This window comes from uncultured Flavonifractor sp., assembly GCF_944383115.1.
Taxonomy (GTDB): Bacteria; Bacillota; Clostridia; order Oscillospirales; family Oscillospiraceae; genus Flavonifractor.
In genome coordinates, this window is the sequence record NZ_CALWOJ010000003.1 from 1 (window position 1) to 57,671 (window position 57,671).

52 protein-coding genes (1 of these 52 running past the window's edge) are annotated in these 57,671 nt (G+C 58.9%); 24 read left to right on the forward strand and 28 right to left on the reverse strand.

What is annotated here, in order from left to right:
- From Q0K43_RS00525 to Q0K43_RS00540, 4 genes are all read right to left on the reverse strand, one after another.
- Positions 1-521 (reverse strand): homocysteine S-methyltransferase family protein (locus tag Q0K43_RS00525; RefSeq protein ID WP_297288614.1); only part of this gene is annotated, 521 nt, incomplete at its 3' end.
- Positions 522-526: 5 nt separating this feature from the next.
- Complete coding sequence (locus tag Q0K43_RS00530) at positions 527-1,165, reverse strand: Vitamin B12 dependent methionine synthase activation subunit (protein WP_297288615.1); 639 nt, start codon at positions 1,163-1,165, stop codon at positions 527-529.
- Positions 1,162-2,022 carry a methylenetetrahydrofolate reductase [NAD(P)H] gene (gene metF / locus Q0K43_RS00535; RefSeq protein WP_297288616.1) on the reverse strand — a complete coding sequence of 287 codons (861 nt, stop codon included), beginning with the start codon at positions 2,020-2,022 and terminating at the stop codon, positions 1,162-1,164. Before metF ends, Q0K43_RS00530 begins: the two co-directional genes overlap by 4 nt.
- Positions 2,023-2,066: 44 nt before the next feature.
- Positions 2,067-2,372, reverse strand: a complete 306-nt coding sequence (locus tag Q0K43_RS00540; RefSeq protein ID WP_297288617.1) for a cysteine-rich small domain-containing protein — start codon at positions 2,370-2,372, stop codon at positions 2,067-2,069.
- A gap of 140 nt (positions 2,373-2,512) precedes the next feature.
- On the opposite strand from Q0K43_RS00540, the gene Q0K43_RS00545 reads away from it, so the two are divergent.
- Positions 2,513-3,088, forward strand: coding sequence for a polysaccharide deacetylase family protein (locus Q0K43_RS00545; RefSeq protein WP_297288618.1), 576 nt, complete (start codon positions 2,513-2,515; stop codon positions 3,086-3,088).
- A gap of 72 nt (positions 3,089-3,160) precedes the next feature.
- Here the strand turns inward: Q0K43_RS00545 and Q0K43_RS00550 are convergent, their stop codons facing one another.
- On the reverse strand, positions 3,161-3,883 hold the full coding sequence (locus Q0K43_RS00550) for a hypothetical protein (protein WP_297288619.1): 723 nt from the start codon (positions 3,881-3,883) through the stop codon (positions 3,161-3,163).
- A 409-nt stretch (positions 3,884-4,292) separates the two neighbouring features.
- Between Q0K43_RS00550 and Q0K43_RS00555 the strand changes: the two genes are divergently transcribed.
- Complete coding sequence (locus Q0K43_RS00555; protein ID WP_297288620.1) at positions 4,293-5,033, forward strand: GntR family transcriptional regulator; 741 nt, start codon at positions 4,293-4,295, stop codon at positions 5,031-5,033.
- Between the two features lie 107 nt (positions 5,034-5,140).
- Here Q0K43_RS00555 and Q0K43_RS00560 read toward each other — a convergent pair whose 3' ends face one another.
- From Q0K43_RS00560 to Q0K43_RS00585, 6 genes are all read right to left on the reverse strand, one after another.
- The gene (locus Q0K43_RS00560) at positions 5,141-6,211 is read right to left on the reverse strand and encodes a sugar kinase (protein ID WP_297288621.1); all 1,071 of its coding nucleotides are present in this window, start codon (positions 6,209-6,211) and stop codon (positions 5,141-5,143) included.
- Between the two features lie 55 nt (positions 6,212-6,266).
- Entirely contained in the window at positions 6,267-7,163 is an 897-nt protein-coding gene (locus Q0K43_RS00565) for a dihydrodipicolinate synthase family protein (RefSeq protein ID WP_297288622.1), read from the reverse strand.
- Between the two features lie 20 nt (positions 7,164-7,183).
- Positions 7,184-8,530: a transaldolase family protein gene (locus Q0K43_RS00570; protein ID WP_297288623.1), complete on the reverse strand. Its 1,347-nt coding sequence runs from the start codon at positions 8,528-8,530 to the stop codon at positions 7,184-7,186.
- Positions 8,531-8,592: 62 nt separating this feature from the next.
- Positions 8,593-9,540, reverse strand: coding sequence for a transketolase family protein (locus tag Q0K43_RS00575; RefSeq protein ID WP_297288624.1), 948 nt, complete (start codon positions 9,538-9,540; stop codon positions 8,593-8,595).
- Positions 9,537-10,379, reverse strand: a complete 843-nt coding sequence (locus tag Q0K43_RS00580; protein ID WP_297288625.1) for a transketolase — start codon at positions 10,377-10,379, stop codon at positions 9,537-9,539. Before Q0K43_RS00580 ends, Q0K43_RS00575 begins: the two co-directional genes overlap by 4 nt.
- 12 nt (positions 10,380-10,391) lie before the next feature.
- Positions 10,392-10,832: an RpiB/LacA/LacB family sugar-phosphate isomerase gene (locus Q0K43_RS00585; protein WP_297288626.1), complete on the reverse strand. Its 441-nt coding sequence runs from the start codon at positions 10,830-10,832 to the stop codon at positions 10,392-10,394.
- Between the two features lie 317 nt (positions 10,833-11,149).
- Between Q0K43_RS00585 and Q0K43_RS00590 the strand changes: the two genes are divergently transcribed.
- The 8 genes from Q0K43_RS00590 (at position 11,150) to Q0K43_RS00625 (ending at position 19,331) form a co-directional block, all read left to right on the forward strand.
- Positions 11,150-12,469 (forward strand): aconitase X, encoded by a 1,320-nt coding sequence (locus Q0K43_RS00590; protein ID WP_297288627.1) that lies wholly within the window; start codon positions 11,150-11,152, stop codon positions 12,467-12,469.
- Entirely contained in the window at positions 12,462-12,896 is a 435-nt protein-coding gene (locus tag Q0K43_RS00595; RefSeq protein ID WP_297288628.1) for an aconitase X swivel domain-containing protein, read from the forward strand. Before Q0K43_RS00590 ends, Q0K43_RS00595 begins: the two co-directional genes overlap by 8 nt.
- A 24-nt stretch (positions 12,897-12,920) precedes the next feature.
- Entirely contained in the window at positions 12,921-13,307 is a 387-nt protein-coding gene (locus Q0K43_RS00600) for a RidA family protein (protein WP_297288629.1), read from the forward strand.
- A 440-nt stretch (positions 13,308-13,747) separates the two neighbouring features.
- A complete protein-coding gene (locus tag Q0K43_RS00605) occupies positions 13,748-15,316 on the forward strand; it encodes an ABC transporter substrate-binding protein (protein ID WP_297288630.1) in 1,569 nt (522 codons plus the stop codon).
- A gap of 170 nt (positions 15,317-15,486) precedes the next feature.
- The gene (locus Q0K43_RS00610) at positions 15,487-16,425 is read left to right on the forward strand and encodes an ABC transporter permease (RefSeq protein ID WP_297288631.1); all 939 of its coding nucleotides are present in this window, start codon (positions 15,487-15,489) and stop codon (positions 16,423-16,425) included.
- A gap of 5 nt (positions 16,426-16,430) precedes the next feature.
- Positions 16,431-17,339 carry an ABC transporter permease gene (locus Q0K43_RS00615; protein WP_297288632.1) on the forward strand — a complete coding sequence of 303 codons (909 nt, stop codon included), beginning with the start codon at positions 16,431-16,433 and terminating at the stop codon, positions 17,337-17,339.
- A 24-nt stretch (positions 17,340-17,363) separates the two neighbouring features.
- Positions 17,364-18,353: an ABC transporter ATP-binding protein gene (locus tag Q0K43_RS00620; protein WP_297288633.1), complete on the forward strand. Its 990-nt coding sequence runs from the start codon at positions 17,364-17,366 to the stop codon at positions 18,351-18,353.
- A 3-nt stretch (positions 18,354-18,356) separates the two neighbouring features.
- Complete coding sequence (locus Q0K43_RS00625; RefSeq protein ID WP_297288634.1) at positions 18,357-19,331, forward strand: ABC transporter ATP-binding protein; 975 nt, start codon at positions 18,357-18,359, stop codon at positions 19,329-19,331.
- A 143-nt stretch (positions 19,332-19,474) separates the two neighbouring features.
- Here the strand turns inward: Q0K43_RS00625 and Q0K43_RS00630 are convergent, their stop codons facing one another.
- The 6 genes from Q0K43_RS00630 to Q0K43_RS00655 form a co-directional block, all read right to left on the reverse strand.
- On the reverse strand, positions 19,475-20,653 hold the full coding sequence (locus Q0K43_RS00630; RefSeq protein ID WP_297288635.1) for an N-acetylglucosamine-6-phosphate deacetylase: 1,179 nt from the start codon (positions 20,651-20,653) through the stop codon (positions 19,475-19,477).
- Complete coding sequence (locus Q0K43_RS00635) at positions 20,647-21,711, reverse strand: NAD(P)-dependent oxidoreductase (protein WP_297288636.1); 1,065 nt, start codon at positions 21,709-21,711, stop codon at positions 20,647-20,649. The genes Q0K43_RS00630 and Q0K43_RS00635 overlap by 7 nt, the downstream gene beginning before the upstream one ends.
- Positions 21,712-21,726: 15 nt before the next feature.
- On the reverse strand, positions 21,727-22,581 hold the full coding sequence (locus Q0K43_RS00640) for a class II fructose-bisphosphate aldolase (RefSeq protein ID WP_297288637.1): 855 nt from the start codon (positions 22,579-22,581) through the stop codon (positions 21,727-21,729).
- 29 nt (positions 22,582-22,610) lie between these two features.
- Positions 22,611-22,907, reverse strand: coding sequence for a PTS sugar transporter subunit IIB (locus Q0K43_RS00645; protein ID WP_297288638.1), 297 nt, complete (start codon positions 22,905-22,907; stop codon positions 22,611-22,613).
- A gap of 20 nt (positions 22,908-22,927) precedes the next feature.
- Positions 22,928-24,253, reverse strand: a complete 1,326-nt coding sequence (locus Q0K43_RS00650) for a PTS transporter subunit IIC (RefSeq protein ID WP_297288639.1) — start codon at positions 24,251-24,253, stop codon at positions 22,928-22,930.
- Between the two features lie 76 nt (positions 24,254-24,329).
- Positions 24,330-24,794: a PTS sugar transporter subunit IIA gene (locus tag Q0K43_RS00655; RefSeq protein WP_297288640.1), complete on the reverse strand. Its 465-nt coding sequence runs from the start codon at positions 24,792-24,794 to the stop codon at positions 24,330-24,332.
- Between the two features lie 229 nt (positions 24,795-25,023).
- On the opposite strand from Q0K43_RS00655, the gene Q0K43_RS00660 reads away from it, so the two are divergent.
- The 4 genes from Q0K43_RS00660 (at position 25,024) to Q0K43_RS00675 (ending at position 30,061) form a co-directional block, all read left to right on the forward strand.
- Complete coding sequence (locus tag Q0K43_RS00660; protein ID WP_297288641.1) at positions 25,024-27,051, forward strand: BglG family transcription antiterminator; 2,028 nt, start codon at positions 25,024-25,026, stop codon at positions 27,049-27,051.
- A complete protein-coding gene (gene ptsP, locus Q0K43_RS00665; protein ID WP_297288642.1) occupies positions 27,048-28,769 on the forward strand; it encodes a phosphoenolpyruvate--protein phosphotransferase in 1,722 nt (573 codons plus the stop codon). The genes Q0K43_RS00660 and ptsP overlap by 4 nt, the downstream gene beginning before the upstream one ends.
- A 13-nt stretch (positions 28,770-28,782) precedes the next feature.
- Positions 28,783-29,052 carry an HPr family phosphocarrier protein gene (locus Q0K43_RS00670; protein ID WP_297288643.1) on the forward strand — a complete coding sequence of 90 codons (270 nt, stop codon included), beginning with the start codon at positions 28,783-28,785 and terminating at the stop codon, positions 29,050-29,052.
- A 280-nt stretch (positions 29,053-29,332) separates the two neighbouring features.
- Positions 29,333-30,061, forward strand: a complete 729-nt coding sequence (locus tag Q0K43_RS00675; protein ID WP_297288644.1) for a CpsB/CapC family capsule biosynthesis tyrosine phosphatase — start codon at positions 29,333-29,335, stop codon at positions 30,059-30,061.
- 134 nt (positions 30,062-30,195) lie between these two features.
- On the opposite strand, the gene Q0K43_RS00680 is transcribed toward Q0K43_RS00675, so the two are convergent.
- A complete protein-coding gene (locus Q0K43_RS00680) occupies positions 30,196-31,653 on the reverse strand; it encodes a recombinase family protein (RefSeq protein ID WP_297288645.1) in 1,458 nt (485 codons plus the stop codon).
- 27 nt (positions 31,654-31,680) lie between these two features.
- Entirely contained in the window at positions 31,681-31,830 is a 150-nt protein-coding gene (locus tag Q0K43_RS00685; protein ID WP_297288646.1) for a hypothetical protein, read from the reverse strand.
- 195 nt (positions 31,831-32,025) lie between these two features.
- Between Q0K43_RS00685 and Q0K43_RS00690 the strand changes: the two genes are divergently transcribed.
- The 3 genes from Q0K43_RS00690 (at position 32,026) to Q0K43_RS00700 (ending at position 34,393) form a co-directional block, all read left to right on the forward strand.
- The gene (locus Q0K43_RS00690) at positions 32,026-32,688 is read left to right on the forward strand and encodes a UDP-N-acetylglucosamine pyrophosphorylase (protein ID WP_297288647.1); all 663 of its coding nucleotides are present in this window, start codon (positions 32,026-32,028) and stop codon (positions 32,686-32,688) included.
- Between the two features lie 34 nt (positions 32,689-32,722).
- On the forward strand, positions 32,723-34,087 hold the full coding sequence (gene glmM / locus Q0K43_RS00695; RefSeq protein ID WP_297288648.1) for a phosphoglucosamine mutase: 1,365 nt from the start codon (positions 32,723-32,725) through the stop codon (positions 34,085-34,087).
- Positions 34,088-34,204: 117 nt separating this feature from the next.
- Complete coding sequence (locus Q0K43_RS00700; protein WP_297288649.1) at positions 34,205-34,393, forward strand: hypothetical protein; 189 nt, start codon at positions 34,205-34,207, stop codon at positions 34,391-34,393.
- Between the two features lie 86 nt (positions 34,394-34,479).
- Here Q0K43_RS00700 and Q0K43_RS00705 read toward each other — a convergent pair whose 3' ends face one another.
- The 9 genes from Q0K43_RS00705 to Q0K43_RS00745 form a co-directional block, all read right to left on the reverse strand.
- Positions 34,480-34,779 carry an AtuA-related protein gene (locus tag Q0K43_RS00705; protein WP_297288650.1) on the reverse strand — a complete coding sequence of 100 codons (300 nt, stop codon included), beginning with the start codon at positions 34,777-34,779 and terminating at the stop codon, positions 34,480-34,482.
- A 26-nt stretch (positions 34,780-34,805) separates the two neighbouring features.
- Complete coding sequence (locus Q0K43_RS00710; RefSeq protein WP_297288651.1) at positions 34,806-36,152, reverse strand: acyclic terpene utilization AtuA family protein; 1,347 nt, start codon at positions 36,150-36,152, stop codon at positions 34,806-34,808.
- Positions 36,153-36,210: 58 nt separating this feature from the next.
- Positions 36,211-37,653 carry a M20/M25/M40 family metallo-hydrolase gene (locus Q0K43_RS00715; protein ID WP_297288652.1) on the reverse strand — a complete coding sequence of 481 codons (1,443 nt, stop codon included), beginning with the start codon at positions 37,651-37,653 and terminating at the stop codon, positions 36,211-36,213.
- Positions 37,654-37,705: 52 nt separating this feature from the next.
- Positions 37,706-39,091 (reverse strand): sodium:solute symporter family protein, encoded by a 1,386-nt coding sequence (locus Q0K43_RS00720; protein ID WP_297288653.1) that lies wholly within the window; start codon positions 39,089-39,091, stop codon positions 37,706-37,708.
- Positions 39,092-39,447: 356 nt separating this feature from the next.
- Positions 39,448-40,803, reverse strand: coding sequence for a sigma-54 interaction domain-containing protein (locus tag Q0K43_RS00725; protein WP_297288654.1), 1,356 nt, complete (start codon positions 40,801-40,803; stop codon positions 39,448-39,450).
- Between the two features lie 112 nt (positions 40,804-40,915).
- On the reverse strand, positions 40,916-44,773 hold the full coding sequence (locus tag Q0K43_RS00730) for an S-layer homology domain-containing protein (RefSeq protein WP_297288655.1): 3,858 nt from the start codon (positions 44,771-44,773) through the stop codon (positions 40,916-40,918).
- Between the two features lie 302 nt (positions 44,774-45,075).
- Positions 45,076-45,909 carry an S-layer homology domain-containing protein gene (locus Q0K43_RS00735; protein WP_297288656.1) on the reverse strand — a complete coding sequence of 278 codons (834 nt, stop codon included), beginning with the start codon at positions 45,907-45,909 and terminating at the stop codon, positions 45,076-45,078.
- Between the two features lie 5 nt (positions 45,910-45,914).
- Entirely contained in the window at positions 45,915-46,385 is a 471-nt protein-coding gene (locus tag Q0K43_RS00740) for a hypothetical protein (protein WP_297288657.1), read from the reverse strand.
- Between the two features lie 81 nt (positions 46,386-46,466).
- Positions 46,467-50,735: a M60 family metallopeptidase gene (locus Q0K43_RS00745; RefSeq protein WP_297288658.1), complete on the reverse strand. Its 4,269-nt coding sequence runs from the start codon at positions 50,733-50,735 to the stop codon at positions 46,467-46,469.
- A 382-nt stretch (positions 50,736-51,117) separates the two neighbouring features.
- On the opposite strand from Q0K43_RS00745, the gene Q0K43_RS00750 reads away from it, so the two are divergent.
- The 7 genes from Q0K43_RS00750 to nagA form a co-directional block, all read left to right on the forward strand.
- A complete protein-coding gene (locus Q0K43_RS00750) occupies positions 51,118-51,903 on the forward strand; it encodes an ABC transporter permease (protein WP_297288659.1) in 786 nt (261 codons plus the stop codon).
- Entirely contained in the window at positions 51,879-52,670 is a 792-nt protein-coding gene (locus tag Q0K43_RS00755) for an ABC transporter ATP-binding protein (protein ID WP_087189381.1), read from the forward strand. The genes Q0K43_RS00750 and Q0K43_RS00755 overlap by 25 nt, the downstream gene beginning before the upstream one ends.
- A gap of 72 nt (positions 52,671-52,742) precedes the next feature.
- Positions 52,743-53,792: an ABC transporter substrate-binding protein gene (locus tag Q0K43_RS00760; RefSeq protein ID WP_297288660.1), complete on the forward strand. Its 1,050-nt coding sequence runs from the start codon at positions 52,743-52,745 to the stop codon at positions 53,790-53,792.
- A gap of 126 nt (positions 53,793-53,918) precedes the next feature.
- Positions 53,919-55,466, forward strand: a complete 1,548-nt coding sequence (locus Q0K43_RS00765; RefSeq protein WP_297288661.1) for a sensor histidine kinase — start codon at positions 53,919-53,921, stop codon at positions 55,464-55,466.
- A complete protein-coding gene (locus Q0K43_RS00770) occupies positions 55,435-56,100 on the forward strand; it encodes a response regulator transcription factor (protein ID WP_297288662.1) in 666 nt (221 codons plus the stop codon). Before Q0K43_RS00765 ends, Q0K43_RS00770 begins: the two co-directional genes overlap by 32 nt.
- A gap of 34 nt (positions 56,101-56,134) precedes the next feature.
- Complete coding sequence (locus Q0K43_RS00775) at positions 56,135-56,950, forward strand: glucosamine-6-phosphate isomerase (RefSeq protein WP_297288663.1); 816 nt, start codon at positions 56,135-56,137, stop codon at positions 56,948-56,950.
- A gap of 8 nt (positions 56,951-56,958) precedes the next feature.
- A protein-coding gene (gene nagA / locus Q0K43_RS00780; protein WP_297288664.1) for an N-acetylglucosamine-6-phosphate deacetylase crosses the window boundary here: on the forward strand, positions 56,959-57,671 show its 5' portion. Its footprint extends 430 nt past the window's final position; the window shows 713 of its 1,143 coding nt (coding positions 1-713); the start codon lies at positions 56,959-56,961; the stop codon falls past the right edge of the window.

The following is a 57,671-nucleotide window of genomic DNA, read 5'->3' on the forward strand; positions in this document are numbered from 1 at the left end:
GTCACCACCACCGGCAGGTCGCAGTTCTCCTTGGCGGCCAGCACGGCGGCCTTGGCCTCGTAGGAGTCGCTCATGGTCTCGATGAGAACCAGGTTGGCCCCGGCGGCGGCACCCGCTTTCACCACCTGGGCGTACAGGGCCACCGCGTCCTCAAAGTCCAGGTCTCCCATCGGCTTTAACAGTTTGCCGGTGGGGCCCATATCCAAGGCCACAAACACGTCGGGCCGGGGGTCGGTGTCCCTGGCCTCACAGGCCAGACGCACCCCGGCGGTCACAATGGCCTCCAGATCAAAGTCCCCGCCGGCGGGGAACTTCAGACCGTTGGCGCCGAAGGTGTTGGTACACAGGATGTTGCTCCCCGCCGCCAGGTAGGCCCGGTGGAGGGCGGAAATCCGCTCCGGGTGGAGCAGGTTCCAGGTCTCGGGCAGCTCGCCGCCCCGCAGGCCCTGGGCCTGGAGCAGGGTGCCGGTGCCGCCGTCAAAAAACAGGCGCTGACTGTGCAGCGCGTCTAAAAAGGTCATGGTTTTCATCTCCTGAAGGCGCAGTCGGTCTTGGAGCAGATGGCGCAGCCCCCGGTGTGGCATTTGCCCGGGGTCCTGGCCAGGCCGATCACCGCCGTAACCGACTTGACGGGGGCCAGCAGGTGGGCGTCGGTGGCGGTGAGCCCGATCTTCCGGGGGGCGTCCAGCAGCCCCAGCAGCTGGGGCTGGGCGGACAGGGGAAAGTCCCCGTAGCCGGGGCTGAACCGGGGCCGCAGATACCAGCCGGGATGTTGGCCCGCCAGCTGGTGGCAGGCGTGGTCGCATACCGCCTCAATGAGGGCGGCGGCCGCCGCCTGATCCACGGCGGCCCGGGCCACCTGGCCCGCCGCCGAGCGGGCAATGAGCCGGTCCACCTCCACCCCCAAAGTGGCCCCGAAGAGGAGGGCGGCGGTGCAGCCCTCCAGGTGGGCCCGCAGCTTCTCGCTGTGGATGGCCCAGTCCCCCAGCTCCACCCCGCCGGGGCGGAGGGTGAGGGGTAGCTCCAGAGAAGTCCACCGTGGGTCGGCGGCCTCCTCCACCGCCCGGATGCGCGCTTCCAGCAGGGCGGCGGTGGCCTGGTCGGGCTGTGCGCCGCCCCGGTAGCCCAGATAGCGCAGGGCCTCTTCCCGGGGGACATGGATCATTTCAGTACCTCCGACAGGCTGGCCTGGATGGAGGCGGCGATCTCGGGCTTGTTCATGGAGTAGATGTGGATATGCTCCACCCCATTGGCGATGAGGTCGATGATCTGCTGGGCGGCGTAGGCCACACCGGCCTGGCGCATGGCGGCGGGGGTGTCCCCAAACTTGTCCACAATGGCCTTGAACCGCTCGGGCAGGTAGGTACCCGACAGCTTGCAGATGCGGGCGATCTGCTTGCCGTTGGTCACCGGCATGATGCCAGCCACCACCGGCACGGTGATCCCCTTCTCCCGGATGCGGTAGAGGAAGTTGTAGAGGATGTTGTTGTCAAAAAACATCTGGGTGGTGAGGAACTGGCAGCCCGCCTCCACCTTGGCCTTCAGATGGTCGATGTCGGCGTTCTTGGTGGGGGACTCGGGGTGTCCCTCCGGGTAGCAGGCCCCGCCTACGCAGAAGTCGCCGTGGGCCTTGATGTCGCGCACCAGCTGAGCGGCGTACTGGTAGTCGTGGGCGGGGGCGCCCCCCTCGGGGATGTCCCCCCGGAGGGCCAGCACGTTCTGGATGCCGTGGGCCTTCAGCTGCTCCAGTACACGGGCCACATGGTCCCGGGTGGAGGAGACGCAGGTCAGGTGGGCCAGCACGTCCACGCCGTACTGCTGCCGGATGCCGGCGGCAATGCCCACGGTGTAATCGCTGGTGCCGCCGCCGGCGCCGTAGGTGACGCTCATAAAGTCGGGCCGCAGGGCGGCGATCTCCTGGGTGGCCCTGGCCACCGACTGGTAGCTGTCGCGGGTCTTGGGGGGAAAGACCTCAAAGGACAGGGTGGGACGATCTTGTTGCAGCAGATCAATGATCTTCATAAAAGGGTCTCCTTCCCTTGGAGAGTAAGGGTGGGGCCGGGGCCTCAGTCCTGACCAGATTCCTGCTCCCGGCGGGCCATCGTCTGGGCGATCTCCTGGAATTTGCCGGCGATATAGCCGTAGCTCTCCCGCCGGTGAGGCAGGGTGCAGTCGCTGCAATCCTTAATCCCGTTTTCCAGATACTTAAAGTTTCCGCCGCATTCCCTGCCCAGCATATACAGCGGGCAGTAGCAGAACAGGCAGTTGAAGTCCTGTCCCTCGGGGACCTTGTGGCAGGGATAATACTCGCACTGATGGTTGGTGTAGAAGGAGAAGTGTTTGTCCTCCCAGTAAGGCTTGTTCTGTTCCATAATGGCGCCCCTTTCTGCTGATATCAATGGTCTATTTTTCATGATACACGGAATGGGGCGACACTGTCAAGGCCGGCCCCTTCTGAACGGCGGCTGCCCGTCATAGGCTGTACCAACCAAATGATAGGAGGTTGGGCGATATGAAGATCATTTTACTGCGGCGGAAGCTGCTGACGGTACTGGCCTGCATCCTGGCGGCGGCAGCCATGTTCTATGTGGTCAATTACCCGGCGGCGGTGAGCGCCGCCGCCGCCAAACGTCAGCTGCCCATCTACTGCGTCCAGCGGGATCAGAAAATGGTGTCCATCTCGTTTGACGCCGCCTGGGGCAATGAGGATACCCAGCAGCTCATCGACATTCTGGGCCAGTATCAGATCAAAGCCACCTTTTTTGTGGTGGGTGAGTGGGTGGACAAATATCCCGAGTCGGTGAAGGCCCTCCATGACGCGGGCCATGAGATCATGAACCACTCCAACACCCACGCCCACTACAACAGCCTGTCCACCGAGGAGATCATCGCCGACGTGCAGGCGTGCAACGACAAGATTGAAGCTATCACCGGCGTGCGGCCCACCCTGATCCGCTGTCCTTACGGGGAATATGACAACCATGTGATCGCCGCCATCCGCTCCATCGGTATGGAACCCATCCAGTGGGATGTGGATGGTTCCCATACAGCTTCAAGCGCCTGGGGGAGTAAAGCCGCATCTCCATAGCAAGGCCCCCTGATGCAGTCTGTTTTCCTGCATCAGGGGGCCTTTTGTCACCGTCTAACCGGGCCGGTTTATTCAGAACATCTTATATTCGTTTAAAGACAATGCGATATAACTGATGAACGTATTGATATCAAATACGGGAATGTCCAGCTCCTCGCGAATACGGGCGGAATAAGGCGGCAGGTCGGTGCATTCCAGTACCACGGCGCCAATGTCAGGATGTTCGCTCAGACCTTTGCGTACAACGCCGATCACCTCGTCAGTGACAGCGTCCAGGTCGAACTCCTCATTGGGGTGGGTATAGATCCTGCTCCACTCAGGCTGATCGTGCAGGCTGAGAATCACCAGATGCTCCCGGTCTACAATCTTGGCCCGCTGCAGATGTTCCTCCCGCAAATGGTGCTTGTTGGCAGTTAAAACCGCAACCTTACGGTTGGGGCCCACCATAGCCTGGACCAGGGGAACTTGCAGCAGGGAACTGGTAAACACCAGCTCAGGTACGGCGGCGGCCAGCCCCTCCTGGTAGTACGCAGTAAAGCCGCAGCTGGTGGTAATGGCTTTTACCCCCTGCGCCGCCAGGTCCTTGCATACTGCAATAAACTGATCAAGCATCTCCTGGCAAGGGTTTTCTTCGATGGTGTCCATATTGGCGCCCTTTACGCGCACCATCATGATCTCAAAGGGATAGGAAGCGGGATTGGTGCTGTTGCCGGGCAGGGACTCCAGCTGGAGTTGAGCGGGCAAAACCTGCCCTTCCTCCCAACGCAGGATGCAAATCTTTGGTTTCTTTTCCATAAAAGAACTCCTTTCTCTTTTTATTACGATTAAAGTTAACAGGTATATACAAGAGATTCTCGGGGCATTTTCTGTATAAATATTTGGTTGCAATTTGGAACATTGACCCCTATAAGACCTCAAAACATTTGGTATTCAGATGTTTGCTGGTTCTGCACAAAAAAGAAATGCATATGGCAAGAATGAATATATAACCATTATTTTTTGGTTTATGGAGGTGCTATAAAGAGATTTTCGATATGTGAGTTATTAATATACGACAAATTTCTTTCTAAAACACTTGAATCCGGTCGGAAAATCATGTAAAATTACTTCTATAACACCGAATACTACATATGATTTGCTGTTTATATTTTTACGGTATCGCGCAGGGTGAATACTAATTTTTTCCTTGGGAGGTCGTAAGATTATGGATTGTGGTACGCTGTCTGCACTTGATAAGACCAATGCCACGCCCCTGCATATCCAGATTGAGGAGTCAATCCTGCAAAAATTGGAATCTAAGGAATGGACACCCGGAAAATTGATCCCCTCGGAAAACGAACTAAGTCAGATTTACGGCGTGAGCCGCACCACGGTACGCAATGTGATTACCAAGTTGGTGCAGGAGGGGCTTCTGTTTCGGATTCCTGGCAAGGGGACCTACGTGGCTGAACCGAAAATTGTGGCCCATTCCTTGTCTTATGCCGGCATCCGGGAGCAGCTGGAGAAGCTGGGATATGAAGTAACGACGCAGCTGCTCTCACTGAATTTAGAAACTGCAAATCAGAAGATCCTTCAGTATTTCTATGGCCTGGATGATCCGCATTTTTATGTGGTTCGCCGCCTGCGGCTTCTAAAAGGGGAGCCTTTGAGCATCCATATTTCCTACTTACCTCAGGCTTATTGCCCCGGCATTGATCAGCATGATTTGAGCAGGGAACAATTATGTACGGTATTGAGCAGGGAATACGGTTTAAACCGCGCCAAGACAATCGAGACATTGGAATCTGTGGCAGCTAAGCCTGCGGAAGCGTCGCTTCTGCATATTTTCCCCAGCCAGCCCCTGTTGCTTTTGCAGGATCAGATCCTGGATGCCGATGGTCGTACCTTTGAATACAGCAAGGTGGTTTTCCGGGGCGAAAAGATTAAAATTACGATGGAGATCTGAGTGTTGCCGGGAGATTCACCCGGGATGATTCTACCTCAGCCGGAACAGCATATCGGAATCATGAAAGAGGGCACCTCATTGGGGTGCCCTCTTTCCTCTTTGTCGATTCAGCGTTTTACGCGAGCGGAACCGCCGTTCATCACGTCGTAAGCCTCTTCCGTGGTGACCAGGTTCCAGTCATTGCGGATGGTGTGGCACAGGGCCGAATAAGCGGCGGCAAAGTCGATGCATTCCTGCTCGGGCTTCCCCTCCAACAGGCACCAGATCAGACCGGAAGCGAAGGAATCGCCGCCGCCCACACGATCATAGATCTCAATATTCATATACTTGCGGGAGACATAGTAGCCGTTGCGGGTCATCATGACGCACTGCCAGTTGTTCAGGCAGGCAGAGGTGACCTCACGCAGAGAATTGCCCACCACTTGAACGTTGGGGTACTTTTCCATGACCTTCTCGGCAACCTTTTTATAGCACATGGGGTCGATCTTGGAATAATTCTCATCGGTGTTTTCGGCTTTGATGCCCAGCATGGTCTCAAAGTCCTCCTCGTTGCCGATGATAACGTCGATGTAGGGCATCAGTTCAACCATTGCGGCCTGGGCTGCTTCTTTGCTCCAAAGGGTATGGCGGTAATTGAGGTCAAAAGAAGTGGTGGCGCCGTTCTGCTTTGCAGCTTTCAGCGCGGCCAGAACCTCGGTAGCGGTGTGTTCACCCACGGCAGTTACAATACCGGTGGAGTGGAACCAACGGGTATCCAGCACCTTTGCCCAGTCGATGTCGCCGGGCTGGATGCGGGAGACGGCGGAGTGACCGCGGTCATAGGTCTGATAACTGGGGCGGGGGCCAATGCCAACTTCGATAAAGCATTTGCCGTTGCGGCCATTGCGGCCGATTTTGTCGTAGGGCTCCACCACCACGTTGGACATATCCACAGCATGCATCTGGGCGTGTTTGATAATGTAGTCGCCGTCCCAGGCATCCACAAGCTTGGTCACATAAGCGGTTTTCAGCGTGGGTTTCAGAAGTTTGCGGCTCAGATTGGAGATGTTGACGCAGCAGTTCAGCTCCGCGGCTGCAATGCCGAGCTGCAGCTCCTCAGCCTGACCCAGGCGGTCATGTCCGGGGGGTGTAAAACGTACCATTGCCTCGCCGAAGCTCATAAAATCATACTTGGCCATATTTCTCTCCTCCATTTAAAATAATGATTATAATAATTGGATAGGACCTCGCAACTTAGCTGAACAGGCCAAATCCTTTCAACTTGGCTTCCAGGGCTTCTTTCTCCTCTGCGGTCAGGGGCAGCAGAGGCAGTCTGGGGTCGCCGCCTACCAGGCCGTTCATATCCATAGCAGCCTTGACCGCCGCTACACCGCCGGCGCCGCCGATGGCGCGGTTTATCTCCAGCAGGCGGGTATTGAGGGCAATGGCCTCCGGATACTTTTTCTCCTCCAGAAGGTGGAACAGCTCCACGGTTATTTCAGGGAAGCTGTTGGCAAGGGACAGAACACCGCCGGAACCGCCCATCGTTATAGCGGCAAAGAAGTTATTGACAGAGCCTGCCACCACAGTGAAGCCGGGCTTGTCCTTTACGGCAAACAGAATATTTTCCATATTGCCGGTGGAGCTGTCCTTTACACCAACAATATTGGGGTGATCGGCGCAGCGACGGATCAGCTTCGGGCTCAGCCCTACGCCGCCGGCATACTGGGGCGCATTGTATACCAGGCAGGGAACAGAGACTGCGTCTGCTACGTCAGAGAAGTAGCGCAGGAGAACATCGTCTGTCATCTGCTTTTTAAAATAGCAGGGCGGCAGCAAAGTCAGGAAATCTGCGCCGCGCTTGCACATCTCCAGGCCCATCTCGATGCTCTCTGCGGTGGACTCAAAGATACAGCCCGACATGACGGTCTGATCTGCGCCCTTGTTCTGGATGATGGTTTCCAGCACAAGGAGCTTCTCCTTGTTGGACAGGCTCTTGTTTTCGCCGTTGGAGCCCAGGGCCAGATAGCCCTTCAGACCGGCGGCCGCATAGCGTTTTACATTTTTGGCCAGCCCCTCATAATCCACCTGGCCGTCATGGGTAAAAGGAGTGGAAATAGGAGCGAATACCCCCGTCAACTTTTTTTCCACAGTTCACATCTCCCGTCTTTTTATTTTTTACGATCGTTATTGACGGCATTCATAAAGCGTCTCTGATAGGACACCACCTGGTTGGTGCTTGTAAAGCGAGCCAGGTACTGGGGTTCAGCGGTGATGACAAGACGATCCACCATATCGGCGTATTCGGGATCAGCCATCAGATTATCAATATCGGGATAGTTGTAGTCGCCCTCCATAGAGCAAATGATCAGGCGGGTATCAGGCAGGTTATTCTGACGCAGCAGGCGCAGGTTGTGACGCACGCCGTCCAGACCATCGGAGCCTTCGGGATTATTGAAGTTGCGATAGGCAAGCGTGTCCTTGGCGATACGCAGGACCTCCAGCAGATCGCAGTCAGCTTCGTTTTTGGCCAGCATGTCGGCAGCCAGCATTTCCTTGCGCAGTTCCTCAAGATATTTGCGGTCGCCGGTCATCTCATAGAAGCCCAGCAGGCGCTGGAAAACGGCGGAGAGTTTGGCGCGGTGACGCACAAAGCTGTTGATAAAATAAGGCTTGGCCTGCAGAGCCAGCGCGGTCTGATAGGGTTCAAACATCAAAGTATAATTGATGCGGTAACCATGCTCCCGCAGCTTCAGAGCCAGATTGTGGCCGCGCAGAGCGTCCTCGGTGGAACACTGGTTGTAACGGGTGGAGAAGCGCTTGTCGCCCTCCAGCAGCTCGTGGACGTTATCGGCATTCACAGGACCGGTATGAGGTACCTTGACGACCAGACGATACTCGGAGAGCAGCTCTTTAAACGCCTCGCACTCCTCCAGGATCTTATTGAAATCTTTCTCAAAGGGGTTGTTCAGCTCAACGCTGATATCGCAGCCGGGACCAAGGATACGACCCAGCTCACCCATGACTTCTTCTCTGGTTTTAAACAGCCCGCCCACGTTGCATTCAGGATTGTTGATGAACAGGTCATATACGATGCCGGGGTTGCAGGTCAGGTTACCCAGCAAAGGAGCAATGGGCGCCACTTCGTAAGGATTGGCGGAGTCGGCGGAGAAAATCATCCTGGTGGGGCGCTTCATGCCGTTCTTATCGTAAGAGATATCCCGCACCAAGTCAATCTCCAACAGGCCGTCAGGCTGCAGAGTACTCTCAATGCGGAAGCCCGCGGGCGTTTCGCCGGCAGGCACATTGAACACCTTGATCACATCGCGGAAGCGAGGGGTCACACCGATATACTTGACGACGCCGTTGAGCAGCTCATACTGCTCGGCGGTCAGAGACAGGTCCTTTACGCGGGCGACGTAATCTTCATCATTGCGGGCGGCGGGCGCATTTAAGGTACACAGAGGGAAGTGTACATTCAGCGTTCCTTCACCCTTGGAGCGGTAGTTGACGGTCATAATATATTCTCCCTTCTTTCTGCGCGCTTCGGCGGCAGGATCGATCTTTTGCTAGTCCGGTTTTATTTTGTTTCTGATGCGGATGTATTCAGCGCCGCGGCGATGCGTTTGGCTGCTTCCTCCCCGGATAAGCCATAGAAAGCCAGAAGTTCATCATAGGGGCCGGTATTTTTGGCGCCTTCAGGTACTGCCAGCATATGAAGGGGCACGCCCGCACCCGCCTGAGCCAGCACCTCGGCCACTGCGGAACCCAGCCCGCCTGTGGGTATATGCTCTTCCAGCGTAAAGACTGCTCTTTTTCCCTTGGCGTGGGCCAGAACGGCTTCGGCATCCAGAGGCTTGATGGTGGTAAAATTCAAAACGGATAAAGAAGTCCCGGACTCGCTCAGGATCCGACAGGCTTTCATGGCCTCCTCGGCGCTGGGGCCATAGGTGTACAGGGCGCCGTCAGTGCCTTCGCTGAGAACTTCTGCTTTGCCCAGTTTCATAGAGCGCGGGCCGTCTACCGGGGCGCTGCGCGCCTGACGGGGCATCCGAATGTAGACGGGACCATCGGCTGCAATCGCCTGTTCCAGACAGAACTCCACTTCATCTGCGTCGCCAGGGGCCAGAACCGTCAGATGCGGAACAGAACGCATCAGCCCCACATCCTCAACCGCAATATGGGTGGAGCCCAGGGTGGAATAGGCCAGGCCGCCGCCGGAACCAACGATGATCACCTTGCTGTTCATATAGCCCAGATCATCACGCACCTGCTCATAAGCGCGCATGGTAAGGAACGGGTTGATGATGACCAGAACGGGCAGCAGGCCCTGGCGTGACAGGGCGGCACACAGGCTCACCGCGTTCTGCTCACTGATGCCCACCTCGATACTGCGCTCGGGGAATTCCTGAAAAAAGGCGCTCAGACCGCCGCCGGCACAGGAATCGCAGGACACTGCCACAATGCGCTTGTCCTCTCGCCCCAACTCCACCAACTTCATTTCAAATGCTTTTCTGGGATCGTTCATTCCAGCCAACCCCTTTCTGCCGCCACAGAATCCAACTCTGCCAGGGCCTGATCCGCACTCTCCCTGGAGGGATTCCAATGATGATACTTTGCCTGATCCTCCAGGAAGGAGATACCCTTGCTTTTGATGGTCTTTGCTACGATGATGGAAGGCTTACCCGCCTCAAATGGAGCTGCAGCCAGAGCATCGTACAGGGCGCCCACATCGTTGCCCGCCACAGAGCGAACGGACCAGCCAAAGGAGGTATAGCGACCTTCAAAGTCGGTAGGCTTGCAGACCTCGCTGGTGCGGCCGTTGATTTGCAGCGTGTTTTCATCCAGAATGGCCACCAGATTGTCCAGCTTTTTGTGTGCGGCAAATGCGGCGGCCTCCCACAGGCTGCCCTCGCCCTGCTCGCCGTCTCCCATCAGTACATAGGTGCGATAACTTTCGCCCTGGAGCTTGGCGGCCAGGGCGTAGCCGCAGCCCAGAGGCAGTCCGTGCCCCAGGCTTCCGGTAGAGAAATCCAGGCAGGGAAGCTTGGTGGCATCGGGATGACCAGGGAAGCGGGTGCCCAATTTGTTATACGTTTTCAGTTCTGCTTTATCTATGGCGCCTATTTCTGCCATGACACCGTACAACGCCAGGCATTTGTGTCCTGCACTGAGGATGAATTTGTCCCGGTGCTGGAGATCCTGGGGTGAGTAGTTCATGATCGCCCCATACAATACAGCAATGGCATCCGCAGCAGACAGGGCCCCGCCTACATGGCCTTCGCCATTGGTGGCAATGGTAGAGACCACATTGCGGCGAATATTGAAAGCCAAACGCTCCAACTCTTCACGATTAAATGGTTTCATAAGCGATCTCCTTTAGTTTTCAGCCTCAATCTGGCGGAGATGTGCTACCTTGGCGGCAGAGGCGCTGCTGGGGTCAAACTTTAGCGGCAACCATTGGCGCACAATCTCTTCGGCGGTTTTCATGCCGATTACAAGCGCACCCAGGCACAAAATGTTTCCGTCATTGGAGAGGATCATGCGCTGGGCGGAGTAGATATCGTGGCAGACAGCAGCATAAGCGCCTTTGACCTTGTTGGCGCTCATCGCCATGCCGATACCGGTGCCGCAGATTAAAATACCCCGCTCACACGCGCCTTCCGCCACCAATTTTGCCACCTTTTCTGCAATGCCGGGATAGCTGACAGGCTCTGTATCAAAGGAGCCCACGTCCACATACTCGTTTTCGGGGAATGTCTTCATGATCATTTGCTTATAGGACAGTCCATGCTGATCGTTGCCGATCGCAATTTTCATCGTGCTTCCTCCTCCTATTGTTTATGACATGCTTAACCTGTATATACAAGGTAGCCTATTAGGAGGAAAAAGTCAAGACACATTTTGATGAATCTGGCCTGTGTGTTTTGCACAGTTTCACTAAAAAATAAGCGAAATTTTTGGCGGATATCCAACTGATACAGCCGATATGCGTTTAAATACTTGAAATAGTGTCTTGACTTTTGCGCAAATGTATCTATGATAGACTAATAAAGAGACATGTACATACTAGAATACAGCTGTTGTGCAGGACGATGTTACATGAGTGGACAGGTAATGAAAGGAGATTGCACCATATGGTTCGGTTGACTGCATACGAACAACGAATGCTTGACGGCGAGTTCGGCGCCGCCAAGAAGGTCGCGTTACAGAAAATTATCGACTATGCGCAGATATTGGGAGCCGAAGAATTGGTACCTATCACCAAAGCTCATTTGTGCTGCGGCTCCACCTGTGAACCGGCAGACTTTCCGGATGGCAATTTGGACCGGCCGGATATTTTGGCGATGGGCTATCATGACTGGCAGACCAAGCTGAAATGTCCCGGGCTGGACCCTGCGGTATTCAACAGCTTCAATGAAAGCACCTATGTCATGGATGATGTACACTGCTGCGATACGTTTCAGTGGCAGTGGACCCAGCAAACGAAGGAGTTCTACGAGAACAACCGGCAGATCCTTTCGGATGCAGCAGATCGCGGCGTCATGATCGGCTCTACCTGCGCGCCTTATTTAGCCGGTTGGCTGCCGGTCATGGGCGAGTATTTTGTGACGACTGAGTCCAGCAATGTACTTTACAGCAATTCGATTCTGGGCGCCCGGGGGTATGGCGGCGGCGGGAATACCACCTTCTGTGCCGCCATCTGTGGCCGGGCCCCCAAATGGGGACTGCATCTGCCTGAGAACCGTCATGGTACGCATGTGTTCCATGTGGCTTGCGATACCAAGGATAAAACCGATTGGGATCTGCTGGGCGCTGCTGTAGGCCGCCGGTTGTCTCCCAATGCGATTCCCGTGATTTGCGGCGATTTTGAACGGCCCGACTTGATTAAGCTGAAAACCTTTTTTACCGCTCTGGCTGTCACCAGCGGTTGTGAGTTGTGCCTGATCGTGGGGGTATCCCCTGAGGCCCAGACCTATGAGATGGCAATGGGAGGGCACAAGCCGGTGGCGGAATTCACCATTACCAATGAGATCCTGCAGACGTATTGGGATGAAGTATGCTGCAAGCAATCCGGCCCGGCGGACTATCTGCAGATTGGCTGCCCCAACTGCTCGGCTGAGGAATTGATCCGTATCTGGCGGTACATGAATGGCAGAAAAGTCAAGGAAGGCGTTCGCTTCTGCGTATTTACCAATATTGCGCAATATGCGATGGCCGAGCAGTCCCACATCATTCAGGACCTGAAATCCTGGGGCGTGGAAATCCTGACCAGCGGCTGTATTCTGCGAACCATTAACGTGGCGAAGGGAGCCAAATCCATTGGCCTGTCCTCCTTTAAGCTGTGCAGCGGCAGCAAGGATGAGCGGGATTGCCCGATCTACTATGGTTCTGACGAGCAGGTGATTGATGCGGCCATCAGCGGGTATTGGGAGGTTAAGAGAAGATATGAGTGAGCATAAAATCATAAAGGGACGTCCTGCCTGGGGCCCTGTGGTCGAAGGCTATGCGTTTGTCTGCCCCGACAGCATTGTGGGGTGGAATGGTGTGGATGTAAAGACGGGTACGGTTACGGAAAAGAGTAATGTCCACTATGGCGATAGTTTTGCCGGCAAGATTATTGTGCTGCCCTGCAGCCGCGGCTCACTGGGTTGGTCCGATATGTTCCGCAACAGCGAGTACAACGGTGTTGGCCCCAGCGGTTACATCTTTACCACAATGGATTCCAAGTGCGGTACAGCGATCTTTAACACCAGGCGACCCTGTGTGGCTGATTTTCCTGCAGATTGTGATCCCTGCGTGGAGATCCATGACGGAGATTATATTAGGCTGGACGGTATTAACGGCACGGTAGAAATTTTGGTGCCGGCCGAAAATAACTGATGTGATCAGAAAGGAAGTACGATGATGGAATTTGAAAAGGAAAAGGTTTATACCCCCCTGGCGGCTACTCCCACCCACAATGTCTCCCAGGCGGTCAAATACGGAAATCTGGTGTTTGTCTCCGGCATGGTTGGCGAAGATGAAAACGAGGTCCTGAAAGAGGGCCTGGAAGCTCAGTGTGAGCAGGCCTTTATTAACATGAAAAATGTGCTGGAAGCGGCAGGGTCTGGTTTGGAGAAGGTGCTGTTCTGCCAGATTTTTATTGCCAAACGGGAAGACCGGGCCATTGCGAACAAGGTATGGGACCGCTTCTTCCTGAACATGGAGGTGGGCCCCGCCAGATACACGGTCGTGGCCCCCACGGTTGCCGAACCCTATCTGTTTGAAATTACCTGCATTGCCGGCGTGTAATCTCCGGCTGCGCCCTTTGCTTTGATCATGTCGTGGTCTGAGCGGTTTGGCGTGGAACATTAAACGGGTAGTGAAAAATAGAAAGTCTCTGCGGCCGGCAGCCTACAGGCTGCCGGCCGCATTTTATGCCGGGGATTTTCTTGAGATCTTCCGGCTGGAGCCTGATTGCCGGACAGCGATTTTGCTTGGTTCAAACAATACTGTCATGGGGATACGGTTACAGATAAGTGGATATTGCTATATATTTCACAATCTCCTTTTGTAAATTTAGCGGATGTGCCCATATTGCTTATCACATTTTTGTGGTAACAGACAATTTTTGAAAACAGCAATTTACTTCACTTGACAATGCTGTATATACAGGTATATAGTTTACTCGTACCAATCAGTATGTACAGCAGTACATATATGTGTGGATTCAAAATTAAGGAGGAGGCAAAATGAAGAAAAGGTTTATCTCTCTACTCATGTCCATGCTGATGCTGGCCGCTGCCCTGACGGGCTGTGCCGGCGGCGGCGAGTCCAGCGGTGGGAGCGAGAACACGGTAACCCTTCGCAACACCGCAGCCCTGACCACCAGCGACCCCAACCAAACCACCAATACCCATGAGTACACTGTTTTTGAGAACATTTATGAAGGCCTGTACGATTTGAATGAGGCTACCGGCGGTTACGACCTGCGGCTGGCTGAGAAGGTGGAGGCCAACGAAGATGTAACGGAATATATCGTGACCTTGCGGAAGGACGTCAAGTTCCACAACGGCGAGACCATGACGGCTGATGATGTTGTGTTCAGCTATGAGATGGCTCAGAACAGCCCCAAGCAGGCCTCCTTTGTCCGCCCGCTGGATCATGTTGAGAAGGTTGACGATTACACCGTCAAAATTGTTTTGAATCAGCCCTTCTCTCCCATCGGCCACATGCTCTTCAAGGTAAAGATTCTGTCCCAGAAAGAGGTCACTGAGCAGGGCGATGATTTTGGCAAGATCGCCAACAAGGCCGGTACCGGCCCTTACATGTGGGATGAGGAGAACTACAATCCTCTGACCTCCTGGAGCGCGGTTGCTTTTGAGGATTATTACCGCGGCAAGGCCAAGATCGACCGAATTGTCTGGAATGTCATTGAGGATGATACCTCTGCCATTACTGCTCTGCAGAATGGTGAAATTGACTACATGATCGTTCCCATTTCTTACTGGGAGGACATCAAGAGTTCCGACAAGTTCACCTGCGTTGAGAAGGAGTCCAACGAGGTCATGACCTTCTGCATCAACATCGAGTCCAAGAACTATGGCTCGGTTCTACAGAATGACCTGGTGCGTGAGGCCATTATGTACGCCATCGATCGCGATGCCGTCAACCAGCTGGTGTGCGATGGCTACGGCACCCCCACCTATATGTACATCAACCCCAACTACGCTGCCGCGGCTCCCACTGCCGACTCTCTGGAGAACCCCATCCCCTTCGATCTGGAGAAGTCCAAGGCGCTGCTTGCCGAGGCCGGCTATCCTGACGGCGTTGACGTCGGTGAGTTCCTGGCCGCTGCGGGCCGCAATGAGAGCTACGCCATTGCCATTCAAGCTCAGCTGGAGGCTGCCGGTATCCGGTCCACGCTGGTGGTTCAGGACTACTCCGTTGCCGGTGACCGCCTGGTTGCACAGGAATACGATCTGGCCATGGCTTATGACTGCGGCAACTACGACTTCAATAACTTCGAGCAGCAGTGTGCTTCCGCGTCCGTTGGCATTAAGAACTGCGTATTTGACGGCCCTGCCGGCAAGTTCAACGAGCTGTCCGATCAGTTTGACGCTTGGCTGCAGGAAGGCGCCTCTACGGCTGATGAAGAGGAGCGTATTGCGATCTATACCGAGCTGTACAACGCGTTCTATGACACCCACACCCTGACGCCGGTAATTGTCATTCCTTCCTGTATTGCTTATAATAAGGATTTGGATGCTGTTGCTGTTCCCACCGACTATCGTGTCTACGACTGGAGCTGGAAGGCCTAACCGGCGAGCCTGATTGACGTTAACCTAGAGCCGTTATTTAAGAAAGATTGTGTGCAGGCGGCTAGAAATATTCGCCTGCACACAACTTTTTTCCTAATAGCCCCAAGGTACTACATACCGGGCTTGCTGTATAGTTCGATAAAAATCTTCCGTTAGAAAGCAGGGAAAGCATGCATCGATATATTATCAAACGCCTGTTGTTCCTGATCCCCACCGTGCTTGGTGTTACCTTGATTATCTTCATTGTTATGAATGTTACGCCCGGCAACCCCGGTCGAATGATTCTGGGACCCAACGCTACTGCGGCGGAGGTCGAGGCAATGAACGAGGAGCTGGGCTATAATGATCCCATTTTGGTGCGTTGGTTTAACTATCTGAAAGATATTGTTACCAAGGGCAGCTTTGGACAATCCTATTCCACCAAGCGGGATGTTCTGGAAGAACTCTGGCCTCGTTTTTTGGTTACCTTACGACTTGCTATTTTAGTTCTTACATTATCAGTTTGTATAGGCGTCCCATTGGGAATTCTATCTGCAGTAAAACAAAATTCGCTGATGGATACGATCCCTACAATGATTGCCTTCTTCTTAGCGGCGGTACCAAGCTTCGTTGTAGGTATAGTACTAATGTATATATTTGCCTTAAAGTTAGGCTGGTTCCACTCCTACGGCCTAAAATCTGTGTCAGACTATGTGCTGCCTGTGGTTTCGGCAACGATCTGTGAGCTGTCGGCCTATCTGAGGTTTACCAAGTCCTCCATGCTGGAGGCCATTCGCCAGGACTATGTCCGCACTGCCCGTGCCAAAGGCGTTGCTGAGCGTACAGTCATCTGGAAGCATGCGCTGAAGAATGCGCTGCTGCCTGTGGTCACCTCCATTGGCATGCGTTTTGGCTGCCTGCTGGCCGGTATGGTTACCACGGAACAGCTGTTTTCCATCCCGGGCGTCGGTTCTCTGATCGTTGAGTCCATCAGCATGAAGGATGAACCCATGATCATCGGCTGTGCCGTTATGGTGTCCATCTGCTTCACTCTGCTGATGATCGGTGTTGACTTGATTTATGCCTTCATTGACCCGCGCATTCGGGCCAAGTACAGTAAGGGGGGTTGACCTCAATGGCAAAAAATTCTACCCGCCCCGTTGTGGCCACGCTCGATGGTGAGGACATCAACTTCAAGCGCCCCAGTCAGACCAAAGAGATCCTCCGCCGGTTGAGAAAGAACAAGGGCGCCATGATCGGCCTGTTTCTGCTCATCTGCATTGTTCTGGTGGTCATTTTCGCGGATTTTATCGCCCCTTATGAAGCTGGCGTGGTTCAGGTCGCCGAAAACAAGCTGGCGCCCATGTCCCCGGAGCATCCGCTGGGCTGCGACAGCTATGGCCGTGATGTTCTCTCCCGTCTGGTACATGGCGCCCGCAACTCCCTGCTGGTGGCCGTGGCGGCTTCCATCAGTTCCTGCCTGTTTGGATGTACGCTGGGCGCCATCGCCGGCTATTTTGGCGGAAAGATCGATATGCTGATCATGCGGGCGCTGGATATCTTCATGTCCATCCCCGACCTGCTGTTCACCATGGTGGTTGTGGCTGCCCTGAGTTCCAGCATTCCTGTACTGATCATCGCAATGACGCTGGCGTATTTTACAAACTACGTCCGACTAGTACGCTCCGGTGTTTTGAATCTGGTGGATCAAGAGTATGTTGAGGCTGCGCGTGCCGGTGGATCCAGTTCCGCCCGTATCATCATCAGCCACATCATACCCAACACGCTGGGCATCATCCTGGTCAATGTAACCCTGAACGTTTCCAGCCTGGTGATCTATCAGTCTACCCTGAGCTTTATCGGACTGTCCCTGCCCGCTCCTGCGCCTGAGTGGGGTTCTATGTTGTCCAGTGCCCGTGTTGATATGATGCGCGCCCCCCTGCTGGTGGTATTCCCCGCACTGGCCATTGTTCTGACTGCTTTCTCCGTGAACCTGCTGGGTGACGGCCTGCGCGATGCTATGGACCCCCGCCTGAAGAACTGACACCGGCAGAAAGGAATTATCATCATGAGTAACGCAGAAAAGATGCTGGACATTAAGGACTTGAGCGTTGTCTACAAAACGGATCTGGAGACGGTATATGCCGTCAATGGCGTCACACTTTCCTTGGAAAAGGGAGCTACGCTGGGCTTGGTGGGCGAGACCGGCGCCGGAAAAACCACGCTGGCCCTGACGCTGATGCGCCTTCTGCCCGAGCGTACCGGTAAAGTGACCTCCGGTTCCATTACCTTCGAAGGTGAGAACATTATTGACCTGCCCGAGGCGCAGATGCGCAAGATCCGCGGCGACAAGATCGCCATGATCTTCCAGGACCCCATGACCTCCCTGAATCCGGTGCTGACGGTAGGCGAGCAGATCGCCGAGGCGCTGCTGGTTCATAATGAGGTAGGCCGCTCAAAAGAGGAGATAGAGGCCCGTGTTGATGAGACCCTGACCTTGGTGGGCATTCCCCCGGCCAGAAAGCGTGAGTACCCTCACCAGTTTTCCGGCGGGATGCGCCAGCGCGTGGTAATCGCCATCGCGCTGTCCTGCGAGCCCGATTTGCTGATTGCGGACGAGCCGACCACCGCTCTGGACGTTACCATTCAGGCACAGGTGCTGATGATGATCCGCGATCTGCGTGACCGGCTTGGTACCTCTATGATTATGATTACCCATGATCTTGGTATTGTGGCGCAGACCTGTGATAATGTGGCTGTGATGTACGCCGGTGAGATCATCGAGCTGGGCACCGCCGAGGATATCTTTGCTCACACCATGCACCACCCGTATACAGATGGTTTGTTTGCTTCTTTGCCGAATCTGAAGTCGAAAACAGCCCGCCTGCAGCCCATTACCGGCCTGATGCCGGATCCCACCAATCTGCCCAAGGGCTGTAAATTTGCACCGCGCTGCAGCCGGTGCATGGAGATTTGCAAGGAAGTACCCCCGGAGGTCTATACCGAAGGTACGCACTCCATCCGATGCCATCTCTTTCACCAATCAAAGGAGAACTAAGCTATGGCAGAAGAAAGAATCCCTCTGATTGAGACCGTAGATCTGAAGAAGTATTTTAAAGTAGGTGATAATGCCCTCCTCCATGCGGTCGATGGTATCAATATGAAAGTGTATCCAGGTGAGACCATCGGTGTGGTTGGTGAGTCCGGATGTGGAAAGAGTACGCTGGGTCGTACCATTCTGCGTCTGATTGAGCCTACTTCCGGGCAGATCCTTTATAATGGTGACGATATTACCCAGTATAATGCCCGGCGGATGAAGAAAATGCGGCAGGAACTGCAGATTATTTTCCAGGATCCGTACGCAAGTCTTGATCCCCGTAAGTCTGTCATTGAGATCATAGCGGAATATATGATCATCAATAAGACGCTGCCCACAAAGCGCGATATTTTTAACCGTGCGGCACATCTGATGGATGTAGTAGGCCTGGCCAGACGCTATGCCACAGCCTATCCCCATGAGTTGGATGGCGGGCGCCGGCAGCGCATCGGCATTGCCCGTGCGCTGTCCGTCAACCCCAAGTTTATCGTGTGCGACGAGCCTGTTTCGGCGCTGGACGTGTCCATCCAGGCGCAGATCCTCAACCTGCTGATGGACCTGCAGGATGAAATGTGTCTGACATACATGTTCGTGACCCATGACCTGAGCGTTGTAAAACATATTTCGGACAATATCATGGTCATGTACCTTGGTCAATGTCTGGAACTGACCAGTTCTGACGAGCTGTTCGAAAAGCCTCTGCATCCCTATACGCAGGCTTTGCTGTCTGCCATTCCGGAACCGGACATCTCCATGCGCAACAAGAAGATCAAGGTCATCAAAGGCGAGGTCGTCAGTCCGGTGAACCCGAAGCCCGGCTGTCGGTTTGCCGCCCGGTGTGAACACTGCCAGGAGCGGTGCCACCAGGAGGCTCCTGAGCTGAAGGAAGTTGCCCCCGGCCACTTTGTTGCCTGCCATCTTTGCGACGGTCCCATTTAACAAAAGCAATACAGAGAAAAAGTTCGCTTCTGGAAAGAGAAGGGGAAGTTGGACCAGTTTGATCCTACCGGACAAACGGAAACCCGCCGCAGAATTGAGATTCTGCGGCGGGTTTCTTTATGTGGGGGTTGAGGAGAATGGCTTCAGGAATGAAGGGCGGGGTCGCAGTAGAAGATCTCGCCACGAATCACCACCAGGCGGATGGTCAGCTGGGGATCAAAGGCCAGCAGATCCCCGTCAAACCCGGGAGCCAGCACGCCCTTGCGCCCACCCAGGCCCAGGGAGCGGGCGGGGGTGGTGGCGCACATACGCACCGCGTCGGCCAGGGGGATCCCCACCCGCTGCACCAGATTTTGAAACATGGCTTCGGTGGTGACGGCGCTGCCCAGGAAACCGGTCCGGTCCGCCCGGAGGATGGCGCCGTCCTCGATCCAGCCCTCCTGACCGCGATAGAGGATAAAGCCGTCGGGGTTGCCGGTGGCAGCCGTTCCGTCGGAGACCACGCAGATATGCTGGGGGCCTTTGGTCTGCCAGACCAGGCGGATCAGCTCGGGTGGCAGGTGGGCGCCGTTGGCGATGAGTTCCACCGTCATCTCGTCCAGCAGGAGGGCCCCCTCCAGCAGTCCGGGCAGACGGCGGCCGTTGACCCGGCGGACGCTGCTCATGCCGGAGTAGATGTGGGTGACCTGCCTGACCCCGGCCTCGTAGGCGGGATAGATGTCCTCCATCCCGCAGTCGCTGTGGCCCAGGGAGACGTGGATGCCCCGCTCCAGCAGGACCCGGATCAGCTCCGGTACGCCCTCCACCTCCGGCGCCACAGTCCATTTCAAGACCGGCGGCGCCTGATCCAGGAACGCAAGGTACCGTTCCGGCAGGGCGGGATTGAGGGGCTGGTCGGGGATCATGGGATAACTGGGGGCGATGTGGGGCCCCTCCAGGTGGAGACCCAGCAGCTCCGGGCCTTGCCGGGCCTCCATTGCCTGGTGCATGGCGGACAGCTTGGCCCGGGTGGGCTGATCCAGATCCATCTGCCGGGCATAATTGACGCTGGGCAGCAGCGCGGTGGTTCCGTGACGGGCCAGGAAGGCCGCCCCCCGCAGGATCTCCTGGGGGTCGTCGGTCCAGAACTCACAGCCCCCGCCGCCGTGGACGTGGGCGTCCACAAAGCCGGGGGTCACCAACAGCCCGCTTAGATCCAGCGTGGGACATTCTGTGCCGTCGTCGGGGCCCACCCGGAGGATCTGCTCCCCCTCACACAGGATGCAGGCATCTTCCAGGATGCGGAAGGGCGTAACGGCCCGGCAATGGCTGAGCTTCAGCATGGCTGGCTCCCGAACAGGGCGCCCCCTCTGGCGGGATAGGCGGGGCTGTCCTCCACCCCCCGGGTGCAGTTGCACTGGAGACACTCGCCCCGGAGGAATTTCATCAGGTTGTCCATGCCCTTGTCATACTGGTGCCAGGCACGTTCCTGGCAGAAGCCCGCCATGTGATTGGTCAGGATGATCTTTTCCCGGGGCAGGCGATAGAAGGGACTGTCTGCCGGCAGAGGTTCCGGCACGAATACGTCGATGGCGGCCATGCGGATGGCCCCCGACTCCAGGGCGGCGATGAGGGCGTCGTAGTCCACCAGCTGGGGCCGGCCGGTGTTGACCAGCGCGGCGTTGGGCTTCATCAGGGCGATCTGCGTCGCCCCGACCAGACCGTGATTTTCCGGCGTGGCCCGGGCCAGGATGCTGATAAAATCGCTCTGGGCCATCAGCTCGTCCAGGGAACACAGCCTGACGCCCAGCGCCTCCATCTCGGCGCTGTCCACAAAGGGATCGTAGCCCAAAACCTCCATGCCGAACCCGCGGGCCAGTCCGGCCAGATAGCGGCCGTTGCGCCCCATGCCCACGATGCCCAGGGTCTTGCGGTAGACCTCGAAGGAGTTGGCCTCCACCAGGTCGCGCAGCCGCTGGTAATTGTCCCGGGACCATTTCTCGTCGTGGATGGCGCGGTTGATCTCAATGACCGGCCGGGACATGTTCAGGATCAGGTTCATGGTCAGCTCCGCCACCGATACGGTGCAGCGGCCCGCGCTGTTGAGTACGGGTACGCCGTGGCGGCGGCAGGCGTCCAGGTCGATGTTTTCCTCCGGCCCGTCCCGCTCGGACAGGATGAGCTTCAGGTCGGGGGCGTTTTCCAGCACCCGCTCGGTGATGGGATCGTAGCCCACGAAGAAGATGTCGATGCCTTTGAGGGCCTCGATCACCTCGTCCTCGCTCATCCAGTGGCGGAACTGGTTGTGGATGTTGAAGCCTGCCCGCTTCACCTGTACCACTTGGCTGAACTTTTCTTCCCATTCGGCGTTATATTCGCCGGTCCAAAGCATATGGAGCATGTTTCATTCCTCCCATCAGGCCCGGCCGTCGGAGCCAAAGTCCCGGATGCGCTCGATCCCCACCTGCCGGATGGCGTCGATGGCGCCCACCAGAAGGTCGTCGGAATACAGGTTCTCGCCGGGGTGCAGCTGGAGGACCTGGCTGATGGCGGTACGGTAAGCGATCTGGAAATCTGCGTTGATATTGATCTTGCGGATGCCGTTCTGGATCAGCTCGGGGATACGGGGGGTACCCGATCCGCCGTGAAGGACCAGGGCGGTGCCGGAATCGGTGGCGGCCCGGATGGCGATGAGCCGGTCCACGTCGATCTCGGGCTTTTTGGCGTATACGCCGTGGGCGTTGCCCACGGACACGGCCAGGGCGTCCACGCCGGTCTGGCGGGCAAATTCTCCCGCCATTTTGGGGTCGGTCATGTTGTCGGCGGAGTTTTCGCCCATGCTGCCGTCGGCCAGGATGAGGCGGCCCAGCTCGCCCTCCACGCTGACGCCCAGCGGCTTGGACAGCTCCACCACCAGTTTGGTCAACGCCACGTTTTCCTCAAAGGAGTGGGCGGAGCCGTCGATCATCACGGAGGTAAATCCGCCCCGGATGGCGGTCATCACGTCGGCCAGGGTGCGGCCGTGGTCCAGGTGCAGGGCCACGGGGACGGAGGCCTGGCGGAGTACGTTTACCGCCATAGGGCAAAAGTATTCCGGCCCGAAATAATCCAGGAACTTGGGCGTGATGGCCACAATCAGGGGAGAGCGGGCCTCTTCCGCCGCCTGGACGATCCCCTTCAGGGTCTCCAACGTACTTACGTTAAAACTGGGGACCGCGTATCCCCCTTCTTCTGCTGCTTGCAGCATACCGCACAGATTGACCAGTGACATGGATATTCCCTCCTGTTTTGATATCAGCGTTAGCCCAGGTCCTTCTCCAGAACCGGCTTAAGGGCCGCTGTGATGCCTGCTTCATCTACGATGCTGGATACCGTGATGACCGGAACGGGCCGGATAAAGGACGGCGGGATCTTGTCCCCCAGCTCCTTGCTGGTGACGATGAGGTCGCAGTCCAGACTGCCGGCGGAGCCCAGCTCGCAGGCCTCCACCGAGACCTGCCCGCCGTACCCCAGCTTTTCCACCGCTTTGCTGACGATGTCTCTTGCAATCATGCTGGTGCCGATGCCGGCCACACAAACGGTAGTGATCTTGTACATAAGTAAACCTCCTTTTTCACTTAACCCAGGCCAAAGAGGCCGCCCACTTTGTGGATGAGGAAGAAGAGAATTGCGTTAAAGGAAGAGGTGTCGAAGTTGCCGTACTGCACGCCCTGCTCGGCCAGAGGACCGGTGAGGGGATTGAGGAGCAGTACGCCCAGATGGAGGACCAGGCCGCCTACGAAGCCGGCCAGCAGCGCGCCCTTCCAGCCGCCGGTGTGGTTGCCGAACACGCCCTCGGTAGCGCCGTCAAAGAAGCAGATGGCCAGGGAGGGGTAGACGAACACCGGACAGCCGAAGGCCGCCAGACAGACACAACAGATGATGGCGGCGGCAGCGTTGCCCAGGAAGCCCAGGGTGGCGCCCATCTGGCTGTAGGGGCAGAAGACCATGCAGTCCAGAGCGGGTACGCAGCCGGGCAGCAGCTTCTCGGTAAAGCCGCGGAAGGCGGGGATCAGGGAGGCGATGAACATGCGCAGGCCGTAGATCAGCACCACCACGCCGGCGGCGAAGTTGATGCCCTGCATGATGAGCCACAGATAGGCGTTCTGGCCGGCGCGGTTGGTGTCCAGCACCGCCATAGCCTCCGGGTTGCCCACCACGATGGCAATGATGCCGATGATGAGGAAGCTGATGGGCATGGTAATGGCCAGATTAAGGGTCATATCGCCGAACATGCTCAGCCAGCCGGGCAGTTTCAGCCGGTCGGCGTTGTCCTTCACCGGGTCGCCTACCAGGCGGCCCAGCTTGGCCCCCGCCCAGGCGCCGAACTGGTTCAAGTGGCCCAGGGCAAAGGCGCCGTTGGACATTTCGGTGGCCTCTTTGTAGGTGAGCATGGGGGAGACAGTGAAGTAGATCACGTCCACCGTGATGCAGGCCACATACATGGGGATACCTTCCAGACCCATGGCAAAGTGCCAGAAGAGGATGTTGATGGCCGACTGGTTGATCATCATATGGACGGTGAGGTACACGCATTTGAACCACTTGTGGAAGATCCGCACCAGCAGAATGTGGATGAACCAGGCAATAATCATGATCTGGATCACATTCTGGGCCACGATGTCGAAGGTATAGGCCACACCGGTGGCGATGTCGGGGAAGGGATAGACGCCGCTGGTGGATAGGGTGGGCTTGAGGATGTCGTTGATGGCCAGAATGGCGGTACACAGCAGGTTGACGCCCAGATTGAACGCCGCCATACCGACGATGGTTTTGAGCGTACCCTCGATCACATCCTTGGCGGCCTTGCGCTGGACCAACAGGCCCACGCAGGCGATGAGACCCATGAAGATAGGCGTTTGTTTCAATACGTCGTTGATAATAAAGTCAAATACCGCTTGCAATTTCCTTACCTCCTTTTTTTGCTCTTACATCCCACACGCTGCCTTGCACTCACTCCTTCGTCCTCTCTGTATTGCTTCAGCTGGCCGGCTGTGACGCACGAAATGTTTGGAAAAGCTCCAGTATGGCCTCGTCGGAGGTACACTGGCACAGCCCGTCGATATTGTCCGGGCTGCCGATAAACTGCACCAGTTCCCGCAGGGCGCTCAGATGGAGATTGTTGTCCAGCGCCGCCAGGGCGATGACCACCCGAACCGGATCGTTGTCGGCGCTGCCGAACTCCAGAGGATGGGCCAGGGTGACCAGGGACATGCACAGCCGGTTCACACCGTCGGAGGGCCGGGCATGGGCCAGAGCCACTCCGGGTACGATGACGATGTAGGGGCCGGACTCCTTGCTGATGGCCACCATCTGTTCCACATATCTGGGTTCCACGCTTCCCGTATTGACCAGCAGTCTGCCGGCGTACCGGATTGCCGACTCCCAGTCACTGACCGAAACTTGTCTTGCTATATGCTCCTTGCGAAGTAGCTCCGTTAGCATGGCCTCATTCGCCGTCCTTTCAAAAATGAAACTTTTTTGCGAAGTTTCCCGGTTGATGGCCTCATTGTAGGGGCAAATGAGACAAAAGTAAATAGGGTGAGCGGTGTAGAATCTTTCCGCGGCAAGGAAGAAAATGTTGCTTCCTTTGCACAAAGGCGGAGACTATAATGAAATCAGATTCAGACAGAATGACGACCTGCGCTTTGGGAGCAGAAGAGGTGAGCGACACATGAACAGGCAGCACTACGACCTGCTGACAAAACTGATGTATGCGGGAGGGGAATCGTTCAGCCAGGACGAACTGGCCAAACTGCTGGACGTCAGTCCCCGGTCCGTCCGCAGCTATATTTCGGTGGTCAATGACTTTTTAACGGAAAACGGCCTGAACCCGCTCAGGATCTACCCCAACGGCGACGCGGCCTTTGAAGGCGGACAGCAGGAGGCGCTGAAGATCCAGCAGCTGCTGTTCCACAGCGATTTTTACCAGTACCGGCTGTCCGCGGAGGAGCGCAAACAGGTGCTGATCCTTTTGATGCTGATGGCCGACGGGTCCTCCACCAGCGGCGAACTGACCGAGCGGCTGTACATCAGCAAAGCCACCCTCATCAAGGACATGGAGGCTGTGGAGGCCTATTTTGCCCAAAAGGGGATCTATCTGGACGGGGTGCGTACCGCCGGTTACCGGCTGGATGTGGACGAACTCACCCGGCGGGAGCTGCTGCTGGAGAATATGGCGGATATCGTCATGCGCTATCGGTTCCTGTCCGACTCTATGGGCGGCATGTCCGGCGGGGCGCTGTACGGATTTGTAATGCAGGCCTTCGGCGGGCTGGAACAGATGGATTTCCTGCGGGATGTGGTGCATCAGGCCGAGCGGGAGACCCAGATCCGGCTGAACGACGGGGAATACCAGAGCATCACCCACGGGCTGACCATCCTGATCTCCCGCATCCGCCGGGGAGCTATGCTGCCCCCGGAGTGGGAGGGAGATCTTCCCGGCGGCGGCATGTCCGTCCGGCTGGCGGACAGCCTGTGCCGCCGGCTGGAGAGCTGGCTGGGAACGGAGATCCCTCCGCTGGAGCGGGCCTATCTGGCCTACACCCTGGAGTACCGCTGGTTGGATCGAAAAGGGGAGGAGACCCTGGACGGGGTGAACGTCCAGCTGGCCACCAAGAGTTTTATTTACGCCGTATCCAGGGATCTGGGTATGGAGCTGTTCCAGGACGATGAATTGCAGCAGTTTCTGGCCAGCCACCTGAAAAGCCTTCTGGAGCGGACCGACGGCAGGCCCAGGCCCCGCACCGACTCCACCCAGGTGGCCGTCCAGTATCAGGACTGCTTTGCGGCGGTGGAGCGGAATATGCCCGCCCTGGAGAGCGCGCTGGGACACCGGTACACCCAGGAGGAGCGGGGGACGGTACTGCTGCACATCACCGCGGCGGTGGAGCGGTTTCGGAGAAAGCGGGGGGCGCCCAGAGCCATCGTGGTGTGCAACAGCGGCGTGGCCACCGCCAAATTTCTGGCCGAGAAGCTGCTGCGCAGCTTTTACATCGACGTGATCAGTACCACCTCCCCCCACCGTCTGGACGAGGTGCGAGCGGTATGCCGCCATGATCTGATCATTACCACCGTTCCGCTGAATGTGGACGATGTGCCCTGCATCTGGGTGTCTCCCATGCTCAACCGCAAGGATATGTTCCAGATCTACGACGTTCTCAGTGGCCTGGGCGGACCGGGCGGGCTGCGGAACGGCGCCGGGGAGGAGAGCCAGCCCTGCCCCTCCCGCCGCGGGCTGTCCGCCGTCTTTCCTCCGGAGCATGTGGCGATGGGCTGCCGGGCCGACAGCTGGCAGGAAGCCATCCGGACCGCCGGCGCGCTGCTGACCGAAACCGGCGAGATCGAGCCCCAGTATGTGGAGGACATGATCCGCTGCGTGGAGGAAAACGGCCCCTATATCGTCATCGTACCGGGTGTGGCGTTGGCCCACGCCGCGCCGCCCAGCCCGGACGTGGCCTTCTGTGCAGGCATGGCCTGCTTTGACCAGCCGGTGGCGTTTCACTCGGCGGACAACGACCCGGTATGGTGCGTCATCGCTTTGCAGGCCACCAATCAGGAGGCGCACACCAGATTGCTGTTCCAGGTAATGAATCTGGTCTGCGACCCCGCCTTTTGCAGGATGGCGCAGACCGCCACAAAGGAAGAGATGCTGGCCTTTATTGCAGAAAATGAGGTGGAAGAAAGGAACGTGGAGCCATGAAGCGATATCGCGGTATCGGGGCCTCTCAGGGGATCGCCGTAGGGCCTGTCCATCTGTACTGTCCGGGTAAGGTGGAGACCGGGCGGATCTTTGTAGGGCAGACCGCAAAGGGACAGCTTGCCCGTTATGAAGAGATCAAAGCTGCGGCCAGGGAAGAACTGACCCGGCTGCAGGCCCAGTGCGCCCAGTCGGCGCCGGAGCAAGCCAACATTTTTGCCGCCCACTGCGATCTGCTGGCCGACGTGGTCATGGGGCAGGAGATCACCCAGCTGGTCCATTCCGGCCAGGCCATGCTGGATCAGGCCATCGAGCAGATTTACAACAAATACGCCGCTATGATGGACAGTGTGGGCGACCCTATGTTCCAGGAGCGGGCCCGGGACATCGAGGATGTGCGGGATCGGCTGCTGCGCCTGTGCGCCGGGCAGACGGACGGCGGGATGGGCCTGGAGGGGCCCTGTATCCTGGCGGCCCGGGATCTGCTCCCCTCGGATACGGCGGCATTGGACCGGGATAAGATCCTGGCCATCGTCACCGAGGTGGGAGGACAGACCTCCCACTCCGCCATCATTGCCCGCAGCTACGGCATTCCCGCCCTGCTGGGGGTGGGCCCCTTCCTGTCGGAACTGCATGAGGGGCAGACCGTGGCGGTGGACGCCTGCGAGGGAGAACTGCTGGCGGATGGGCAGGAGGAGCAATGGGCGCAGTACCGGCAGCGAGCCCAGGCATTTGCCCTGCGGGCGGAGCAGACGGCGGCCTATTTGGAGCGGCCCGCTATTACCCAGGACGGGGTCAGGGTATCCGTCACCCTGAATATTGCCGATCCCAGGGATGAGGAGCTGGCGCTGGCCCCCTATGTGGACGGCGTGGGCCTGTTCCGCACGGAATTTCTCTTCCTGGGTCGGGCGGAATTGCCGGATGAGGAGGAACAGACCGGGGTCTATCGCAAAGTGCTTTCCGCCTTTGGAGACAAACCGGTGATTTTGCGCACCCTGGACATCGGCGGAGACAAGCAGGCGGACTGCCTCAAGCTGCCCAAGGAGGACAACCCGTTTTTGGGCAAGCGGGCCCTGCGGCTGTGCTTTGACCGCCCCGACGTGTTCCGTACCCAGCTTAGGGCGGCCCTGCGGGCCTCCACGGCGGGCAATCTGTGGCTGATGCTGCCCATGGTGGGCAGCATGGACGACATCCGGCGGGCAAAGACATTCCTGCGCCAGGTGCAGGAAGAATTGGACGGGGAAGGGACGCCCTATTCCCACGACGTGAAATTGGGCATCATGGTGGAGATCCCATCCATTGCTTTGCTGGCGGAGCAGGCCGCGGAAGAGGTGGATTTTGCCAGCATCGGCTCCAACGATCTGTGTCAGTACCTGATGGCGGCCGACCGGCTCAACGGCGAGGTATCCGCCTACTATCAATCCATGAATCCCGCCCTGTTCCGGCTGATCGGGATGGTGGTGGATGCCTTCTCCCGCAGGGGAAAGCCGGTCAGCCTGTGCGGGGAGCTGGGCGGAGATCCTCAGGCTGCCGTCGTACTTGCAGGGCTGGGGCTGCGCAAGCTGAGCATGGGGGGCGACGCGGTCCCCCGCATCAAGGAACGCCTGTGCGGTATCCGGATGGATCAGGCCCAGGCGGCGGCCAGACAGGTCTGCCGGTTGGATACCGCTTCCGCCGTAGAAGCATATCTGCGCCATACCTTTTCACCCAACGGACAGTAAAGGAGAAATCAGCATGTATCAAAGAGAGACCACCATCCGTAACGAGTCCGGCCTCCATGCCAGACCGGCGTCTGAATTCGTACAGTGCGCGGGGCAATTTCAGTCGGAAATTTACATCAGTCAGGTGGGCAGTCAGACTCAGGCCAACGCTAAATCCATCATTATGCTGCTGACCCTGGCCCTGAGCAAGGGGACGGCGGTGCGCATCGCGGCCAGCGGCCCCGACGAGCGGGAGGCCGTGGATCAGCTGGTGGCGCTGATCGACAGCGGCTTTTCTGAGTAACAGGAGATAAAATATTTGCAGAGAACAGCGGCAGGCACGCCATTGGCGTGCCTGCCGCTGTTCTCTGCCGGCAGTCTCCCTTTGTATCACAAAAAATACAAAAATTTTGTATAAATATGTTTCGTAGAACTTGAATCTTGATTTTGGGTGTGCTAGAATACAACAAAGCATTTCCTAAAATGTGGTGCAATAGGATAAAAAGTTACAGTTTTATTGGCAAATCCACATTTATAAAGGTTGCGGACACAGGGCCTTGAGGAAGGGAGGGACAATTTGCCTTATGACTGACCTGCATACCCACATTCTCCCGGGCATGGACGACGGAGTCCAGGATGTGGAGACCAGCCTGGAAATGCTCCGGCTGGAGTGGACCCAGGGGGTGGATCGGGTGGTGTTTACCCCCCACTTCCACTGGCAGCGGGAGAATATCAAGACCTTCCTGGCCCGCCGCGAGGAATCGCTTTCCCGACTTGTGGAGGCCATCCACCGCTTGCCCCGGGAAGAGCGGGCCACGCTGCCCCGTTGGGAAGTGGGAGCGGAGGTGGATTGGATACCCGATCTGGCCCAGCGGGAGGAACTGTGCCAGCTGTGCCTGGGGAGAGGCAACTACTTTCTGCTGGAGCTGCCCTTCGGACTCTGGAGCGGACAGATCGTCCGCCAGCTTTGCGAGTTTATGGGCCGTACTCCCTATATTCCGGTGATCTCCCATTTGGACCGCTATTGGGACTGGCAGTGGTCCAGCCACATTACCGACCTGCTGCAGCTAGGGATCCCCATTCAACTTCGTGCCACTGCGCTTCTCAAACTGTTCTCCCGGGGTCGGGCGTTAAGGGCCATCGATCGGGGTCAGGTCCATCTGCTGGCTTCGGATTGCCAGGGTATCCGCGGCCAACTGCCCGACCTGGGCCGGGCGATGGATATTGTGAAGCGGCGGCTGGGCCCGGAACAAGCCCATCGCCTCTGCCGGTGGGCGGAAGCGGTTTGTCCGTCCCGGGGCATGACCACCTAGTGCTTGTGAACTTCACGCTTTGTAAAACAGAGATCGGATATGATAGAAACATGGCCTGCCGTATGCGACGGCGGGCCATGTTTTCTCTGTTAGTAGTAAATCTTTTTCTGCCTATGTTGGCTAATAGCGAATGTTTATACATTCCAATATACTTCCGCCTGATTATTATTTAGCCGGATTTCCCGAATGAACTGAGCGGCCACCCGTTTTTTCCCCTCCAGATCCAGAGAGGAAAAGGTCAGCCGGTTCAACTGGGGCCCCGGCTTGCCCGGAAGGCCGGCTTGTTGGGCCAGCAGTTTTTGCCGCTGCACCTCCAGCTTCTGAACAGTGCGGTTGATGTAGCACATGGCGGGCGCGTTGCCTTGGGACAGGGCCTCCATCAGCCGGTCGATCTTGCGGTCGATCTCTTCCAGTGCCCGCCCTGTTTCCTGATCCTCCTGCCTTTGGGGCGGGATGGCCGGACATTCTGCCAGCAGGGCCTCCAGCTCCGCCGCCACACCGGCTTCCAGCGCCGGAAGGTCCGCCTGGATGGAGGCGGAGCAAATGCCCAGATTGGAGCGCCCGCTGCAAACCAGGTAGAAGCGGTCGCTGCTCCTGTTGACCTTGACGCTGTAGCCGCAGACGCCGCACTTCAGCAGGCCGGACAGCCAGGTATGTTTGCCGCTGCCCGCCCGCCCCAGCTGCCGGTTGGCATCCAACTTGTATTGGCAGGCCAGCCACAGCCGAGAAGGGATCACCCCCAGATGGTTGGCCGGTGCAAAATGCTGCTCTCCCAGGCCCTGATATGTTCCGGCGGAGCGGTTCCGTTTGCCAATGACCATGCCGGCATGGACACCGTCAAATGCCTCCATCGGCGCTGTAAATTGCAGGCCCTTACCCTTATAATACAGGCAGAGGTCCTCGTCTGCCATCGCGTACAAGGGGCTGTGCAAAATGCGGGAGAGGGCAACGTTATCCCAGACCGGCCGTTTGGGGCCGGGGATATTTTCCCCGTTCAGGCTGCGGGCCACGCTGCCCAGGGTTGCCCCCTCCCGGCTGTAGCTTTCAAAGATCCGCGCCACTGTGGCCATCTGTTCGTTGGGGATCAGGCCGGGCACGAGGGATCCGTCCGGCCCGGGCACCCGTCCCAGGGAAAAGCCGTAGGGCGGGGGGCCGCCGGGCCAGGCGCCCAGCTTGACCCGCTGGTAATAATTGTCCCGCACCCGCTGAGCGGTGGTTTCCCGCTCCAGCTGGGCAAAGACCATGATGATGTTGAGCATGGCCCGCCCCATAGGGGTGGAGGTGTCAAAGGTCTCGTTGATGGAGACAAATTCCACATGGTGCTTCTGGAGGATCTCCCACAGCCGCCCAAAGTCGGCGATGGAGCGGGAGAACCGGTCCAGCCGATAGACCACGATCTTTTGGATCAGGCCCTTCTCCACGTCCTCCATCAGCCGCTGGAAGGCGGGGCGGTTGGTGTTTTTGCCGGAAAAACCCCTGTCCTGATAGATCCTGACCGGTTCGGCGGCCTCCCGGCGGCACAGGTCGATCTGCCCTTGGATGGAGAGGCTGTCCGCCTTTTCCACCGACTGCCGGGCGTAAATGGCGTCCAAAACGGACCCCTCCTTTCCGGGATCTGTTCAGTCTCCCTGGGCGGCGCCGGAGGTTTTTCCCTGGGATTGGCCCCAGCGGCGCAGGCCGTGCAGGCAGGCGCTGTGCAGCTGGAGCAAAACGGCTTTACGCTCCTCCTGAGGCGCATGGAGCAGCGGGTGGATATGGACGATGCGCATAGGCCGTCCTCCTTTTACATGGCTGGGCGCTGTCAATGGCTAACCTATGCGTGAAAAAAGAAAGTATGCCGGGGCCCCTGAAAGAAGTAAGTTTGTCCGCAACTTGAAAGCGGCGCAAATTGCAGATATAATAAGAAAAACAATGCTTACAATTCAAGTGGGATTTGTTGCTATATTATGATTGGAGGCAGACACATGAACATTACCATCACCGACCTTTTGGACCTGTCCCACACGATGGCGGGGGAGTACCTCAGGCAGTTCCAGTATCCCTGGCAGGCCCTGGACGGGATCAAGGATCTGATCCTTTCCCTGGGCGCGTCCCTGCCTTCTGAGGAGTACGAACAGGTGGAGGAGCATGTCTGGGTCCATAAGACCGCCACGGTGGCGCCTACCGCTTACCTGGGCGCGCCCTGCATCATCGGGCCGGAGACCGAGGTGCGCCACTGCGCCTTTATCCGCGGGTCCGCGCTGGTAGGGGCTCACTGTGTGGTGGGCAATTCTGTGGAGCTGAAAAACGTGATTCTCTTTGACAATGTGCAGACGCCGCACTACAATTATGTAGGCGACTCCATCCTGGGCTATAAGAGCCACATGGGGGCCGGTTCCATCACCTCCAACGTGAAGTCCGACAAGACGCTGGTGGTGGTCAAAGGGGAGACGGCCATTGAGACCGGCCGGAAAAAGATGGGGGCCATCCTGGGCGACTATGTGGAGATCGGCTGCAACTCCGTTCTCAACCCGGGCACCGTCATTGGCCGCCGCAGCAGCGTCTATCCCACCTCCTGTGTCCGGGGCGTGGTGCCGGCGGACAGCATCTACAAGGATAAGGACCACATTGTGGCCCGAAATGGCTGAATACAATCCAAACTGCTTAGAAAGAAGGACTAATATGGGAAAATATTTTGGAACGGACGGCTTCCGCGGAAAAGCCGGCGAAGGCCTGACCGCCGACCACGCATACCGGATCGGCCGCTTCCTGGGCTGGTATTACAGCAGGGAGCATAAGGCCCGGATCGTTGTGGGCAAGGATACCCGCCGCTCCAGCTATATGCTGGAGTATGCCATCAGCGCGGGTATGGCGGCGTCCGGCGCCGACGTGAACCTGCTCCATGTGACCACCACCCCTTCGGTGTCCTATGTGGCCCGGACGGATGATTTCGACTGCGGCGTGATGATCAGCGCGTCCCATAATCCCTTCTATGACAACGGCATCAAGCTCCTCAACGGCGAGGGCGAGAAGATGGAGGAGAGCGTCATCGCCCTGGTGGAGGACTATCTGGACGGCAAGCTGGTGGTAGACGGCCGGGAAGTGGGCGAGCTGCCTATGGCCACCGAGGCCCAGATCGGCAGCATTACCGACGACGTGGCCGGCCGCAACCGCTACATGGGCTACCTGATCTCCCTGGCCGTCTATTCCTTCAAAGGCAAGAAGGTGGCCCTGGACTGCGCCAACGGCAGCGCCTGGCACATTGCCCCCCGGATCTTTGAGGCGCTGGGCGCCCAGGTTTTCCCCATCAACACCAATCCGGACGGCACCAATATCAATCTCAACGCCGGTTCCACCCACATTGAGGGCCTGCGGCGCTATGTGGTGGAGAACAAGATGGACGTGGGCTTTGCCTACGACGGCGACGCCGACCGCTGCCTGGCGGTGGATGAGAACGGCAACCTGGTGGACGGCGATCAGATCATGTACCTCTACGCCTGCTATATGAAGAAGCGGGATAAGCTGACCACCAACACGGTGGTAACCACCGTGATGTCCAACTTCGGCCTGTACAAGGCTTTGGATGAGGCGGGCATTGCCTATGAAAAGACCGCCGTAGGCGACAAGTACGTCTATGAGAACATGGTGAAGTACGGCCACCGCATCGGCGGTGAGCAGTCGGGCCACATTATCTTTACCAAATATGCCCGCACCGGCGACGGTATCCTCACCTCCCTGAAGGTGATGGAGGCCATGCTGGCCCAGAAGCTGCCCCTGAGCAAGCTGGCGGCGCCGGTGACCATCTACCCCCAGGTGCTGATCAACGTGCGGGTCAAGGATAAGCAGGCCGCCCAGGCCGATCCCGACGTTCAGGCCGCCGTGGCCGCCGTAGCCGACGAGCTTGGGGACACCGGGCGCATTTTGGTGCGGGAATCGGGGACCGAACCCCTCATCCGGGTCATGGTGGAGGCCCCTGCCCAGGAGCAGTGCCAGACTCTGGCCCAGCGGGTGGTGGACGTGGTGATCCGGAAAGGGCATCAGGCCTGACACCCAAACAGGCCGGCAGCCCATCCGCCCCAACCGCTTGAATCTGTTTGGGACGGGGATAGCCTGGACTGGAAGGAGATCCCGGCCAATGAGATCACCCAGCGGGTGGTGAGCAGGGTGGGACCGGGCTCTATCGTCCTCTTCCACAATGCGGCCATCCATACGCCGGAGGCGCTGCCGGGGGTGATCCAGTGCCTGCTCCAGGAGGGGTACACCTTTGTGCCCATCTCCCAGATCATCCTGCCGGGCGTCTGCGGCACCGACTATACCATCGACCACACTGGCCGCCAGCAGCTGTGCCAGTGAACAGAACAAAAGACAGGCCGGGCGGGGATGTGACCTTACGATCACATCCCCGCCCGGCCTGTTTGGGAAGATGAGAGAGAATGAACTCAGATTTCCATATCCAGCAGGTAAGAGGACAGCCCCTTGCCGTGCATATCCAGGGACAGGGAACGGGTGACGCCGCCGCCCAGCGCGGCGTACAGCACGAAATTCAGCGCATGGATGTTGGGCAGTTCATAGCGGACCACCTGGCCCTGAACCATGCCCTTGAAGTGGGCTTTGACCCGCTCCACGGTTACTTTTTCCCGGAGCAGTTCATAGTCCTTGGGGTCGTAGGCGATGAGGGAGATGTTGGAGATATTGCCCTTGTCGCCGGTACGGGAGTGTGCAAGATCCCAGAGTTTCATGACGCAGTGCTTCCTTTCTGCAAAAATCAGACCTCCAGCAGCTGAGCCTGAGGTGTGACGTCGTGGCGATTCACCAGAATGGAGGCCACGGATACGATGTCCCGGGTGTGCTTCACAGCGCCGCAGCCGCCGGCGGGGCCGTTGGTGTACAGGGCCTCCACCTCGTTGCCGATGAGGTCGGCCTCCGCCCGGGTCTTGGCCCGGCCGGCCACCCGTACCCGCACCTCGCTGGGTTCCTGATTGTACTGGTAGTCGGGGTTCCAGTACAGGCTGTTGCAGCCGATCAGGTCGAATTTCAGCTCCTCAAACACGTTGGGCGCCACCAGCTCCAGCCGCTCTTTCAGGATCTCCAGAGCCAGCTTGCCGCGGTTGACGCAGCCGGGGCCGCCGTAGCTGATCTCGCCGTCACCGATGAAGCAGTCCTTGTAGCCGATGGAGCATTTGAAGGTGTCGGTGCGGGGCTTTCCGGTGACCCCCTCCACCTTTACCTTGTCTTTGTCCAGCTCGGTAAAGCGGATCTGTTTGCAGTCTGCCACCACGTCTGGGGTCAGATAGTTCTCCGGGTCATGGATCTCGTAGCAGATCTGCTCGGAGCAGGTCTCCACGGTGACCATGCCGCCGGCCTCGGGCACCTTGGTGACGAAGAAGGAGCCGTCCTCACAGGCCTCAATGATGGGGAAACCCAGGTGACCCAGGCCGGGTACGTCCTTCTTGCCGGGTTCGGCGAAATAGCCGCCGGTGACCTGCCCGCCGCACTCCAGCAGATGACCCATGATGGTGCCCTTGCCCAGCTTGTCCCAGTCGTCCAGCGCCCAGCCGAACTCGTGGATGAGGGGGGCCATGAAGATGGCGGGGTCGGCCACCCGGCCGGTGATCACCACGTCGGTCCCCATGTCCAGGGCCTTCAGGATGCCCTCCACTCCCATATAGGCGTTGGCGGAGACGATCTCGCCGGGCAGTTCCCGCAGCGGCCTGTGATTCTCCCACACCTCGGCGTCCATGTACTTGTCAATGACAGGCAGCAGGTCGTCGCCGGTGACGCAGGCGATCTTCATGCCGGTGAGGCCGTGCTTGCGGGCGATCTCCACGCACTTCCGGGCGGCGGCCTGGGGGTTGGCGGCCCCCATATTGGTAATGAGTTTGACCTTGTGCTTCCAGCACAGGGGAAGGGCCTTCTCCATGCGGTACTCCAGCAGGCTGTTGTACCCCTTGGAGGGGTCCTTCAGCTTGGCCTGCTGACCAATGGCAATGGTGCGCTCGGCCAGACATTCATAGCTGATGTAGTCCAGATTGCCCTTCTCGATCAGCTCCAGAGAGGGCTCCAGACGGTCGCCGGCGTAGCCGGCGCCGCTGCCAATGCGGATGGTTTTCATAGCAATTGCTCCTTACCTGCAGCAAAATCACGTCAAAATAGGGGACGGGCGGTGGGGCTCAGACCCGCCGCAGGATTTCCACCAGGCAGCGATAGCAGCGGTCAAAGGAGGCCAGATCCAGCTTCTCGTCGGGGGTATGGGCCTGATAATGGGTGGCCACCAGCAGGATCATATCCAGCCAGGGCATATTGCGCAGGAAGAAGCCGATCTCGTTGCCGTAGTGGGCGCCGATGGGACGGATGTGTTCGCCGTTCTGCTCGAACCATACCTGGTCGAACACGTTGTAGAAGGGGGTGCCGGCCTCCACGTTGTGGCCGTAGAAGTAGTTTTCCACCTCATATTCCACATCGAAGAGCTGGGCCAGCAGACGGCTCTGCTCGTCCATATCCAGCATCTTGGAGGTGATGGCGCTGGTGGGGCGGTAGAACCAGGTGATGGAGTCGTCGGCAGTTTCGATGGTCTCCAGGCTGAAGGAGGAGATGGGCAGGCCGGGGAACACCAGGCTGGTGTCCACCAGACCGGCGGGGAGCAGATGGAGCAGGGTGACCACCTTGTCCGTGACCTCCTCCGGCATGGCGGGGGCGCTGTGGGTCTGCTGGCTCAGAGTGAGGGTCATGTTGGGGTCGCTTTCCTTATGCTCGAACTTGACCTCGTCCAGCACCCGGCGGGCGATCTCCTCCGCCTTGGCCATGTGTTCGGGCGCCAGGGCGATGCGGGCGGTGCAGTCCACCGGGATGGTGGTCACGCTGCCGCCGTCCAGGCTCACCAGGCGGCAGGGTACTTCCTTGCGGATGTAGTAGACGATGCGCACCGCCGTCTTAATGGCGTTGGCCAGCTGCCGCTCCTGGAACTGGACGTGAGCGCCGGTCAGGCCGTGGACCCGGATGGACAGCTCCGCAGCCCCCTCCAGTGTCTCCCGCTGGAAACGCTTGGTGAAGCGGGCGTTGGCGGCGCCGGCGGCGATGAGCAGGCTGGTGCCCTCCAGGTTGCCGTCCATGCTGACGTACTTGCGGGCCTTCAGCTGGGAACAGTCGAATTTCTGCACACCGTACAGGCCGGGCTCCTCGGCGGTGGTAAAGACGCACTCCAGCTCCGGATGCTCCAGCGTCTTGTCCTGGAGAATGGCCAGCATATAGGCCACGGCCACGCCGTCGTCGGAGCCGCAGGTGGTCTCCTCCGCCATCAAAAAGCCGTCGTCGGTGACCTTTAGCTTGAGGCCTTCGTTTTCAAAATCAAAGGTGCTGCCCGGGCGCTTGTTCCAGATCATGTCCATGTGGCCCTGGAGCATGACCACCTCGTGGTCCTCGTAGCCGGGGGTGGCGGGCTTGCGCACCACCACATTGTTGGCGCTGTCCCGGGTGTACTCCAGCCCCAGATCCTTGGCAAAGTTGCACACAAAGTCGGCAATCTTCTCTTCCTTGAAGCTGCCCCGGGGAATGGCGGAAATATCTTCAAACAGCTTGGCGTAGGGCTTGCCGGTATGATCGAGTACATATTTCATAGGTGATAATCCTTTCTTTACAACTCAGCGGTTCTGTGATGAGCGGGACAGGTCAGGCCTTCTCAATGGCCGGACCGGCGGTCAGCTTGCATACCACAAAGCCCACTACAGAGGAGACGGGCAGAATGATATACACCGGGTGCCAGGAGGCGCTCATACCGGTGATAACCCAGATGATGCCCACCAGGATGCCGGAGACGATGCTCCAGCCGGCAGCCTTGGCGTTCATACGCTTCCAGAACATACCGGCCACCAGGGGGAAGAACATGGGGCCGGTGACGCAGGCGATGAGTACGGTGACCAGTTCGTTGAGGAAGGACTGCTGAATCATAAAGGTGGGAATGATGGTGATGAAGCCGTAGACAAAGGCGATGAGGCGGGTGTAGGTCAGCTGGGTGCGCTCGGAGACCTGCTTCTTCTCATACACAGGCAGCAGCAGCTGACGGATGATGGTGCAGATGGCCAGCAGCTGACCGGCCAGGGTGCAGATGACGATGAGGGCGATGGACGCGAAGATGAGGGCGGTGAGCCAGCTGGGGCAGTAGGTGTTGATGACGGTGGCGAAGGCCAGGGAGCTGCTGCCGCCCACGTCCAGATTCATGGCGATGCACACCATGCCCAGCAGAGCGCAGATGAAGCCGCAGGGCAGGTTGAGGATGGCGCCGAAGAAGATGCCCTTCTTGGCAGCGGCATCGTCCTTGGCGATGAGGGAGGGCTGGATGGCGGCCTGCATGGTGAGGAAGGCCACGAAGCAGGTCAAGAACCAGCTGAACCAGGTCTTGGCGGGCATGGTGAACAGGTTGAAGTAGCTGGCATCCAGGGTGTTGGTCAGGGTGGCGAAGCCGCCGGTCTGATTCATCACCAACACCAGGCCGATGGCCATAGCAGCGTACATCAGGATGCAGCACACCTTGCTGACGTAGTTGGCGCCGCTGACGCCGGATACCACGGTGTAGGAGATAGCCAGCAGCAGGCCGATGATGCAGGCCCAGGTCAGGTCCAGAGAGGGGATGATGGTGCGGAACACGGTGGTCACGGTAAAGAGCTGAATGGGAATGTAAATAAAGCCCATGATCAGGTAGGCGTAGGAGTACAGGTTGCTGATGCCGGAGGAATAGCGGTTTTTCATGAAGTTGGAGATGGTGTCCTCGGTGATGTACTTACGCAGGTGGGTGATAAAAAACATGGACAGGATCATGGCCACGGTGCCGGCGATGCCGTACCAGGCGCCGCCGATGCCCAGAGTATAGCCGTTCTGGGCCGCGCCGATGGTGGAAGTACCGCCAATCTGGAATGTGACCAGCAGGATACCGACGGTGACCCAGTTCAGGTTCTTGCCGCCGTTTGCCCACTGGGCGGCGCTCTTTACCTTTCTGCCTGCCAGAATGCCGATAAGACAGATGACGCCGATCAGGATAAACATTAACGCTGCTCTCATGGTTTACCTCCCGAAAAAACGTATGTTGTGGGTTTGGTCCGCTGCCTGACCACGGGCGTGTACCCCTCATTGCACACAACCAACTTGAAAACGCCGGTGGGGCAGCAGATGTCTGTGTACACACCCAGAATAAAAGCAAGCGATATGCCAACATGACGTCTCAGGGATGTAAAGCCGGAAAAGCCGCTGGCTGTAGGGCTTATATGCGCCGGGAACCGGGATGCGCTCAGATCAAGATTCTAAAAAAGTAGAATTTTGGCGAAGGGTGGGGGTAAAAGAGGGGTAAAAACCGCATGGCACAAGGCTTCTAAAATTTTAGAATAGTATTCTTAAATTTTAGAAGCAGGGGGGCAGAGTTAATTGTCCTGGGAAGAGAGTTTGTTGTACAGGGTGGCCAGGGAGATGCCCAGCTCCCGGGCAGTCTTTTTCTTGCCCTCCAAAGAAGGACCGTTGCACTCCAGCAGATCCAGGATCACCTGCTTTTCAAAGGCTTTGGTGCGCTGAGCCAGGGTAAGGGTGGATTGGGCGGCGGCGCCCCGGCGCAGGTCCATGGGGAAGGATTCGCTGGTGATGACCCCCGAGGGGGTGAGGTAGGCGGAGAACTCCAGCACGTTGCGCAGCTCCCGCACATTGCCGGGCCAGTCGTGGGCCTGGAGGCAGACCACCGCGTCGTCGGTGAGGCGGAAGGGGCGGCGGAGTTTGTGGGAGAAATCCTCCAAAATGGCCTGGGCCAGGGCGGGGATATCCCCCGGCCGCTCCCGCAGGGGCGGGATATGGATGGGGAAGGTGTTCAGGCGGTAGTACAGATCTTTGCGGAACTTGCCGGCGGCCACATAGGTGGGCAGGTCGGCGTTGCAGGCGGCAATGACCCGCACGTCCACCTCCACCTCCTTCAGGCCGCCCACCGGCCGGATAGTATGCTCCTGGAGGGCGCGGAGCAGTTTGGCCTGGAGCCCGATGTCCATTTCGGAGATCTCGTCCAGAAAGAGGGTACCGCCGGCGGCGGCCTCAAACAGGCCCATCTTGCCCCCTCGCTTGGCGCCGGTAAAGGCGCCTTCCACATAGCCGAACAGCTCCGATTCCAGCATATTGGCATTGAAATTGGAGCAGTTGATGGCCACAAAGACGCCGTCCCGGCGGGGACTGGCGTTGTGGATGGCCTGGGCATACAGCTCCTTGCCGGTGCCGCTCTCGCTTTCCAACAGGACGGTGGCGTCGGTGACGGCGATACGCCGGGCCAGGTCCTTCACCCGCGCCACGGCGGGAGTGACCGCCACAATATCGTCGAAGGTATACCGGGCGCCGTTGGCTTTGTTAATGCTGTGCAGCACCTGGCGGCTGCGGGCCTCCACCGCCTCCAGTTCCTCCCTGGTGTGGTAGGCCTCCTCCAGAAAGGTGACCACCGACAGGCCGCCAACCAGTACGCCGTCTTGGTAGATGGGGTAGAGATTGACAAAATAGAAATCCTCGATTTCCTGGCGGGTGATGTGGAGAATAGGCTTGCCGGCCTTGATGACGTCGGGAAGCCGGGCGCCGGGGCGCAGGTCCCGCAGGCGCTTTCCCTCCACCGGGCCCAGGGAATCCCCCAACTCCTTGCGGAGAAAGTCCAGATAGGCCTGGTTGCAGAAGACCAGGCGGCCCTCGGTGTCAATGATGGTGATGCCCTCCCGCATGGCGTCGAAGGTGGCTCTGGCAGCGGCGTTAAGTTCCATGGCGGTCCCTCCCTCTTTGTTATGTAGATTATACCCTGCCTGTCAACGCCGGAAAAGGGTCTGCGGGAGGCGTTCCGTTAGGAACGCCTCCCGCAGATGGGGAAGGATAGGGTTAGGAAGGATCGATGGAAGAAAAGTTCATCAGGATCTGAGCCACTTCGGCCCGGGTGGCGGAACCCTGGGGATTGAGGCGGTTGCCCCCCACGCCGCTGATGATGCCCTTCATGGTACACCAGCACATGGCCTCATAGGCCCAGTCGGATACCTGGGCGGCGTCGGCGTAGTCCAGGGGGAAGGCCCAGGCGCCCTGGAATCCGCCGCCGGTGTGCTGGACATATCGGTACAGAATGGTAGCCAGCTGCTCCCGGGTCACAATGTCGTCGGGGCCGAAGCTGCCGCTGGAGTAGCCGGTGACGATGCCGTTTTCACTGGCCCAGGCCACGGCGTCGGTGTACCAGCTGCCGGAAGCCACGTCGGGGAAAGCCGGGGCGGCGTCGCACTGGGGAGACCCGGCCAGCCGCCACAGGACGGTGACGACCATGCTGCGGCTGGTGGTGGTCAGAGGCGCGAACGTGGTGGCGGAGGTGCCGTTCATCAGCTTGTTGTCATAGGCGTACTTGACCGCCTCATAGAACCAGTCGCCGTCCTTCACGTCGGTGAAGGGCAGGCCGGTCTCCACGGGGGCATCGTCCTCAGCAAAGACGGCTGTCACGGTAACGGCGGAGGAGGGCATGGTGAAGGTGTACTTGCCATCGCCCTTGTCGGTGAGTTTGATTTCGGTTCCGTTCTTGTCGGTAACGGTAAGGGTGTCCAGCTGATAGCCCTCGTCGGCCTTGGCGGTGAGGGTGACGGTGGCGCCTCTGGAGGCGCTCTTGCGGCTGGAGGTCACGGTGCCGTTGTCGCTGTCTTCCACGGTGATGGCGTAGCTGGAGGTAACGGCGGAGGAGGTGCTGCCGCCGGCCTCCACCAGCGCCAGCTTGGCGGCGTACAGGTCTTCGGCGGCCTGATCGATGACCGCCTGAGCGGCCTGGGCGTCGACCTTGGTATCAAAGGCCTCGCTCTCGGCTGCTTCCTGGGCGGCGGCCAGGGCGTCCTGAAGGACGGCCCAGCTGGAGGAGGTGTATTCGTCGGAATCCAGGGCGGACAGGTCGTCGATGAGGGCCTCCAGGCCGGTAACGGAGGTGGCGTAGGTGTTATAGGCAGGGGTCACCACCTGGCGGTAGAACTGGAAGGGAACGGCCTCGGTGCCCACATAGTGCTGGGTGGTGTTGTTCTCATGGGCCAGATAGAGGGCCTTGCCATCGACCACGCGGCTGACGGTGTAGGAACCGGCGGGGCCGTCCACGGAGGCGATGGTCAGGGACTGTTTTTCATCGGTGACAGGTACCGTGCTGCCCGCACTGGTGGCTTCGTTCAGGTTGAGATAGCGTCCATCAGACTCGCAGCTCTGGATGGCATAGCCGGTTTCAGCGTTGCCGGTAACGGTCCAGGTCTGACGGGTGGCGGCATAGCCGCTGTCCAGCTTTAGCAGGCCGTCGGAGGCGGAACCGGTCACATGATCGCTGTTGGCGTTGCCGCTGGCGTGGTACAGGATTCGGCTGCTGCCGGTGTGGAAGATGGCGTACACCGCGCCGGAGTCAATGCCGTCGGTGTCCAGCTCATAGGTGGTGGCAGTCTCGTGATAGATCTCCTCCACCTCGTCGGTGTACCGGTCGGGCAGGACCACCTCGTCCTCCCCCTGAACCGCCACGTCGGCGGAGGCGGTGCTGGTGTAGCCGGCGGAGGTGACCGAGACAGTGATGGTGGCGGTACCGGAAGCCACGGCGGTGACTACGCCGCCGTCCACAGTAACCACGTCGGGGTTGCTGGAGGTCCAGCTCACCTTCCCGTCAGCGGGGGTATAGGTGGCGGTAAGGGTGGCGGTTTCCCCCACCTTCAGATCCACAAGGGACTGATCCAGAGAGATGGAGGTCAGATCGTCAGCCGGGCGCCAGTCGTCGCCCAGCAGATCAGTTGAGGCGGGAATATTCACATAGACGCTCCGGCTGCCGGCGCCCTCATACAGCAGAGAGATGGAGCCATCCTCCAGCTCGGTCAGACTGGAGTAGCCGTAAGATTCACCGCTTGCGGTTACCTCATAGGCGTTGGCCAGCTCCATGGTCTTGTCCTCGTTGAGCAGGAAGGTATAGATCATGCCGTTGGTGCGGCTGTTGGCGTTACCAGCGGCTGTGGACACCAGAATAACGGGTTTCCCGTTAATCTCCCCGGAGTACCGGATGGCGGAGAGCTGGTTGTTGTAGGTCTTGTGGACGCCGGTGTCCACGGGGTCGCCGGCCACCCATTTCTCACCGTTCCAGGTGTGGTCGGTGTAGTACAGAGTGGAGTAGCCGTCCCGGTAGAAGTGCCGCACGGTGGTCTCGTCGATCTGGACCAGGCAGCTCTCGCTGGACCAGTGGTTGGACGGAGTGGCGTTATCGGAGCGGTGCCAGGTCTCGCCGCCGTCGGAGGAGTAGATGAAGCTGGCGATCTGGTTGCTGTTGGCAATACCGGAGGTAAAGGTATAGGCGGGAAGCATGATGGTGCCATCTTCCAGACACAACCCGGCACCGGGGCCCACGCCGTAGAACTGATCCTCACCGGTGCGGATCTGGGGATTCAAAATGGTGGGAGCGGACCAGGTTTCGCCGCCGTCCTTGGAGGTCACCAGCCACAGGTAGGTGGCGCAGCGCACATGGAGGTCGGCGTTGTAGAAGAACACGTTCTGCTGGATGTATTCGCTGCTGCCCAGACGCTGGCAGTAGATCTTCTGGGCGGCGGGGTCGCTGCCGTCGCCCTGGTAGAGGTAGTAGTGGTCGTCCACATAGTAGTCGGTGACGGAGCCGTCTGCGTTATAGATCTTGGCGTAGCCGTCGGCGAAGTCGCCCACATAGGAGACATAGTTGCTGTCGTTCTGTTCGCTGACCTTGGGAGAGATATACAACACCAGGCGCTGCACGCTGTCGATCTCCACATAGCCGCTGGACTTGGCCGGAGCCATGGGGGCGGTGTTGAGGGCCACGCCGCCGGGGAAGAGGTCCACCATCAGATAGATGGTGCCGTCATTGCCCTGGATCATCACCGGGTCGATAAAGGCGGTGGCGTTGGGCTGATAAGAATCCACGCTGTCCCCAAAATAGTTGGGGAAGGAGTAGTTCCAGGTCTCGCCGCCGTCGTCGGAATAGCTGACGATAGTGTCCAGGGCGCAGGCGTCGCCCAGATGGTTCCAGCGGGCGTCAATGGCGGCCACGATGCGCCCGCTGTCCAGAGTGATGATGGAGGGAATGCGGAAGTTATTGCTGCCGCCGGTGCCGGGGGCAAAGGGCTCGTCCTGGGTGGTGCCCGGCTGGGGAATTAGCTCCTCCCGTTCCACCGTATCCGCTGCCACCTCGGTCTGCTTGAAGAAGCGCAGACCGTAGCCGGCGCTGCTGGTCAGGAAGGCGCCGTTATTGGAGGCGTCAAAGAAGAGGTGGTTTTCGCCAGAGGACATGGTGTACAGCCCGGTCTTCTTGTCAAAGCCGATGGTCAGGACTACCGCCGCGTCGGAGGTATTCAGGTTGGCGCCGCTGCTCTGGGACAGGTCCAGATAGCGCTTGCTGTCCACGCTCTGAACGGTGTAGCCGCCCTCCACGGCGGTGATGGTCCACAGCTGGCGGGAAGCGTCAAAGCCGCTGTTGAGGGCCAGCTCATCGCCAGAGACCGAAGCGGTGACCTTGTCGGTCTTACCGGTGCCGGTGTGGTAGAGGATGCGGTTGCTGCCGCCGGCATCGTCCTCGTTGGTATAAATGGCGTACACCTCGCCGGAGTCCACCCCGTCGGTGTCCCGGATATAGGCGGTGGCGGTGGGTACGGCGGCCAGAGCCGCCGGCATGAGTCCAACCAGCATGCACAGACTCAGCAGCAGTGACAAGAGACGTTTCCGGGTGTGTGTCATTCAAATCCTTCCTTTCTGCTTGGTATTGCGGAGCGACGGCCTGCTGTAAGGGACAGGCCTGGGTGGGAATATTATACCATTGAAGAAAATATTTTTCATTACACGGAAATATAAAATTTTATTTCGTATTATTGGATAAAATGTATATAGACAAAGGGGGCGGCAAAGAAAAATGTGGTTACTTTTGACGAAAGGAGACCATTTGAGTCGGATTTTGTGTAACCAAAGAAATAATAAAAAACCACGCCCCACGGTGCTGCAAAAGCAGCGCCATGGGGCGTGGTTTTGGTAAACCGGGAAGATCAAGCCACAATATTCTGGCAGAAGCGGGCCAGGATCACGGCGGCCTGGGCCCGGGTGGCGGAACCGGCGGGAGAGAGGGTGGTCCCGCTGGTGCCGGTGATGAGGCCGGAACCCACCGCCCATGTCATGGGATCGGTGGCGTAAGCGGACACCTGGCCGGCGTCTGTGTAGCCGCTCAGGTCGGTCCGGGCGGACAGGTCATAGCCCTTGTAGCGGGCGTACCGGTACAGGATGGCGGCCATCTGCTCCCGGGTGATGGTATCATCGGGGCCAAAGCTGCCGTTGGAGTAGCCGGTGACGATGCCGTTGGCACTGGCCCAGGCCACGCCGCCGGAGTTACCGCCGCTGGAGTTGCTGCCCCCGGAACCGCCGCTGCTCCCGCTGCCATTGCTGCCCGTATCCACGGAGGGGTAGGTGGTCTCTTCACCGTCGGAAGTGAGCAGTTTCAGGTTGGAAGCCTGCTCCACGGTAAAGAGGGTGTCGGGACTGGAGAGTACCCCCAGGGTAAGGGCCCCGTCCGTGGGCAGCACGCCGGACTTGGCGGTGACATAGACGGTCACCGCCCGACCGGTTTGTTTAAAGGCGGTATAGACGCCGGGCTGGCCGGCAAGGACGCTGTCCGGAGCAAAGTCACAGGACGCGTCTGCGGAGAGGGTAAAGGTGGCCTGGATGCTGTGACAGTCGGCAGGCAGGCCGGTAAAGCCTATGCTCTGGCTGGAAGCGGGCTCTTGGGAGGAGACCGTCAGCCGGGGCCCGCCCGCGGCAGCCGCCCCTGGGATCAGGGCGGCTGCCGTCAGGCAAAGGGTCAGGAAAAACAGGGAGAGTTTACGCAACGGTTTCATCCTTTCGTTTGACTCAAATCGCTTTTCAGCTCAATGACAGGCAGGGCGACCTGGTCCTCCTCGTCGCCGCCCTCGGGGAAGCTGAGCCACAGGGTCTGACTGGTCAGGCGCTTCTTGTCGGCGCTATTGGGCTCGTCGGTGCGGTAGAAGTTGGCCCGGATCTCCAGGGGGTAGGGATCGGTGACGCCGCTCTGGGCGTTGAGGGCGGCCTCCGCCTCCAGGTCGGGGACGAAGAGGAAGAAGCCGTCGCTGGTGTCGCTCACCGCGCCATCGGCGGGGATCTCGGCCAGCAGGTAGAACTCGCCGTTCATGGCCCGCTCAATGGTGGTCACCTCACCGGCCTCGGGGGTGGTGCTGTACCGGGCCTCGATCTCCACATAGTTGTACACGGGGTCGCCCCGGTAGGTGCCAAGGATCACCAGGGTACCGGCGGGAATGTCGTCGTAGGCATCCTTGAGAATGCCCACAGTGGCGCCCTCGTAGAAGTCCACCCGGTCGCCGGGGTAGTCCAGCAGGGCAACCGAGGCGTCGGCGGGGATGCCGGTGATCTACACCACGGCGGCGTCGTAGGTCCAGATGCGGGTGTCCTCGGGGCCCACGCCGGGCTTGTTGAAGTAGGCCACCACAGTGTCCTCAGACAGAGTGCCGGTCTTGGCGGTGGTCCAATCCTCCGCCTCGGCGTCAGCCTTCACCTTCACGGTGTAGCTGCCGGACAGGTCGCTGCCGGTCACCTTGATACCGGTGACGGGAATGGCCGCGCCGTCCTTCATGGTAATGGTAATGGTGCCGTCCTCGGCACGGGTCAGGGTGTACAGGTCGGCGCTGATGGCCTTGTCGTAGGCTACCCGGACCTCGTTGCTCTTGGCCTCGGTACCCCCATGGCCCAGCTTGTCCACGGGTACCACGGTGTAGGTGTAGGTCAGGTTGTTGGCGGCCCCCAGGTCGTCCACATAAGTGGTCTCGGTGGTAAAGGCGATGGGGGTGCCGTTGCGGCGGATCTCATAGCCCAGAATCTTGCCGCTGTCGGTGTGGCTGATGGTCAGGGTCACCTTGGATTCGGTGACAGAGGCGGTGACAGAGGCGGTGCCAACCGCGGCGGTGCCGCTCTGGAGCCGGTAGGTGCGGGAGGCGTCGTTCAGGTACCAGATGGCACGCTCCTCGGCGGGATAGTCGTTCAGGATGTCCTTGACGCCGTCGCTGAGGGTCATGCCCCAGCGGGTAAAGAACTCGGTCAGGTTGCGGTGGGCCACCTGGGAGGCGATGAGGGCCACCCGCTCGTCGTAGGAGTAGCCGCTGTAGGCGCCCGACTTCCAGGCCTTGAAGAAGGCGTTGTAGAAGGCCAGGGGCTGGTCGGCCTCATCGTAGGCCAGGTGGAGCTGCCAGTACATCCCCAGCTGCACGAACACGTTGTTGGCGGCGCCGGGGCGGCCCTGGGCCACCTTGTCAAAGATCTGCTCCCAACGCCCGTCCTCGGTGAGGCGGGTGTTCACGGTCATGGCGGAGCCGTCCCAGGCCTGGAGGGCCAGGGAGTAGAGGTTGTTGGTAATCTCGGCCCGACCCAGCTTGTCCATGTTGTGGCCGATTTCGTGGGCGATACCCCAGCCAAACAGGCCGTTGGCCCGGCCTGCACCGGTGACGGAGGTGGGCTTGCCCTGGACCAGGGCGGAGGTGGAGCCGTACTCCACGCCGATGTGGTTGCCGGCGGCGTACATGAATGCCCCGGGGAACATGCGCATATAGCGGATGTTCTGACGGGTGGTCATGGGATAGGTATAGCCGGTCAGGGCGGCGTCAGAGTCAACGATGCCCTGAACCTTGTTGGCGATGAACAGCTCCTCCTCCCAGGCCAGAACATTCTGGTACATGGCTTCCACCATGGCATCCTCATCATTGCCCACCCCCTTCAGACCGGCCAGGGCCTGGTCGGCGGGGAGGGAGAGCAGTACGCTGGGGGTGGAGATCTCGGTGGCGTTGCGGATGTTGGTGGTCAGACCGGCGGCAGACAGGCTGTTTACCAGGGCGGACAGCTCCTGAACATAGATCCGGATGGCGTCCTTGCGGGCCGATTCGCCCATGGTATACCAGCCGGACAGTTCCAGCACAGGCATGGCGTACACATTGCTGTCCCCACGGATCTGGAGCTTGATCTGCTGGGGATGGCTGCCGCTGTAGGTCAGGTAGAGCATACCGCCCCGAGTGTCGGTAAGGGAGCCGATCTTCTCCACGGTGATGTAGTTGCGGCCGTTCTTCAGGGCCACGGGAGTACCCTTCCATATGCCGGACTCACCGTAGAACTGGGTTGGTACCACATAGACGGTGGCGTCATCGGGCAGCTGGGCGTAGATGGCTACGGTGGCGCCGGCCCGGGCGGTGACGCCCAGAGGCTGCAGGTCGCTGGCGCTCTGGCCGGCGGCCTGGTCGGCGGCAGCGGAGGCGCTGCGGCTCTGGAAGTCGCTTTTCACCAGGCCCAGCGCATCGGCGTTATGCTCCAGCAGGGCCTGGGCAAGGTCCAGCTCATCCTGAAGCCGGGCGCGGTCCAGATAATAGCTGCTCATGGCGGACAGCCGGACCCGGAGGGCGTCGATATCATCCATCTCCACGCCGCCCTTCAGGGTTGTAAAGGTGCCGTCAGTAAAGAGGGCGGCAATGTCTGTGGAAAGGGTGTCGCTGTCATAGAAGGCAATCTCGGAAATGCTGACACGGGGACCGCCGGTCTTTTCACCCAGAGCCAGGGTAAGACTCTTGACGCCCTCGGTCTCGGGGAAGGAGACGATATAGTAATTGCCGGCGGTAATATTGACCCCTTCCTGGAAATAAGTGGCCAGCACTTGGCCGTCCTCTCCCTTCAGAGTGACGGTATAGTTGGTAATGCGGTTTTTGTAGGCGCTGTCCAGATAGGGTACCAACAGCAGATAGTTCATGCTGTGGGTATCGTCAAAGGTATAGGTAATGCTGCTGTTGTACCAGTAGTTGTTGGCGATCCAGTAGGTATTGGGGTCGCCGTCGGTCAGGTCGGTCTTGACGTTGAAGTTGGGGCACATACTCCAGTTCACATTGCTGGGGTCAGCCATGACAATGGAGGTAATCTCGCCGTTATCGATGCGGTTGGCCCCGGGCAGCGCGGGCATCTCAAACCCCTCCTTCTCCGGAACGCCTGCGGCGGTAGCGGAGAGGGGACCGGTGCCATGGAGGTTGCCGGCCTTTACCGCCACCTCGTACTCCACCCCGTTGGTCAGGCCGGTAATGACCGCGCCGGTGGAAGCGGTATTGCCGCCCCAGGCCTGGAACTGGCCGCCGGCCTGCCGGTAAAAGACCTGATAGTAGGTAGCGTCCTTGGCCTTGCTCCAGCTCAGACGCAGAGCGCCGTCGGCGGCCTCCACCTTCAGGTTGGAGGGGGCGCCGGGGACGCTGGCGGGCAGAGGGGTGGCGGCCAGGATGGAGGAGGGCGTGCCGCTCCAGTCGCCGCTGACGGCGGTGACCTGGAAGTAGTGGGTGGTGTTGTTTTCCAGGTCGGAGAGGGTAATGCGGTTGACGCCGGTACCGGCGCTCTTGTTCAGGGCGTTTTTGCCGGTGCCGTAGTTTACCGTGTAGCCGGTGACGTTGGGCAGACTGTCCCAGACCAGAGTGACCGTGCCGTCTCCCGCAGTGGCGGCCAGGCCCTTCACCTGGGTGTCCGCCTTGGCCTCGTCGGATACGATGTCCTTAATAAATTCAATCTGGGTAACGGTGGCAAACTCCGGCTTGCCGCCGGTCTGGCCCTCCACCTTGGTGACGGTGATGGTGACCTTCTTGACCGGAACCTTCTTACCCAGGTTGATGGTCACCACATTCTGACCGGCCACCCGGCTGATGGCGTGTACCCCCTCGGGGGCAGAGACATCAAAGGGAACGGTCAAGGTTTCGCCGTCCTCCGTGGTCACAAGGGCGGTACCGGCCTGGATGGCGCCCTCCACGCTGGGCGAGGTGATGGAGATCTCACTCATTTCGGTAGGCTTGTCCAGGGTAATGGGAATAGACAGCTCGGAGGCGTCCTCCACCGGCTTGAGGGTGACGGCAGTCTCCCCGGTGAACAGGTCGGAGACGCTGCCCTCCACGATCAGATGGTTGGCTTCCACCGTGGGGGACACGATGGCGGCGGTGGAGAAGACCCGGGGTGAGCCGGATATGTCCGCCGTCTTATTGATATAAGACAGGTCGGTCACATCCACCACGCCATCGCCATTGAGGTCGTAGGTGTCTAGATCGTCGGTCAGGCCCAGCTGCTGGTCCAGAGCGGCCAGATCAGCCCGGGTGACGTCGCCGTCCCCGTCCACATCGCCCAGGGCGAAGGAACCGTCGGCGGTACTCATCAACACATGCTGAGAATAGTCCTGCAAGGTCACGGAGGTGGTGCAAGCGGTGTAGCCTGCGCCGGTGACGGTCATGGTGTAGTCGCCCAGAGGCAGACCGGAAACGACGGCATAATAGGCGCCGATCCGAGCCTCGGTGGTCAAGGGCGCGCCTAATGTGTTCCGGGCCTCTGCCGAAACGGACAGTCCGGCCGCGCCGGTGGCCGAGCCGTCTTTCAGGGAGACGGTAATGTTCTTGCCGCCGCCTGTCAAATTGAGCCGGATGTCCCGGCTTTGTACCTCGTCCGCCCGTTGGGGCAGGTCAAAAGCCAGGGTAAGGGCAATGGAACCCGTGGGGGTCTGCACTGCCCGCTGTGCGGAATTCTCCTCCTGCCGGTTGGCCGCAGCGGCAGCTGGAAGCCAGGCAGTACAGGGACCTACCATCATAGCCAGACTGAGCAGGCCGGAGATGACGCGACGTGAGTGCATCAAAATGGTCAACCTTCCTTTCTTGTAATACAAATTGTAATAGACGTTACGCACAATGAAGTGCCGCGCGGTTACACAAAGCGGGAAATCCGTTGGTGCAAAGCGGCAATTATAACCGAAGGAATTACCTGGTTCAAGGGAAAACTGGAAAATTCTGCATCTTTGTAGGAGTAAGCGAAAAAACATATAACTCCTATAGATTTTCTATAATGATTCACAGGAGGTCAAAGGCTTGCAGTAGAGAAATAGAGGATGGAAAGGGATGATGAAATTTCATACTTTTCTTTTTATCAAAAGGTTTTATACTAATGTTATCCTAAGTGCGGGGCTGCTTATCCCAACCTTGCGTACGTCGGATCAATCGTAAGAAGGAGCGAAGAGAATGGAAAACAAGAAACAGTCCCTTGCCAGCCGGATCCCGCCAAAAGTCTGGCTGCTCATCTCCTTTGCCGTGGCCATGCTGGTTTGGTACATCATGTCCATCATTCCCCAGACGTCCCGCGCTTTCCCCAACGTGGTGGTGACCATTCAGGGTCTCATGACCATGGTGGAGCGCGGCGTGTTCTGGCAGGACCTGAGCAGCAGCTTGATCTCCGTGGCAATGGGTTACGCCATCGGCTTTGTCATCGCCCTGCCCGTGGCCATCCTGATGGCCTGGTATGTGCCGGTGCGCAACATCCTGGAGCCCTGGATTCAGTTCATCCGTAACATCCCCCCTCTGGCCTATGTGCCTCTGATCGTGATCTGCGCCGGCGTGGGCCGGCTGCCCCAGGTGATCGTGATTACCATCGCCTGCTTCCTCATCATGTGCGTGACCATCTATCAGGGCGTGATCAACGTGGATGAGACCCTCATCAAGGCCGCCCGGGTGCTGGGCGCCACCGACAAGGACATCTTCGTTCGGGTCATTACCCCCGCCACCCTGCCCTTCATCCTCACCGCTGTCCGGCTGGGTGCTTCCGTCGCTCTGACCACCCTGATCGCAGCCGAATCCACCGGCGCTATGGCCGGCCTGGGTATGCGCATCCGTTCCCTCAACAACACCTTTGACTCGGCCCCCATGCTGGCCTACGTCATCATCATCGGCATCATCGGTATTACTCTTGAAAAAATCATCAAATTCTTGGAAAGGAAGCTGACGGGATGGCAGGAGAAGAGAGAAATCTGATCGTCAAGATCGATAACGTCCGCAAGGTATACAATACCCGCAACGGCGAGATGGTGGCCCTGAACGGGGTGGACCTGGACATCTATGAGAACGAATTCATCTGCGTGGTAGGCCCCTCCGGCTGTGGTAAGTCTACCCTGCTCAACATCATCGCCGGCCTCCACGAGGCCACTTCCGGCGCTGTCTACTGCAAAGGCAAGAAGGTCACCGGTACCGGCACCGAGCGCGGCGTGGTCTTCCAGCAGTACGCCCTGTTCCCCTGGCTCACCGTGAAGAAGAACGTCATGTTCGCTCTGGAGATGAAGGGCATCAAGGGCAAAGAGGCCGAGGATCTGGCCATGAAGTACCTGGAGAAGGTGGATCTGACCAAGTTTGCCGACCACTATCCCAAGGAGCTGTCCGGCGGCATGAAGCAGCGCGTGGCCATCGCCCGCGCCTACGCCGCTGACCCCGAGGTGCTGCTGATGGACGAGCCCTTCGGCGCCCTGGACGCCCAGACCCGTACCCAGCTGCAGACCGAGCTGCTGGAGACCTGGGAGAAGGACCGCAAGACCTGCTTCTTCATCACCCACGATGTAGAGGAGGCCATCATCCTGGCCCAGAAGGTCATCATCATGTCCGCCCGTCCCGGCCGCATCAAGTCCATCATCGACATCGACATCCCCTATCCCCGTACTCAGGAGACCAAGATGACTCCTCGCTTCCTGGAGCTGAAGAACGAGATCTGGAGCCAGGTGTACCAGGAGTATCTGGAGGTCCGTAAGTAATCAGGTTGGAACGGCACTGGCCGTTGCAATAGAGGAAAAGAACCCCAAACTATTAAATAGGAGGAAATGAACGTGAAGAAGTTTCTTGCCATGCTCCTGGCCGTGGCCATGCTGGGCGGCGCTCTGGCTGCCTGCGGCGGCGGCGAAACCACCAGCACCCCCTCCGGCAACACCGGCACTCCCGCCGGAAACTCCGAGACCCCCACTGTTGAGACTGTTGATATCAATGTGGGCTATATGCCCAACTACGGCGGCCTGTGGAGCCTGATGACCGCCAAGGAGAAGGGCTTCTTTGAGGAAGAGGGCCTGAACGTCACCCTGACCCAGTTCGAGGACGGCCCCACCATCATCGCCGCCATGGAGAACGGCTCCGTGAACTTCGGCTACATCGGCCAGGGCGCTCATAAGCTGTGCGTCCAGGGCAACGCCACCATCATCGCTCTGTCCCACATCTCCAACGGCGACGCCCTCATCGGCGGCCCTGGCATCAGCACCGTGGAGGACCTGAAGGGTAAGGTCGTGGCCTACTCCTCCGGCACCTCCAGCGAGGATATCCTGCGCAACGCTCTGACTGCTCACAACATGACCATGGATGACATCCAGGCTATGGACATGGACGCTCCCTCCATCGTGACTGCTATGATGTCCGGCGGCGTGGACGCCTGCGCCACCTGGTCCCCCAACAGCCTGACCATCCTGGAGGGCATGGAGGGCACCACCAAGCTGGCCGACAACATGACCTTCTCCGACACCACCGTGTCCCTGGCCAGCTGGATCGCCACCCCCAAGTATCTGGAAGAGAACCGCGACGTGGCCGTTCGCTTTGTCCGCGCTCTGATGAAGGCTATGGATTACGCTGCTGACGAGCATCATGACGAGGTTGCTCAGTGGTGCGCCACTAAGGCCGCTCTGGACTATGACACCATGTACAATCAGCGCGGCGACGCCGACTGGCTCACCGGCAAGGAAGTGGTGGACGGCGTGGCCGACGGCACCGTCAAGGGCTACTACGAGCTGCAGCAGAAGAACCTGCTGGACGGCGGCTCCATCACCGAAGAGGATGTCTGCCCCGTCGAGGATTACGTGGACTTCGATCTGATGACCGAGGCCGGCAACTACTAATGTGACCCCAGGAGGGGCGGCGGCGGAATACCGCCGCCGCCCCTTTCCCATGTAAACAGATTCTTTACAAAGCCGGAATGAGCGGATACAATAGCACCGGAAACCACAACTGGAGGAGGACAGGCTATGCTTCTGTTGCTGGCCGTGGGGCTACTCATTGGCTCCATTCTGGTGCTGTGTGTCAAAAAGAATCTGGAGTCCCTGTTATTGGTGGGGCTGTGCCTGAGCCTTACGGTCTATTTCGTGGGGCTGATGGTCTTTATTGCCAAGAAGGGCGGTCTGTCCCAGGAGGTCATGAACTTTCTGTTTTTCAACCAGAAGATTCGGATCTGGGTGCAGTACCGCTTTGTTACCCTGGGACAGCTGGGCTACATTGTGGCCCTGGGCCGCTATCTGTTCCCGCTGTTCCTGCTGGAGATGGCCTTTCAGTACTCCATGCTCTCCGCCCTGCGGAAAGCGCCGCTGGTCCGGAAGCTGGTGCTGGTGCTGCCTATTGTTTCCCTGGTGCTCTATTACCCCAGTGTGTATCGGAGCCTGGTGATGAAGGTGCCGGCAGCCAAGGACGTGCTGGTCCAGTTCTCTTATATCTGGGTCATGTGCTATGTGGCGCTGGCGGTAGGCCTGCTGGTTGTGGAATATTGCTCCACCACCATGCATTTTTCCCGGCGGAAGTTTCTGCCCATCGTCATCTCTCTGGTGGCGCTGGCCACTCTGTATGTGATATACTGCGGCCAGGACCCGGGGCAGATCTACCGGTTCTACAGCTATGACTACACCTGGATCAAAGGTGTGGGCTACCTCCAGTTTGCCCTCAGTGTAGGGGGCTATGTGGTGCTGGTGGTAGTCAACCTGGTGTGCGGTATCCTGGGCCTGGGCAGCCTGCTGCGTTACACCCAGACCAGCTTTGTATCCGACCGGGATGAGGTGGTGCTGGAGCGCAAGTTCGATGTGGCCCGCACCGGCGCCTCGGTCTTTGTCCACAGCATCAAGAACCAGCTGTTGGCCAACCGGGTGCTCTACAAGCGCATCCGGGCGGAGCTGCAGAAGGAGGGGCCAGACCTGGACAAGGTGCGGGGCTACGCCGACAGCCTGTGCGACAACAACGAGCTGCTGATCGGCCGCTCGGAGGAACTCTACCGCACGGTCAAGGCCAAATCGGTGCGGCTGGTGCCGGTGAAGCTGGGCCGGCTGGAGGAGATCACGGTGGACCGGTTCCACAAGAAGTACCCGGACGGACGGGTACGGCTGCTGATGGACCGGGAGATCCAGGTACTGGCCGATGAGAATTACCTCAGCGAGGCCCTGTATAATCTGCTCACCAACGCCTGGGAGGCCACCATCGGTTACGAGGAGGCCAGACCGGTGGAGCTGCTCAGTCACCAGGAGCGGCTGTATACCGTCCTGGAGGTCAAGGACCATGGGCCCGGCATCAAGGCGGAGGAGTTCAAACACATCTTTGAGCCCTTCTATTCCAGCAAGAACAGCAATTTCAACTGGGGCATGGGATTGTACCATGTTCGTACCATCGTGCGCAGCCACCTGGGTTCCCTGCGGGTGGAGAACCGGCCGGAGGGAGGAGCCTCCTTCTTCGTCCTGCTGCCCCGCTATGGTACCGCCCAGCCGAGGCAGGGAGGAAAAAAGCATGATACGCATTTTGGTCGCAGAGGACTTTGAGCTGATCCGGGAGGATCTGTGCGACGTCCTCAACCAACAGGAAGATATGACCGTGGTGGGCAGCGCCGCCAGCGGAAAGGAGATCGAGGCTCTGGCCCTGGAGACCGACTTCGATCTCGTTCTTATGGATATTGAGATGGAGACCACTACCGCCGGCATCCAGGCCACCGAGCACATCCTGGAGAAAAAGCCGGAGGCCAAGGTCCTCTTCCTCACCGCCCACGAGACCGACAACATGATCCTCACCTCCATGGGCGCGGGGGCGGTGGATTACATCGTCAAGGGCTGCGAGGACGCCGAGCTGCTCCAGCACATCCGCAGCGCCTATGCCGGCCAGGCCATGCTGGACGGCAAGATCCAGAACCTGCTGCTCAAGGAGTATTCCCGCCTGCGTACCTCAGAGCGGTCCCTGCTCTTCTTCATCAGCACAGTTTCCCAGCTCACCGCCGCCGAGCGGGACCTGGTGCGGCTGCTGCTGGAGGACAAGAAGATCAAGGAGATTGCCGCCCAGCGGTGTGTGGAGGTCGTCACCGTCAAGACTCAGATCAAGAGCCTGCTGCGGAAGTTCGGCTGCACCCGCACCAGGGAGATCGTGGATACCATCCGGGACCTGAACGTGACCCATCTGTTTTAAGCATTGACATACCGTCATAGAAAGGAAGATCCACATGGACTATTATCACATTTCCGCCCAGGACCTGGGCAAAGACGCCAAGATTCCCGTGGTTAAGCTGGGGGACTCCGGCGAGGTGTTCTATGAGATCGCCATGGAGATGGTCAACACCATCAAGGCTCACAATGAGAAGGGCGAAAAGACCGTCTTTATCTGCCCCGTGGGCCCGGTGGGCCAGTATCCCATCTTTGTCCGCCTGGTGAACCGGGACCGGATCAGCCTGAAGAACTGCTGGTTCATCAACATGGACGAGTATCTCAATGACGACGACACCTACATCGACAAGGAGAGTCCCCTGTCCTTCCGTGGCTTCATGGAGCGCACTGTGTACACCCAGATCGATGAGGAGCTGCTCATGCCCCCCGAGCAGCGGGTGTTCCCCAACCCCGCCGACCCCGGCTATGTGGATCGCCTCATCGAGGAGCTGGGCGGTGTGGACATCGCCTTCGGCGGCATCGGCATCAACGGCCATCTGGCCTTCAATGAGTCCCGTGAGGACATGACCGCCGAGGAGTTTGCCGCTCAGGGCACCCGGGCCCTGTCCCTGAATCCCGAGACCCGTACCGCCAACGCCATCGGCGACCGCTGCGGCGCCATCGACGCCATGCCCCACCGTGCCGTCACCATCGGTATCAAGCAGATCCTGGGGGCCCGCAAGGTCCGCCTGGGCGTGTTCCGTGAGTGGCACCGCTCCGTGGTCCGTCAGGCCGCCTACGGCGAGGTGACCGCTCATTTCCCCGCAAGCCTGCTGCAGAACCACCCCGACGCCATCATCTTCACCAACGCCCTGGCCGCCGGCCAGCCCTTCTGAGGTAACCTATGAAACGAACCCTCTTTACCAATGGCCGCGTCTATGTGGACGGCCAGTTCCAGGATGTGGACCTGCTGGTGCAGGACGGCCGGGTCGCCGGATTCGGCGGCAAGGCCGATGACGTGGTGGACCTGGGCGGCAAGCTTCTGGTCTCCGGTTTCCTGGACCTGCACACCCACGGCGGCGACGGCGTGGACGTAAATGCTGCCACCGCTGAGGACCTGGCCAAGATCGGCCGGTTCTTCGCCAAAAACGGCACCACCGGCTGGCTGTGCTCCATTCTCACCGATACGCCGGAGCAAACCCTGTGGTGCATCGACCAGGCCAAGGCCGCTATGAAGGCTCCCATTACCGGAGCCCAGCTTATGGGCATCCATCTGGAAGGACCCTTCCTGTCGGTGGAGTATAAGGGCGCCATGCCTGAATACCTGCTGCAAAAGGGGAGCGCCGAACTCTTCCGCAAGTACCAGCAGGCCGCCGAGGGCGCGGTGCGCTACATTACCGTCTCTCCCGAGGTGGAGGGCGTGGTGGACATGATCGCGGAGATCGCCGGTTACACCACCGTGGCCATCGGCCACTCCGGCGCCGACTATGAGACCTCCTGCGCCGCCATCGACGCGGGAGCCGCCTGCTGCACCCACACCTTCAACGCCATGGGTCTGTTCCACCAGCACCGTCCCGGCATCATGGGCGCGGTCCTAGAGCGCCCTGTGTGCTGCGA

Bases quoted from the DNA above. Each gene is read 5' to 3' on its own strand.
- Q0K43_RS00770 (WP_297288662.1), top strand. From the start codon at position 55,435: ATGATACGCATTTTGGTCGCAGAGGACTTTGAGCTGATCCGGGAGGAT.
- ptsP (WP_297288642.1), top strand. From the start codon at position 27,048: ATGAAGCGATATCGCGGTATCGGGGCCTCTCAGGGGATCGCCGTAGGG.
- Q0K43_RS00545 (WP_297288618.1), top strand. From the start codon at position 2,513: ATGAAGATCATTTTACTGCGGCGGAAGCTGCTGACGGTACTGGCCTGC.
- Q0K43_RS00775 (WP_297288663.1), top strand. From the start codon at position 56,135: ATGGACTATTATCACATTTCCGCCCAGGACCTGGGCAAAGACGCCAAG.
- Q0K43_RS00715 (WP_297288652.1), bottom strand. From the start codon at position 37,653: ATGAAATATGTACTCGATCATACCGGCAAGCCCTACGCCAAGCTGTTT.
- Q0K43_RS00570 (WP_297288623.1), bottom strand. From the start codon at position 8,530: ATGACCGTCAACTACCGCTCCAAGGGTGAAGGAACGCTGAATGTACAC.
- Q0K43_RS00720 (WP_297288653.1), bottom strand. From the start codon at position 39,091: ATGAGAGCAGCGTTAATGTTTATCCTGATCGGCGTCATCTGTCTTATC.
- Q0K43_RS00560 (WP_297288621.1), bottom strand. From the start codon at position 6,211: ATGGCCAAGTATGATTTTATGAGCTTCGGCGAGGCAATGGTACGTTTT.
- Q0K43_RS00745 (WP_297288658.1), bottom strand. From the start codon at position 50,735: ATGCACTCACGTCGCGTCATCTCCGGCCTGCTCAGTCTGGCTATGATG.
- Q0K43_RS00710 (WP_297288651.1), bottom strand. From the start codon at position 36,152: ATGAAAACCATCCGCATTGGCAGCGGCGCCGGCTACGCCGGCGACCGT.
- Q0K43_RS00580 (WP_297288625.1), bottom strand. From the start codon at position 10,379: ATGAAACCATTTAATCGTGAAGAGTTGGAGCGTTTGGCTTTCAATATT.
- Q0K43_RS00705 (WP_297288650.1), bottom strand. From the start codon at position 34,779: ATGAAACTCTGGGATCTTGCACACTCCCGTACCGGCGACAAGGGCAAT.
- Q0K43_RS00765 (WP_297288661.1), top strand. From the start codon at position 53,919: ATGCTTCTGTTGCTGGCCGTGGGGCTACTCATTGGCTCCATTCTGGTG.
- Q0K43_RS00590 (WP_297288627.1), top strand. From the start codon at position 11,150: ATGGTTCGGTTGACTGCATACGAACAACGAATGCTTGACGGCGAGTTC.
- Q0K43_RS00575 (WP_297288624.1), bottom strand. From the start codon at position 9,540: ATGAACGATCCCAGAAAAGCATTTGAAATGAAGTTGGTGGAGTTGGGG.
- Q0K43_RS00635 (WP_297288636.1), bottom strand. From the start codon at position 21,711: ATGCTCCATATGCTTTGGACCGGCGAATATAACGCCGAATGGGAAGAA.
- Q0K43_RS00675 (WP_297288644.1), top strand. From the start codon at position 29,333: ATGACTGACCTGCATACCCACATTCTCCCGGGCATGGACGACGGAGTC.
- metF (WP_297288616.1), bottom strand. From the start codon at position 2,022: ATGAAGATCATTGATCTGCTGCAACAAGATCGTCCCACCCTGTCCTTT.
- Q0K43_RS00725 (WP_297288654.1), bottom strand. From the start codon at position 40,803: ATGGAACTTAACGCCGCTGCCAGAGCCACCTTCGACGCCATGCGGGAG.
- Q0K43_RS00615 (WP_297288632.1), top strand. From the start codon at position 16,431: ATGGCAAAAAATTCTACCCGCCCCGTTGTGGCCACGCTCGATGGTGAG.
- Q0K43_RS00530 (WP_297288615.1), bottom strand. From the start codon at position 1,165: ATGATCCATGTCCCCCGGGAAGAGGCCCTGCGCTATCTGGGCTACCGG.
- Q0K43_RS00685 (WP_297288646.1), bottom strand. From the start codon at position 31,830: ATGCGCATCGTCCATATCCACCCGCTGCTCCATGCGCCTCAGGAGGAG.
- Q0K43_RS00750 (WP_297288659.1), top strand. From the start codon at position 51,118: ATGGAAAACAAGAAACAGTCCCTTGCCAGCCGGATCCCGCCAAAAGTC.
- Q0K43_RS00555 (WP_297288620.1), top strand. From the start codon at position 4,293: ATGGATTGTGGTACGCTGTCTGCACTTGATAAGACCAATGCCACGCCC.
- glmM (WP_297288648.1), top strand. From the start codon at position 32,723: ATGGGAAAATATTTTGGAACGGACGGCTTCCGCGGAAAAGCCGGCGAA.
- Q0K43_RS00690 (WP_297288647.1), top strand. From the start codon at position 32,026: ATGAACATTACCATCACCGACCTTTTGGACCTGTCCCACACGATGGCG.
- Q0K43_RS00630 (WP_297288635.1), bottom strand. From the start codon at position 20,653: ATGCTGAAGCTCAGCCATTGCCGGGCCGTTACGCCCTTCCGCATCCTG.
- Q0K43_RS00645 (WP_297288638.1), bottom strand. From the start codon at position 22,907: ATGTACAAGATCACTACCGTTTGTGTGGCCGGCATCGGCACCAGCATG.
- Q0K43_RS00625 (WP_297288634.1), top strand. From the start codon at position 18,357: ATGGCAGAAGAAAGAATCCCTCTGATTGAGACCGTAGATCTGAAGAAG.
- Q0K43_RS00595 (WP_297288628.1), top strand. From the start codon at position 12,462: ATGAGTGAGCATAAAATCATAAAGGGACGTCCTGCCTGGGGCCCTGTG.
- Q0K43_RS00600 (WP_297288629.1), top strand. From the start codon at position 12,921: ATGGAATTTGAAAAGGAAAAGGTTTATACCCCCCTGGCGGCTACTCCC.
- Q0K43_RS00660 (WP_297288641.1), top strand. From the start codon at position 25,024: ATGAACAGGCAGCACTACGACCTGCTGACAAAACTGATGTATGCGGGA.
- Q0K43_RS00610 (WP_297288631.1), top strand. From the start codon at position 15,487: ATGCATCGATATATTATCAAACGCCTGTTGTTCCTGATCCCCACCGTG.
- Q0K43_RS00755 (WP_087189381.1), top strand. From the start codon at position 51,879: ATGGCAGGAGAAGAGAGAAATCTGATCGTCAAGATCGATAACGTCCGC.
- Q0K43_RS00540 (WP_297288617.1), bottom strand. From the start codon at position 2,372: ATGGAACAGAACAAGCCTTACTGGGAGGACAAACACTTCTCCTTCTAC.
- Q0K43_RS00550 (WP_297288619.1), bottom strand. From the start codon at position 3,883: ATGGAAAAGAAACCAAAGATTTGCATCCTGCGTTGGGAGGAAGGGCAG.
- Q0K43_RS00640 (WP_297288637.1), bottom strand. From the start codon at position 22,581: ATGTCACTGGTCAATCTGTGCGGTATGCTGCAAGCAGCAGAAGAAGGG.
- Q0K43_RS00605 (WP_297288630.1), top strand. From the start codon at position 13,748: ATGAAGAAAAGGTTTATCTCTCTACTCATGTCCATGCTGATGCTGGCC.
- Q0K43_RS00730 (WP_297288655.1), bottom strand. From the start codon at position 44,773: ATGACACACACCCGGAAACGTCTCTTGTCACTGCTGCTGAGTCTGTGC.
- Q0K43_RS00655 (WP_297288640.1), bottom strand. From the start codon at position 24,794: ATGCTAACGGAGCTACTTCGCAAGGAGCATATAGCAAGACAAGTTTCG.
- Q0K43_RS00585 (WP_297288626.1), bottom strand. From the start codon at position 10,832: ATGAAAATTGCGATCGGCAACGATCAGCATGGACTGTCCTATAAGCAA.
- Q0K43_RS00620 (WP_297288633.1), top strand. From the start codon at position 17,364: ATGAGTAACGCAGAAAAGATGCTGGACATTAAGGACTTGAGCGTTGTC.
- Q0K43_RS00670 (WP_297288643.1), top strand. From the start codon at position 28,783: ATGTATCAAAGAGAGACCACCATCCGTAACGAGTCCGGCCTCCATGCC.